This is a genomic window from Empedobacter sp. UBA7248 (assembly GCF_002472945.1).
Taxonomy (GTDB): Bacteria; Bacteroidota; Bacteroidia; order Flavobacteriales; family Weeksellaceae; genus Empedobacter; species Empedobacter falsenii_C.
This window is the reverse complement of record NZ_DKSU01000007.1, coordinates 230,686-287,613: the sequence shown is the minus strand read 5'-3', so window position 1 is coordinate 287,613 and position 56,928 is coordinate 230,686. Positions and strand designations below refer to the sequence as shown.

At 30.6% G+C, this 56,928-nt stretch carries 47 protein-coding genes and 2 tRNA genes (1 of these 49 only partly in view); 25 read left to right on the top strand and 24 right to left on the bottom strand.

All coding sequences use genetic code 11. The features are described from left to right. Window positions 1-350 precede the first annotated feature (350 nt). Window positions 351-1,280 (top strand): glutaminase, encoded by a 930-nt coding sequence (locus B4A23_RS06985; RefSeq protein ID WP_221856736.1) that lies wholly within the window; start codon window positions 351-353, stop codon window positions 1,278-1,280. Here B4A23_RS06985 and cmk read toward each other — a convergent pair. After that, window positions 1,270-1,956 (bottom strand): (d)CMP kinase, encoded by a 687-nt coding sequence (gene cmk, locus B4A23_RS06980; protein ID WP_291118391.1) that lies wholly within the window; start codon window positions 1,954-1,956, stop codon window positions 1,270-1,272. The genes B4A23_RS06985 and cmk overlap by 11 nt on opposite strands. A gap of 51 nt (window positions 1,957-2,007) precedes the next feature. After that, a complete protein-coding gene (gene porQ, locus B4A23_RS06975) occupies window positions 2,008-3,033 on the bottom strand; it encodes a type IX secretion system protein PorQ (protein ID WP_286501719.1) in 1,026 nt (341 codons plus the stop codon). Window positions 3,034-3,150: 117 nt separating this feature from the next. Between porQ and B4A23_RS06970 the strand changes: the two genes are divergently transcribed. Then, a complete protein-coding gene (locus B4A23_RS06970; protein ID WP_291118388.1) occupies window positions 3,151-5,421 on the top strand; it encodes a DUF2339 domain-containing protein in 2,271 nt (756 codons plus the stop codon). 15 nt (window positions 5,422-5,436) lie between these two features. On the opposite strand, the gene B4A23_RS06965 is transcribed toward B4A23_RS06970, so the two are convergent. After that, the gene (locus B4A23_RS06965) at window positions 5,437-6,732 is read right to left on the bottom strand and encodes a mechanosensitive ion channel family protein (RefSeq protein ID WP_286486792.1); all 1,296 of its coding nucleotides are present in this window, start codon (window positions 6,730-6,732) and stop codon (window positions 5,437-5,439) included. Between the two features lie 159 nt (window positions 6,733-6,891). Here B4A23_RS06965 and zupT point away from each other — a divergent pair, with 159 nt between their 5' ends. Further along, window positions 6,892-7,674 (top strand): zinc transporter ZupT, encoded by a 783-nt coding sequence (gene zupT / locus B4A23_RS06960; RefSeq protein ID WP_291118385.1) that lies wholly within the window; start codon window positions 6,892-6,894, stop codon window positions 7,672-7,674. Between the two features lie 55 nt (window positions 7,675-7,729). Here the strand turns inward: zupT and B4A23_RS06955 are convergent, their stop codons facing one another. Then, window positions 7,730-9,013 carry a glycosyltransferase family 2 protein gene (locus tag B4A23_RS06955; protein WP_414647062.1) on the bottom strand — a complete coding sequence of 428 codons (1,284 nt, stop codon included), beginning with the start codon at window positions 9,011-9,013 and terminating at the stop codon, window positions 7,730-7,732. A 551-nt stretch (window positions 9,014-9,564) separates the two neighbouring features. Here B4A23_RS06955 and B4A23_RS06950 point away from each other — a divergent pair. The 8 genes from B4A23_RS06950 (at window position 9,565) to B4A23_RS06915 (ending at window position 15,152) form a co-directional block, all read left to right on the top strand. Continuing rightward, the gene (locus B4A23_RS06950; RefSeq protein WP_286512600.1) at window positions 9,565-9,888 is read left to right on the top strand and encodes a hypothetical protein; all 324 of its coding nucleotides are present in this window, start codon (window positions 9,565-9,567) and stop codon (window positions 9,886-9,888) included. A gap of 271 nt (window positions 9,889-10,159) precedes the next feature. Next, window positions 10,160-11,464, top strand: coding sequence for a tyrosine-type recombinase/integrase (locus B4A23_RS06945; RefSeq protein WP_291118382.1), 1,305 nt, complete (start codon window positions 10,160-10,162; stop codon window positions 11,462-11,464). Window positions 11,465-11,907: 443 nt separating this feature from the next. Continuing rightward, window positions 11,908-12,210: a helix-turn-helix transcriptional regulator gene (locus tag B4A23_RS06940; protein ID WP_291118380.1), complete on the top strand. Its 303-nt coding sequence runs from the start codon at window positions 11,908-11,910 to the stop codon at window positions 12,208-12,210. Between the two features lies 1 nt (window position 12,211). Beyond that, window positions 12,212-12,487 (top strand): helix-turn-helix domain-containing protein, encoded by a 276-nt coding sequence (locus B4A23_RS06935; RefSeq protein WP_291118378.1) that lies wholly within the window; start codon window positions 12,212-12,214, stop codon window positions 12,485-12,487. Window positions 12,488-12,582: 95 nt separating this feature from the next. Continuing rightward, the gene (locus B4A23_RS06930; protein ID WP_291118377.1) at window positions 12,583-13,521 is read left to right on the top strand and encodes a hypothetical protein; all 939 of its coding nucleotides are present in this window, start codon (window positions 12,583-12,585) and stop codon (window positions 13,519-13,521) included. 205 nt (window positions 13,522-13,726) lie between these two features. Then, window positions 13,727-14,422 (top strand): antA/AntB antirepressor family protein, encoded by a 696-nt coding sequence (locus B4A23_RS06925; protein ID WP_291118375.1) that lies wholly within the window; start codon window positions 13,727-13,729, stop codon window positions 14,420-14,422. Window positions 14,423-14,433: 11 nt separating this feature from the next. Beyond that, the gene (locus B4A23_RS06920; RefSeq protein ID WP_291118374.1) at window positions 14,434-14,781 is read left to right on the top strand and encodes a hypothetical protein; all 348 of its coding nucleotides are present in this window, start codon (window positions 14,434-14,436) and stop codon (window positions 14,779-14,781) included. Window positions 14,782-14,816: 35 nt separating this feature from the next. Continuing rightward, the gene (locus B4A23_RS06915) at window positions 14,817-15,152 is read left to right on the top strand and encodes a hypothetical protein (protein WP_291118373.1); all 336 of its coding nucleotides are present in this window, start codon (window positions 14,817-14,819) and stop codon (window positions 15,150-15,152) included. 89 nt (window positions 15,153-15,241) lie between these two features. On the opposite strand, the gene B4A23_RS06910 is transcribed toward B4A23_RS06915, so the two are convergent. Next, on the bottom strand, window positions 15,242-15,511 hold the full coding sequence (locus B4A23_RS06910) for a helix-turn-helix domain-containing protein (RefSeq protein ID WP_291118372.1): 270 nt from the start codon (window positions 15,509-15,511) through the stop codon (window positions 15,242-15,244). 148 nt (window positions 15,512-15,659) lie between these two features. Between B4A23_RS06910 and B4A23_RS06905 the strand changes: the two genes are divergently transcribed. The 3 genes from B4A23_RS06905 (at window position 15,660) to B4A23_RS06895 (ending at window position 17,051) form a co-directional block, all read left to right on the top strand. Beyond that, the gene (locus B4A23_RS06905; protein WP_291118370.1) at window positions 15,660-16,007 is read left to right on the top strand and encodes a hypothetical protein; all 348 of its coding nucleotides are present in this window, start codon (window positions 15,660-15,662) and stop codon (window positions 16,005-16,007) included. Between the two features lie 3 nt (window positions 16,008-16,010). Continuing rightward, on the top strand, window positions 16,011-16,295 hold the full coding sequence (locus B4A23_RS06900; protein ID WP_291118368.1) for a hypothetical protein: 285 nt from the start codon (window positions 16,011-16,013) through the stop codon (window positions 16,293-16,295). Window positions 16,296-16,373: 78 nt separating this feature from the next. After that, complete coding sequence (locus B4A23_RS06895) at window positions 16,374-17,051, top strand: hypothetical protein (RefSeq protein WP_291118366.1); 678 nt, start codon at window positions 16,374-16,376, stop codon at window positions 17,049-17,051. Window positions 17,052-17,256: 205 nt separating this feature from the next. Here B4A23_RS06895 and B4A23_RS06890 read toward each other — a convergent pair whose 3' ends face one another. Then, window positions 17,257-21,414 (bottom strand): tape measure protein, encoded by a 4,158-nt coding sequence (locus tag B4A23_RS06890; protein ID WP_291118364.1) that lies wholly within the window; start codon window positions 21,412-21,414, stop codon window positions 17,257-17,259. Between the two features lie 161 nt (window positions 21,415-21,575). On the opposite strand from B4A23_RS06890, the gene B4A23_RS06885 reads away from it, so the two are divergent. Continuing rightward, complete coding sequence (locus B4A23_RS06885; protein ID WP_291118362.1) at window positions 21,576-22,064, top strand: hypothetical protein; 489 nt, start codon at window positions 21,576-21,578, stop codon at window positions 22,062-22,064. A gap of 620 nt (window positions 22,065-22,684) precedes the next feature. On the opposite strand, the gene B4A23_RS06880 is transcribed toward B4A23_RS06885, so the two are convergent. The 3 genes from B4A23_RS06880 to B4A23_RS06870 all read right to left on the bottom strand — a co-directional run bounded on the left by B4A23_RS06880 (window position 22,685) and on the right by B4A23_RS06870 (window position 24,634). Further along, entirely contained in the window at window positions 22,685-23,548 is an 864-nt protein-coding gene (locus B4A23_RS06880; RefSeq protein ID WP_291118360.1) for an Abi family protein, read from the bottom strand. A gap of 162 nt (window positions 23,549-23,710) precedes the next feature. Further along, a tRNA-Leu gene (locus B4A23_RS06875) sits at window positions 23,711-23,791 on the bottom strand. Between the two features lie 60 nt (window positions 23,792-23,851). Continuing rightward, window positions 23,852-24,634 (bottom strand): MBL fold metallo-hydrolase, encoded by a 783-nt coding sequence (locus B4A23_RS06870; RefSeq protein ID WP_286501713.1) that lies wholly within the window; start codon window positions 24,632-24,634, stop codon window positions 23,852-23,854. A gap of 42 nt (window positions 24,635-24,676) precedes the next feature. Between B4A23_RS06870 and B4A23_RS06865 the strand changes: the two genes are divergently transcribed. Beyond that, window positions 24,677-26,119: a TonB-dependent receptor gene (locus tag B4A23_RS06865; protein WP_280046177.1), complete on the top strand. Its 1,443-nt coding sequence runs from the start codon at window positions 24,677-24,679 to the stop codon at window positions 26,117-26,119. A 120-nt stretch (window positions 26,120-26,239) separates the two neighbouring features. On the opposite strand, the gene B4A23_RS06860 is transcribed toward B4A23_RS06865, so the two are convergent. The 4 genes from B4A23_RS06860 to B4A23_RS06845 form a co-directional block, all read right to left on the bottom strand. Further along, window positions 26,240-26,824, bottom strand: coding sequence for a hypothetical protein (locus tag B4A23_RS06860; RefSeq protein ID WP_291118355.1), 585 nt, complete (start codon window positions 26,822-26,824; stop codon window positions 26,240-26,242). Between the two features lie 87 nt (window positions 26,825-26,911). Then, entirely contained in the window at window positions 26,912-27,973 is a 1,062-nt protein-coding gene (gene recA / locus B4A23_RS06855; protein ID WP_038333157.1) for a recombinase RecA, read from the bottom strand. Window positions 27,974-27,984: 11 nt separating this feature from the next. Further along, window positions 27,985-28,440, bottom strand: coding sequence for a thioredoxin-dependent thiol peroxidase (gene bcp / locus B4A23_RS06850; protein WP_115002189.1), 456 nt, complete (start codon window positions 28,438-28,440; stop codon window positions 27,985-27,987). A gap of 146 nt (window positions 28,441-28,586) precedes the next feature. Then, window positions 28,587-30,359, bottom strand: coding sequence for a mechanosensitive ion channel family protein (locus B4A23_RS06845; RefSeq protein WP_291118353.1), 1,773 nt, complete (start codon window positions 30,357-30,359; stop codon window positions 28,587-28,589). Window positions 30,360-30,474: 115 nt separating this feature from the next. Between B4A23_RS06845 and nth the strand changes: the two genes are divergently transcribed. After that, entirely contained in the window at window positions 30,475-31,095 is a 621-nt protein-coding gene (nth, locus tag B4A23_RS06840) for an endonuclease III (RefSeq protein ID WP_180906877.1), read from the top strand. A gap of 36 nt (window positions 31,096-31,131) precedes the next feature. Here nth and B4A23_RS06835 read toward each other — a convergent pair whose 3' ends face one another. Together B4A23_RS06835 and B4A23_RS06830 are read right to left on the bottom strand one after the other, a co-directional pair. Beyond that, complete coding sequence (locus B4A23_RS06835) at window positions 31,132-31,584, bottom strand: lipocalin family protein (protein ID WP_180905427.1); 453 nt, start codon at window positions 31,582-31,584, stop codon at window positions 31,132-31,134. Between the two features lie 88 nt (window positions 31,585-31,672). Continuing rightward, window positions 31,673-32,119, bottom strand: coding sequence for a lipocalin family protein (locus B4A23_RS06830; RefSeq protein WP_291118351.1), 447 nt, complete (start codon window positions 32,117-32,119; stop codon window positions 31,673-31,675). A gap of 51 nt (window positions 32,120-32,170) precedes the next feature. Between B4A23_RS06830 and B4A23_RS06825 the strand changes: the two genes are divergently transcribed. Continuing rightward, window positions 32,171-33,016, top strand: a complete 846-nt coding sequence (locus B4A23_RS06825) for an alpha/beta fold hydrolase (RefSeq protein ID WP_291118349.1) — start codon at window positions 32,171-32,173, stop codon at window positions 33,014-33,016. 34 nt (window positions 33,017-33,050) lie between these two features. Here B4A23_RS06825 and B4A23_RS06820 read toward each other — a convergent pair whose 3' ends face one another. Continuing rightward, entirely contained in the window at window positions 33,051-35,189 is a 2,139-nt protein-coding gene (locus B4A23_RS06820) for a TonB-dependent receptor (protein WP_291118347.1), read from the bottom strand. A 520-nt stretch (window positions 35,190-35,709) separates the two neighbouring features. Between B4A23_RS06820 and B4A23_RS06815 the strand changes: the two genes are divergently transcribed. After that, on the top strand, window positions 35,710-37,530 hold the full coding sequence (locus tag B4A23_RS06815) for a hypothetical protein (RefSeq protein ID WP_291118345.1): 1,821 nt from the start codon (window positions 35,710-35,712) through the stop codon (window positions 37,528-37,530). Window positions 37,531-37,554: 24 nt separating this feature from the next. Continuing rightward, a complete protein-coding gene (locus B4A23_RS06810) occupies window positions 37,555-39,333 on the top strand; it encodes a tetratricopeptide repeat protein (protein ID WP_291118343.1) in 1,779 nt (592 codons plus the stop codon). A gap of 38 nt (window positions 39,334-39,371) precedes the next feature. Here B4A23_RS06810 and B4A23_RS06805 read toward each other — a convergent pair whose 3' ends face one another. Further along, window positions 39,372-40,313, bottom strand: a complete 942-nt coding sequence (locus tag B4A23_RS06805) for an endonuclease/exonuclease/phosphatase family protein (protein ID WP_291118340.1) — start codon at window positions 40,311-40,313, stop codon at window positions 39,372-39,374. Window positions 40,314-40,375: 62 nt separating this feature from the next. Here B4A23_RS06805 and B4A23_RS06800 point away from each other — a divergent pair, with 62 nt between their 5' ends. Next, window positions 40,376-41,506, top strand: coding sequence for a 5-(carboxyamino)imidazole ribonucleotide synthase (locus B4A23_RS06800; protein ID WP_291118339.1), 1,131 nt, complete (start codon window positions 40,376-40,378; stop codon window positions 41,504-41,506). Window positions 41,507-41,511: 5 nt separating this feature from the next. After that, entirely contained in the window at window positions 41,512-42,015 is a 504-nt protein-coding gene (gene purE, locus B4A23_RS06795) for a 5-(carboxyamino)imidazole ribonucleotide mutase (RefSeq protein WP_291118337.1), read from the top strand. 51 nt (window positions 42,016-42,066) lie between these two features. On the opposite strand, the gene B4A23_RS06790 is transcribed toward purE, so the two are convergent. From B4A23_RS06790 to B4A23_RS06775, 4 genes are all read right to left on the bottom strand, one after another. Continuing rightward, window positions 42,067-42,840 carry a hypothetical protein gene (locus B4A23_RS06790; RefSeq protein ID WP_291118335.1) on the bottom strand — a complete coding sequence of 258 codons (774 nt, stop codon included), beginning with the start codon at window positions 42,838-42,840 and terminating at the stop codon, window positions 42,067-42,069. An 85-nt stretch (window positions 42,841-42,925) separates the two neighbouring features. Further along, entirely contained in the window at window positions 42,926-45,085 is a 2,160-nt protein-coding gene (locus tag B4A23_RS06785) for a SurA N-terminal domain-containing protein (RefSeq protein WP_291118333.1), read from the bottom strand. Between the two features lie 114 nt (window positions 45,086-45,199). After that, window positions 45,200-45,799, bottom strand: coding sequence for an LPS export ABC transporter periplasmic protein LptC (gene lptC, locus B4A23_RS06780; protein WP_291118331.1), 600 nt, complete (start codon window positions 45,797-45,799; stop codon window positions 45,200-45,202). A gap of 2 nt (window positions 45,800-45,801) precedes the next feature. Then, window positions 45,802-47,085 (bottom strand): OmpP1/FadL family transporter, encoded by a 1,284-nt coding sequence (locus tag B4A23_RS06775; protein ID WP_286486759.1) that lies wholly within the window; start codon window positions 47,083-47,085, stop codon window positions 45,802-45,804. Between the two features lie 247 nt (window positions 47,086-47,332). Here B4A23_RS06775 and B4A23_RS06770 point away from each other — a divergent pair. Then, window positions 47,333-47,405 (top strand) — tRNA-Phe (locus tag B4A23_RS06770). Between the two features lie 415 nt (window positions 47,406-47,820). Here B4A23_RS06770 and B4A23_RS06765 read toward each other — a convergent pair. Continuing rightward, window positions 47,821-50,085 (bottom strand): aconitate hydratase, encoded by a 2,265-nt coding sequence (locus B4A23_RS06765; RefSeq protein WP_280062201.1) that lies wholly within the window; start codon window positions 50,083-50,085, stop codon window positions 47,821-47,823. Window positions 50,086-50,287: 202 nt separating this feature from the next. Further along, complete coding sequence (locus tag B4A23_RS06760; RefSeq protein ID WP_291118328.1) at window positions 50,288-53,050, bottom strand: bifunctional aconitate hydratase 2/2-methylisocitrate dehydratase; 2,763 nt, start codon at window positions 53,048-53,050, stop codon at window positions 50,288-50,290. A 718-nt stretch (window positions 53,051-53,768) separates the two neighbouring features. Here B4A23_RS06760 and argH point away from each other — a divergent pair. Next, the gene (gene argH / locus B4A23_RS06755; protein WP_291118326.1) at window positions 53,769-55,070 is read left to right on the top strand and encodes an argininosuccinate lyase; all 1,302 of its coding nucleotides are present in this window, start codon (window positions 53,769-53,771) and stop codon (window positions 55,068-55,070) included. A gap of 225 nt (window positions 55,071-55,295) precedes the next feature. Then, complete coding sequence (locus B4A23_RS06750) at window positions 55,296-55,514, top strand: hypothetical protein (RefSeq protein ID WP_052217768.1); 219 nt, start codon at window positions 55,296-55,298, stop codon at window positions 55,512-55,514. A 76-nt stretch (window positions 55,515-55,590) separates the two neighbouring features. Here B4A23_RS06750 and B4A23_RS06745 read toward each other — a convergent pair whose 3' ends face one another. Further along, a protein-coding gene (locus B4A23_RS06745; RefSeq protein ID WP_291118324.1) for a lysophospholipid acyltransferase family protein crosses the window boundary here: on the bottom strand, window positions 55,591-56,928 show its 3' portion. The gene runs 528 nt beyond the window's last position; 1,338 of the gene's 1,866 nt are visible here — the last part of the coding sequence; its start codon lies off the right edge, out of view — the gene reads right to left on this strand; its stop codon occupies window positions 55,591-55,593.

The window sequence follows — 56,928 nt, the reverse complement described above, 5'->3', positions numbered from 1 at the left end:
TATTGAGGTTGCAAATATACGTACCCTTTTTCTGCTTTTCCAAACATAATTTACATTTATTTTACATTCTTCTCTTAAGTTACTGGTATGATGAGAAATATTTTTTGATTTTTTTTGATTTAAAACGGGAGATAGGAGATTTTAGACGGAAAAAGCCCGTTTTTACCGCAGAAAATGATTAGACGTTTTGCTTTTCTTGAACAAAAGAAAAGTAAAATGGATACTTTTGAAAGAGCGACTCGGGAGGAATTCCGTGAAACGGGATACATTTAATTAAAAAAATAAATAAACTTCTAATTTTGTTTAACGTGTAAAATAGATTTACATTCATACTATATATAATATGCGCGATGATTTCTAAAGAAAAAGAATATTTTGAGATAATAAATAAGATTTACCTAAAAGTAATTGAAGAAGAGAATTTGGGTGAAACAGCTAACTATATACCAGAATTATCTAAAATAGATGGTGAGAAGTTTGGAGTTTCTTTATTGTTTACAGATCAACTTCAATTTGGATTTGGTGATTGTGAAGAAAAATTCTCGATTCAAAGTATTTCAAAAGTGTTACTTTTGGCTTTAGTTTATAGAGAAATTGGCGAGAAAATTTGGGAAAGAGTTGATGTAGAACCTTCGGGAACACCTTTTAATTCATTGTTACAATTAGAAACTGACAAAGGAATTCCTAGAAATCCATTTATTAATTCGGGCGCTTTAGTGGTTTGTGACATCTTAATTGATATTTGTGATGATCCGAAAGCATATTTTTTGGATTTTATTAAAAAGGTTTCTGGTAATTATTCTATTCAATATTCTGATAAAATTGCAAAAAGTGAATTTTCTACCGCTTATCGCAATGCAGCTTTGACAAATTTTATCAAATCTTTAGGCAATATTCATAATTCTCCTGACGAAGTTCTAGATTTGTATGTTTATATCTGCTCGATTGAAATGTCGTGTATGGAATTGAGTAAAACTTTTTCTTTTTTGGCCAATAAAGGAAAAAACTTGTTTGATGATTATCAAGTTTTGAACATTAGTCAAACAAAACGAATCAACGCTATTATGCAAACTTGCGGTTTCTATGATGAATCTGGCGAATTTGCTTTTCGAGTTGGATTACCAGGAAAAAGTGGTGTTGGCGGAGGAATTGTTGCAATTATGCCTAAATATTACATTGTTTCAGTTTGGAGTCCTAAACTAAACTTAAAAGGAAACTCTTATCGAGGAATGAAATTTCTGGAAGAATTTACAACCGCAACAGAGGATTCTATTTTTTAGAATTAATAATCTCCATCACTTTATTCACCGTTTCTTCCAAATTCATGTCCGAATTATCAACTTCGATTGCGTCATCAGCTTTACGAAGTGGAGAATATGCGCGATGAGAATCGATATAATCTCTTTCGTTCACATTTTTCAACACTTCATCCAAAGGAATATTTTTCCCTTGTTGTTGATATTCTAAAAAGCGACGTTGTGCACGAACTTCCGGTGAAGCTGTGACAAAAATTTTGATATCTGCATTAGGAAAAACAGTTGTCCCAATATCTCGACCGTCCATCACAATACCTCCTTTTTCTCCCATTTGCTGCTGAAGCGCTACACAATAATCGCGAACAGCAGGAATTTCAGAAATTGGACTAACCATTTTAGAAACTTCCATCGTACGAATATCTGCTTCCACATTTTCTCCATTCAAAAAGGTAAGATTCTTTTGAGTCGTAAGATCTTGTTGATATTCTATCTTGATATCAGATAAATTGGTTATTAATGCTTGCTCATCAATTTTATTATCGACAATATACTGATGTTGAAACGCATACAAAGTCACAGCGCGATACATTGCACCACTATCAATATGTGTATAACCAAGATTTTTTGCAATAATTTTTGACATCGAACTTTTTCCTGTAGAAGAATATCCGTCGATTGCAATAATTAAATTTTCTTTCATCTATATAGAATTGAAGACAAAGATAAGATTTTATAGTTGTTTGAAAAGTTTTTATAACCAAGGATTACTTCTCCAATAATCTCGACCTTGAATAATTCGGTCTAAATTGAGAATCAAACCAAAGTGATTAGAACCTCCAGATTTGTGGTAATTCGCATGACTAAACTCAAATCGGAACGCATTTATACGGATTCCAAAACCATACGTTAAGCCAGATAGAGAGCGAATTCCTTCGGCTGCTAATTCATTTCCTCGTTTGAAATTATATCCTAAACGCATATTAAAATCAGATTCGGGAAATAATTCTGCACCAACCGAAAGGTGATCAATCATTTTTCTTCCAGCAGAAACTTCTTGTCCGTTTTTATTATAAGGTTGAGAAATATCAAACTTCTGCAAATCGTGCAAAGAAAACGTAAATTCTAACGGAACATGTTCTAATCGATGCGAAATCCCCAAATTAACTTGCGTTGGCATATCTTCTTTTTTGCCATTATACGTTTGAATTTGTTGACCGATATTACGCACAACCAACGAAACATTGATATTTTTATCGAAATCGTGGTACGAAAGACCTAAATCTCCCGCTATTGCCGAGGATTTATATGATTCGATTGTAGAATTAATGTATTTTAAATTTGCTCCAACTGTCCAATAATCGCCCAAAATACGTGCATAACCAACTGTAATTGCGGCATCATTTGCTTTGAAATTCCCTGTCACATTTCCATTTTCGTCAGTTCCAATTAATTTTCCATAATCAACATATTGACCATGAACAGAAACAAAGTTTTCTTGATCGATTTCATAAACCGTCGAAAATGTTCCGAAATCTACATCCGCAATATAATTGACGTAATTGATTCCGAATTGACCGTGCATTTCTCGGTTCATCAACGCAGGATTCCATAAAGAAGAATTTGGATCTGCATCCCAAGAAGTTGCTGCATTTCCTCCCAAAGCCGCTTGACGTGGAGAAGTTGTAATGTTCAAAAACTCGTAAACACGCGTTCCATCTTGCGCAAAAATCGAAGTCGATAGCGCGATAAACAATAATGTACTTAGCTTTTTAAACATTTAGCAAAAATAAAGATTTTGTAGAATAACGAAAACAGAATGATTTTGGTATATGCAAAACAAAATTTTAGGCTTTCTGAAAAAAAGCTTAACTTCAATTTACCTAAAAAACACTTTATGGAATTTTTTATTGCCATTATTATATTCGTATTGATTGTGATTTTGTTTAATAAAGTTTCGCAACTAAAAAAACAAATTGATTATCAAGAAACTAAGCTAAAACATTTGCAAGAGCAATTGGATGCAAAAGAAATTAAAACTGAATCAAAACCAATTGTCGAGCAACCAAAAATAGTTGAAGAGAAAAAAATTGAACCTCAACCAGAAGTTGTTTCCTACAATAAAGTCGAAACGCCAAAACGTATTTTTGACGAAATTCCTCCAAGACAAACAACTGAAAGCAGTTTTGATAAAAATATCAACAGCGCAATTGCATTTATCAAAGACAATTTCTTGACGATTTTCGGAATTGTAACCTTAGTTCTGGGAATTGCTTATTTCGTAAAATATGCAATTGATCAAAATTGGATCAACGAAACTTTCCGCGTGATGATTGGAATTGGAGTTGGTTTAGGAATTATTGGAATTGCTCATTTTATTCGGAAAAATTTTGAAATCTTTTCTTCCATCTTAATCGGTGGCGGATTAACCGTTTTATATTTCACTTTAACCATCGCCTTCCGAGAATATCATTTACTTTCTCAGAATACCACTTTTGGATTATTAACAATTGTGACGATTTTTTCTATCGTGATGGCAATGTTATATAATCGACAAGTTTTAGCCATTTTCTCGATTATTGGTGGTTTTACCGCTCCATTAATGATTAGTACTGGCGAAAGCAATTTTGTATTTCTATTTGGTTATTTGACGATTTTGAACTTGAGTATGCTGTACATGGCTTGGAGAAAAAACTGGCAAATCATTTCATTTATCGCGTTTGCTTTTACCTTTATATATAGTATTGTGTGGATTGACGATTCCAAAACCTCAACGCAATATCTTTTCTTTGGCTTGCTTTACGTTATTTTTACGGTAACAAGTTTGCTGAATTATTTCAAAAAAGGAGAATTTTTGGTTTGGAATTGCCTTTTACTAATTTTCAATACCATTTTATCAACCGTTTTAATTTCTTCGGTTTATTATTTTATTGTTGGAAATAATAATGGTTTGATGGCTTTCTTATTTGGATTGATAAATGCTTTCGGTGCATTTTACATCTATAAAACATCTAAAAATAATTTATTACAAAATACCTTAATCGGTTTGAGTATTGCGCTTATCACAACTGCAATTGCATTACAATTTAAAGCAAATGTCGTTTCGATTTGTTTCGCGATTGAATCAACCTTGTTACTGTTTCTTTGGAAAAAAAGTAAAGAAAACATTTTCAAAGTCTTTTTCATTGCCATGTTTCCTTTTTTATTGATTGCTTTATGCGTCAATTGGTTTGATTATATCGATACTGAAAAACATTTAGCCGTAATTTTCAATCACGTTTTCATCACAAGTTTTATTGCATTAATTTGTTCTATTGCGAATATATATTTGATGAAAGATTTCGAAACCGAAGAACAATTTCTAGGTTTCAAGCTCAATCATTCTAAATTTATTTTCATCTCAACATCACTTTTATTGATGTACACAGGAATTTTGTTCGAATTAATTTACCAAATCGAACCGTATTTCAACTTTATGATGATTGTAAGTTATGTATTGATTTATACATTATTCTTTATTGCATTTGTTTTAGCTCTGCGCGAAAAACTAAACTTAGGAAATGCTTTGCAACTTATTTTACAAATTTCTGCAGCTTTCTGCATTCTATTTTTACCAATGTTTGCTGAAATTCCGTTGTTACCAAGCAAAATAAATTACAACATCGGTAATTATTTTCTTTATTTGAGTTATCTCATTCCGACAGCTTACATTATTTATTTAGTTGTAAAAAGTAACGATTTCCAAAGCTCCAAAGCAAAACAAATCATCAGCATGCTTGTATTGGTTTATGTGATTAGTTTCGAGAAATACAATGGTTTTATGTTGATAACACTTGAGGAAAGTTCTTCTAATTTTTCGCATCAATCTGATATTTTCCGAATGATATTATTGCCAATTATTTGGGCAGTTTTAGGATTTGTATTGATTTATTTCGGATTAAGAAAACAACTGAAAGGTTTTCCTATTGTTGGAATTATATTATTTGGATTGATTATTCTAAAATTATATTTCGTTGATGTTTGGGAAATGAGCAACATTTTCAGAATAATATCTTTTATTGTTTTAGGAATTTTAATCTTATTGACTTCTTTTATGTATCAAAAACTAAAAAATTTGATGGTTAATTTGATGGAAAAACCGAGCGAAAACAAAGAAGCCGAACAGTAATGTTCAGCTTCTTTGTTAATTATTTTTTTTCAATGCTTCAGCAATTACACGCATATCATCCGAAGAAGGCGACTCGAAAATTTCTAAATGAAAATATGGAACAACCGCAATAATATGATCAAAAATATCAGCCATAATCACTTCATATTCGTTCCAAACTGTTGTATTCGTAAACATAAATAGTTCAATTGGCAAACCGTGTTCGGTTGGTTGAAGTTGTCGAACCTCGAACATCAAATCTGTTCTAATTTTTGGACTATTATAGGTATATGTCTTGATATATTGTCGAAAAAGACCAATATTCGTCATTCGTCTTCCATTCGCTAAAACTGTCGGATCAACTTTATTCGATACATTATATTGATTGATTTCATTCGTTCTATCTACAATAAAATCATGTAACATTCGGATTTTTTTCAACTCTTCAATTTCTTCTTCTGTCAAAAATCGAATCGAATTCATTTTAATATTTATTGAACGTTTAATGCGTCTTCCACCTGCATTTTGCATACCGCGATAGTTACGAAACGAATCTGAAACTAAGGCATACGTTGGAATTGTTGTAATTGTTTTATCAAAATTCTGAACTTTTACCGTTCCTAAATTAATTTCGGTAACCGTTCCGTCTGCGCCATATTTTGTCATTTCAATCCAATCACCCACGCGCACCATATCATTCATCGAAACCTGAATGCTCGCCACAAAACCTAATATCGAATCTTTAAAAACCAACATCAAAACTGCCGAAGCTGCTCCCAAAGAAACCAAAAATGTAATAGGCGATTTCCCTGTCGCAATCGAAAAAATTAGGATTCCGCAAACAAAGAAAACTAAAATATTCATCACTTGCAGATAACTATCAATTGGTTTATCCGAAAAAGATTTATTACCTCGAAGAAAATCCCTGAACGATTTAAAAATTGCATTAAACAACAACCCAACAGCAATTACCAATGCAACATCTGTAATTTGCATCGCAATTTTGATCCAATTCGGAAATCCTTTGAAAATAAGTGGAATTGCTTCTTTGGCGACAATTACTGGAACAATATGTGTCGCGAATTGTAAAACCCTGTTCTTGATCAATAAATCATCAATCTTGGTTTTACTTTTTGCAATAAAGTTGGTTAAAACGAGTAATAACACTTTTCGTAATAAAAAATCGATCGCATATAATATAATAACTAACAAAATTGACAGAACAATTGTTGTCATTATTGTAGTAGAATAACTCGATAATCCCAATTTGGCAATCATTTCGAGCATTGAGCGATACACATCGCTTTGAATATTTTCGTCTAAAAGTTCCATTTCAATAAAAACTAATAGAACAAAAATAAGTTTATCCTTTTCATAATTTACAACAACTGATAAATTACATTGAAATTTATTGGTTTCTTAATTTATCTTGGTTCAAAACAATGAAAAGATTACATTTGTTAGATTAATCTAACTTATTTATTAAAATTAATGTTTTCAAACCCGTTGATATTTGCTTTTAGTTTAACCTTTCTTGCCGGTATTAGCACTGGAATTGGAAGTCTTTTGTGTTTATTGTACAAAAAATTCAATCCAAAATTCTTAGGCGTAATGTTAGGAATTTCTGCTGGTGTAATGCTTTATGTCTCTTTTGTAGAAATTCTGACCAAAGCAAAATTATCTTTATCAACAGTTTTTGGAGAAAAATTAGGTTACACATATACTTTATTTGGTTTTTTTGCTGGAATTTTAATCATTATTTTAATCGATAAACTATTACCTCATCATCATTGCGAAGAAAATAAAACAGAAACAAACGATCAGAAATTATTACGTTTGGGATTATTTTCAGCTTTAGCTTTATCAATTCATAATTTTCCTGAAGGATTAGCAACTTTTTTGTCCGCTTTAGAAAATCCAACTTACGGAATTTCTATTGCATCAGCTATTGCTATTCATAATATTCCAGAAGGAATTGCCGTTGCTATTCCAATCTATTACGCTACAAAGAATAGAAAAAAAGCATTTCTATACTCTTTTTTATCAGGATTAACAGAACCTATTGGCGCATTAATTGGCTATTTTGTATTGTTACAATTTTTTGATGAATCAATTTTTGGAGCAATCTTCGCAAGTGTCGCAGGTATGATGGTTTACATTTCGATCAATGAATTAATTCCGACCGCAAACGAATACGCTGGAAAAAAATTATCAACTTACGGAATTGTAATCGGAATGTTTGTAATGGCGGTTAGTCTTGTACTTTTTATGTAAAAACAAAAAAACTTCCCAATGAGAGAAGTTTTTGTATGAATTTATATTTAAAATTTTAAGTTGTCTGAGGTAATTCTCTCGTTAACCAACCACTTCTTCCTGCTGTTACAATGGCATAAGGCGTAATCCAAAAAAGCGTGAACATATAGAAAATACTGTAAACGTATGCTAATAAAGCTTCGTTAAAATTGTATTTTTTCGCATAAAAAATCATCTGAATACTTGAAAAAACTAAAACGCCAGACAATGTACTTGTGATGAATAAAATTGGATGTGTTGCAACAAAAAAGATTAAAATTAAAAATAATGGAATTGCCATGATTAATTTTACCCATTGCATCATCAGAATTATACGAGTTCCTGCTGTAGAACCCTCTCTAAAGTTGGTGAAAGCAAATTTTGTCATCATAATATTCTCACGAACATTACTTCTCTCCCAACGAATAAACATTTTGTATAAATTCTTATAACGCTCTGGAGTATTGGTATAAACCATTGCATTTTTCTGAAAATAGACATGTTTACCTTGCTTCAAAATCATATTTGTCAAAGCTCTATCCTCACCGATTGTACTTGGTTGCCCTAAAAAAGATTGATTTATCCATTCTTCCAAACAATTATGTACAACATCTTTTCTGTAAGCCGCTAACGCTCCAGGTGTACAAAACACAGAACCTAACGCACTTTGAGCAGATCGAACAAACTCAAAACTGAATGTAAAACTAACACTCAACATTTTTGGAATCAAACCTTTTTCTTTATTCAATACACGAACATTACCAGCGACAGCACCACAATTTTCGTTCACTACAAAAGGACTTACCAAGTTTCTAAGCGTAGATTCATCAACAATAGAATCACTATCAACCGTCACAAAAACATCACCTTTTCCAATTTTGAAACCTTTATATAATGCATGACGTTTTCCCATATTTTTTGGCTGTTGAAAAAGTGTAACGCGATCGCCTAAAACTTTCTTCGCTTCAAGAAGCCATTTCCATGTATCATCTTTACTCCCATCATCAACGGCTAAGATCTCTAATTTTTCGGGTGGATAATTACTATCAGCCAAACTCAACAAAGTATCATATACTAATTTTCCTTCATTATATGCCGGAACAATAATGGTACAAGTTGGTAAATCTGCATCAGCAACATTTTTGACCGGTTTATATTTTATGAATAAATAGCCTAAATAAAAAAGGAAGGAAGTTTTAACAATAAGAAGTGCCAATCCAAGGCTATAAATAATAACACCCCACCAGGTAGATAATTTTGTGCTGTGCCATTGTAGAAATTCATTTTGGTAAATAAACAAAAAAAGAATAGAAGTTAGCATAATCACAAAAGTTGTAGCAATAACTAGATAATCTTTCTTTGTAAGGCAGTTTTTAGAAATTCTCTCTATGAATTTATTTCGTAAAGACTTTTTTTCTTGTTCATCCGATCGAATAACCTTTAACACTGTCTTATGCTCCGTGGTGGATAACAAAGTCGTGTTTGCCAGATTGTTTTTTGAATCTATAGTAGTCATCTGAGTAATTTTAAAGTTTTAATTAAAAACTGAGTAAAATGACAACTACTATGCCACCTAACGTTAATATAAAACTCAAGAAGTTAAATCTTTATTAAAAATTAAACACTTATAAACGACTGATTCTTAATAAAATTTCAATATGTATTCTACTTAAAAATTAGACGTATAGTATGTTACATTTTAATCTGATTTCTTAATAAAAACAAAAAAACTTCCCGAAAAGAGAAGTAATTTTGAGAAATGATATAAATTAACACATGAGGATTTTGTTACTGCAAATGTATGCAGCAAATAAAACTCAAAGCTTAACAGAATATCAATAGATTGTTAAGCGAAGATTAAATAGAAAGATTATGAAAAATATAGTTTTACTTTTTTGCTTTACTATAATTTATAGTTGTTCGTCGTCTTCAGATTTTCACAACATAAATGATCCTATTGAAGATGGAAAGTATTGTGCAAATATCAAGGTTAAAACGAATAAGTCAACAAAGACATATCAATTAACCATAACAGCGAAAAATAATTATTTACAGAAAATTGATTGGCCAAATGGTGGATGGCTGGATAATACGCATTACAAACTTCCTGAGTTTTATGAAAACGAAGCTACTTTTACAGATGATAGAGCCCGAAAATTTGAAGTAAAAATTATAGAAAAAGGAGAATGTAAATAAAAAAAGCTCGAAACATTAGTTTCGAGCTTTTGCTTAGTACTCGGAGTGGGAATCGAACCCACACTCTCACCGATTAATCTAAATAATTTTTAAATATATCTAAAAATAAGGGCAAAACCTCTTAAATAGACATTTTATATACTATTTATAATTCTTTACAAATATAATAAAGTACAATGAAATACAATAATATTTAAAATCGGTTGTCAAACGGTTGTCAAAAATAGCAAAATGACATATATTTGAATTGTTCAATTTTAATATTAAAGGTATGGCTACGTTAAAATTTGTTTTACTAAATAAAACAGACAACGCACAGATATATTTAAGGTTTTCAGTAAACCGACAAATCAACTTAAGAAGAAAAGTAGGTTTATCAATAAATGCGAAAGACTGGAGTACTACAACCAATCTACCTAAACCAAATAACGAAACGAATAAACTATTAAAAAATAAACTTGAAAGACTTTCATTGTTTGTAAACGATCAATTCAATGAAGATAGCACAAAGGGTACTGTAATAAATAATAACTGGTTAACATCTGCAATAGATAAATGTTTTAATCGAGTTGAGAAAACGGACTTATCAATCTTTGCAAACTATATTCAACATATCATCGATAATGCTGCAACAAGAGAACAACGCAACGGGAAAATAGGAATTTCAGATGGCACTGTAAAAAATTACAGAATGTTTAAAAACATTATTACTGAATATGAAAAGACAATCAAAAAGACAATTCTATTTAGTGATTTAGAAAAGTCATTTACAGATCGTTTTAAAATATGGTTATTGAATGAAAAGAAATACACTATCAATTATACTGGTAAACAATTCGAACACATTAAAAGTGTATGCGTATCAGCGTCAAAAGACAATATAACAGTTACTAATAATTCAATCACTTTAAAAGGATTTAGACAGAATGACAAAGAGAGATATATTCATACATTATCTTTTGATGACTTAGATAAAATTTATAATACTGAAATGCCTACACCTCATCTTAAAGAGGTAAAAAAATGGTTATTAATTGGTTGTTACATTGGTCAACGTGGAGGCGATTTATTAAATCTTACATCAAACAATATTAGATTAAAAGAAAATGCTGTATATATCGATTTAGTTCAGCAGAAAACAGAAAAATTTGTTACTATTCCAGTTCTAAAAGATTATGTAATAGATATAGTATTAAATGATTTTCCAAAAAAAATATCTTTAAATAAAATCAATACTCACATTCAAAAAGTTTGTGAAATAGCCGAAATTGATGAGGTTGTAAAAGGCTATATAGCTGATGAGAATAATAGGAAGAAACTTCTAACATCTTTACCGAAATATAAATTTATTACTTCACATTCTTTTAGAAGATCCTTTGCTACTAATTTTTACCGAAAAATGCCTACACCTGTATTAATCGGTATTACTGGACATAGTGAAGAAAAAATGTTTTTGAAGTATATCAATCAAAAGGCAGATAAAGACACTAATGCCGATGCCTTTGCTATGTATTACGCTCAAATGATGAAAAAAGAAGAACCAGTATTAAGAGTTATTAAATCGAATAATCTTTAGTTCTTACAATAGTTAAAATAAAGTTAAAAAACAAAATCAGAAGTAATTAGAATTACTTCAAATTACTTCGAATTACTTAAAGAGGAAATTTAAAACAATGTTGAAAAATGTAAAACAGCGTTGATTTAAGGTAGATTTTAAGATTCTGTTAACACTCAAAAAAAGACAAAAAAGTGTACTTTTTTTTAAACAAGAAAGTGTGCATACATTTGAAAAAGAAATGAAAGAAAAAGTAAATACTTTTAAAAAATAAATATAAAAAAGGCAACAAATTAGAAATTCATTGCCCGTGTTGTAATAATATTTGGATTGTTTGGCGACGTACAAATATTATTAATAAACAAAACTAAGTATATGTATGATATTTCCAAAACATTTAGGTGTATTTGTGAATATTTTAGGTTTTGAACACTTCTAATATTGTTGCTCATAAATTCTTAATTATGAGTGCAAAAACGAAACAAATTCAATTTATTGGAATTGATCCAACAGAATTGATCCAGCAGCTAAAAACTTCTTTAATAGCTGAAATTATCCCTCATTTAGAAATTAATAAACCAAACAATGATTTGGGTTTATTATCAAGGAATGAAGTAATGAATTTATTAAATATAAGTTCATCAACTTTATCAAGATGGCAGAAAGAAAACATTATCCCTTTTATAAAAATAGGAGAAGGTGAAAGTTGTAAAGTATTCTTTAAACGTTCTGAAATAGAAACAATGTTAAATATTAAATCTAATTAATATGAAACAAGAGTTTTTCATTTTAACTAAAGAACAATTGCAAGAAGAAATTCAAAACGGATTAAAGGCGCAATTAGCTGATTTTGCAAAGAACTTTCAACCGAAAGAGCCAAACGAATATTTAACTCGTCAAGAGGTTGTCGATATGTTACAAATAACATTTGGCACATTAAATAACTGGTGCAAGAATGGTAAACTAAAACCATTAGGAATCGGATCGCGTATTTACTTCCTGCGTGCTGAGGTCGAGAAAAGTTTAAAACCAATAACACTTTGATTTAAAAGCAAAAAAAGAGGCTCGATAAACGTGCCTCAATTGTTCAATTTTAAAATATTGCTGATATCGTAATATTTTAATCAAAGTTAATGATTATGGTTGACTTATTAAAACTAAGAACCTCAAATAATCAAATAATCAATAGTTTATTATTACACCCAGATTTCATAGAATGCAAGCCTATTAATAATTATTACACTTCTTTAAAAAATAAGAATGGATTTAAGATTGGTCTACATTTTAGAAAAGCAATAGAGAAAGGTTTTACAATTGGGTATGGTTATGTAGATGTTTTAGTAAGTCCACATTATCATAAGAACAACTACCTACATAACGGAGATGATTTTACGCCTTTGGAATGCATTAAATCAATTAATGAAATATTAGATTATTTAGAAATTAAAAAAGAGGAAAGAAAAGAGTTACAAGTCGTAAATATTGAGTTCGGTTTAAATATTATTCCTAACTCAGATGCTCAATTAATCTTTGATGGTTTACTTCTTTACAAACGTTCGAAGTTTAGTATTAAATATTATGATATTGAAACGTTTAAAATATCCGAAGCAACTAAATACAAAGAGATAAAAGCGTACTTAAAAGGTTTACAATTCTTGGATTACCCTGCTTATAACATTGATAAAAATACATTAAGGTTTGAAGTAAGAAGTAAAGAATCTAAAAAGATTAAATCTCTAGGGATATACACTATTTACGATCTACTGAAAATTGAAACTTACGAAATGTTATTTAAAGAATTATTGAACGAATGGGACTTAGTATTGCTTATTAACTTACATATTGATAAATCTCAAATTAAAGAAAAGGATATAGCTTTTTTGGACGATTGTAGTAGTGTTGAATATTGGGAAGATTTAATGAATTCAAAGCATAGAAATACGTATTTGATTAACAAGAAAAAGTATTACAAAATCTTATTAATTAAAAACAATTTTCATACTGAGATTAAAGCTAAAATGACGGAAAAAATAAATAATTTTTTTAGTGTGCAAATTCCACACAGAGAACCTGCATAAAAAGGGAGTTTTAAAAAATGCTCCATTGATAAACGTGGAATTTGCACATTTTTTCAATTAAAAAAAGAAAAAAATAACGCTAAAAAAGAAAAAAAATAGTGTTAAAAATGAGAAGATAGTAGAGAATAAAAATATACCCGAAAACAAGATTTGATAACAGAATAGAAAGTAATTAGAATCAATCAATTTTTTAATAAAAATTATTATGAAAAAAAATACAACAGAAAGATTTGAGTTGATAAAAATCAATCAATCAGAAAACGGGAATAAAACAGTATTAGCAAGCGAGCTGTACAAACTTCTACAACCAAAGACACAGTTTAGAATTTGGATAAAAAGAATGTTCAAATATGGATTTGTTGAAAATGTAGATTATTCAATAATTACCAATGAAAATATTTTGCACGTCAAAAATGATCATCAAAAAAGTACGGAATGTTTGCCGATCAAAAATGATCAGCAAAAAACAAGAAAAAGTTCAAGAGGTGGTCATAACATGAAAGATTATCTTCTAACAATTGAAAGCGCTAAATCTATTGCAATGGTTCAGCGTTCCGAAATGGGTAAACGCATTCGTAATTATTTTATTGAAGTAGAAAAGCATTACCAAGAGATTGCAACACCTAAGCAAATCGCAGAATTAAACAACCGCCTTAAATCGGTAGAAGAAAAGCAAATCAATTTCATCAATGATTGGTCGGTAGATAGATTTTTGAGAGCGAACGGAGTATTTAAGAAGCTTACAATAATCGAAAGGCAACAGCTCGGTAAATTATGCACAAAGGAGTATAAAAAAATAACGGGTAATCCTCCTAAGAAGGTACAGCACCCCTCTTATGTAAACGGACAAAATGTTTATCCTTATGAGTTGATTAGTAGAATGTATTCATCAAAATTTTAAACTGAATTACCATGACAAAGCAAGAAATCAAACAATACATTTTAGAATTAAACGAAACTGAAAAACTGGATCTATACAATTCAATTGCATGTCGATTTGGTTCAAGTGATGACATGATCCTTATTCACGATTCAAAGTTTTACGAAACCCAGTTTTTAAATTCGTCAGATGCTGAACAATCAAAAGTAGACAACACGATTAACGAGTCGGATAAATACGTCAAGATGATTGAATACAAAAAACTTGAAACATCAAACGACATTCTGGAATTAATGGAGATTGAAATCTTAATCAATTTAATTTTTGATAATCTCGATGAGGTTGTCGAAATGGGTTTAATCGAAAATAAGACGATTTAACAAACTTTAATTATAAAACTATACAAACATATCACATGATAGAAGAAAGTTTAAAAAGTGTCGATACGCGAAGGTTAAAAAGACAATTTGAAGGTAAAGGAGAAGTAAAAGGATTTCGATTCACTCAAATTGCAAGAAATGACTTTGCGGTAATTTATGAGAAAGTTTATAAAAACTATATTCAAACAACTTATGAAGTATTTGAGATTAAAGTTAACACACGATTTAACTCAGAATCTTATCCAACGTCAAAGGCGTTTGGTATTTGGGCGTTTGACGTTCCAACAATGAAATCAGCGATTGAGAAGTTTCAAGAAATATCTAAGAAAGTAAAAGAAAGAAGAAACAAAAAGGCGGAAGAAACAGTTTAACAGGTAAGTTTTTGGCGGAAGAAACTCTAATTAATTCGGAAGAAACTAAGGTTAAATCAGAATAAACCCTACTTATTGTAGGGTTTATATTAAATCTTTATTGTTCCAACTGGAATATATGAACCGTTTTTAAAAATATAAAGTGTTTCTTGTTCTCCAGGTTCTTTAGTTGAATTAAATAACTCTTTGATGTCAACATCTAAAACCTCAGCTATTTTTAATAGATTTTCTGGTTTAGGAAATGTACTTCCTTTAACGATATTTGATATTGTCATTTCAGAAACGTCAATTTTTTCAGCAAGTTCTTTACCGGTTAATCCTTTTTCTTTTAGAACTTCTTTTATTCTTAATATGCTCATAAACTTTATTTACTTGTAAAAGTAATAAATATAAACGCTACATATATAATAATCGAATAAATATATCTAAAAGTTTGTTTATATAAATCTAATACATATATTTGCAATCGAAAAATATATGTAACAATTATACTTTAATACAAAACACATGAATACATCACTAATCAAATTACAATCAAACGACATAATCGAAACTTCAAACCAATTAGATGAGGTTTCTTATTTCAATCCAGAAAACAAAGAAAGATTAATTAAGGCATTAGCTAATAATCGAAAGTTTGAATTTTTAATGTACAATCTTTGGAAAACAAGAGGTATTATATTTAACATTCTCCAGGATAACTACGACAAAACAACTGGAAAATATATAAATAATGTTGAGGGTAATTTCGGTAATCAATTCCATGCAATCAATAATTTGATAGGTATTTTATTAGAAGGTACTGACTGGAATCAAAGTCTATTTGTAAATAACGAACCAACCGAAAAACTTTAAGACATGAAAAATACTAAAACAGATTTAGAAGTAATTAACGGAATAAATCAAGAGCAAAAAGATTTATTCATTGATAGAATAATTGGTTTATTTACTAATAATCATTTGATAGAACATACAAAAGGAGGTTTTGCAGAGTTATTCAGCGTGTATATTCAAAGTCCAGAGTTTAAGAGATTGGACGATGATAGAAAGACAGATTTCTTACAAGTTCAATTCGAAATTTACGATATGTTTAATTTGATAGATAAACTTTCTGGAGATTACGGTATTGGAAAGTATAGTTAATAGAAAAACCTCATCAATTAGATGAGGTTTGTTGATTTAGAACATTTGTTTAAATTTGAAATATACAAATACCCTTAAATGAAAAAGAAACACAAAAAAAGACTCAACAAATATTTGACTCGTATTTTAATATTCGTATTAATTCCAATTATTCTATACCTTTTAATTTTTGGTAGCAATGGATTATCATTTAAATCAACAAACTGGTCTGAATTTGGAAGTTTTATAGGTGGATATGGTACACTTATTTTTAGTGCTGCAAATCTTTATTTTTTAATAAAAGTAGCATACACAATTAACCATTTAGATGAGAAGCGAAACAAACAAAACAAGATAGATTCTGTTAAACCTTTAGCAAGTATTAATACATTTTTAAGTTTAACTAAAAATTACGTTACTATTGAGATTCATAATAATGGATTGGGGCCTTTAAAAATAAAAGAAATAAAATATACAATTGAAGATAAAACATTCAATAATATTATAGATCTGATACATGATAATTTGTCTATTTCCAATCTTAGACCTAAGTTTAGAGCAAACAATATTGTTAATGGTGCTGTGATACCTATAAACTCTAAAATTGATATTTTATACTTAGAATTAGACGAAAATTCTAATCTTGCATTTGAAAAAAGTAATCTTGAAAATGCATTAACGAATAGAATAGTAACTGAATTAAATAAAATAAAAACAGAAATAATATACACTGATATTCATGATTCTAAAATTTACATCTTAAAAGATAACTCTTAATAAAAAATACCTCGTCCAAAAGATGAGGTATTTCTTATTATAGTGGAACAATTTCCTTAATTATTTTAGTCCATAGGTGCGCGCGCCCGCGTTTTTTTTTATAGTTCGTTAATTTTTGATTTGGCACTAAATGACACTTTTTGGCACTAAATTTATACTGCAATATAGTACAGTAATTAGAATTTTTTCAGTCCATAAAAAGACATTAAAAACCGTATGCTCGTCCTGCATTATCAAATTTGTTTAATATTCTGTTTAGTAATGTGTCTATTGTTCGAGTGTTAGCATCAATATTCGCCAATCTATCTAAACTTTGAAGTAAAATTTTGTTTGATTCAATTCGGGATTTATTCGCCTCAACAATAAGTAACCTCATCGCATTAACTTGCCCAGCTATCAATGATGCCGTTTCTTCTGAAACTCCTTTTATTGCTCCTGATAGTGAGTTTTCGTTCGGATCTACTAAATCTTTGAATAAATCAGAGTATTGTTCTAATGTTCCTTGAAAGTTTTGAGAAATCTCTTTTATCCTATCTCTAAAATCTTGCTGTTCCTCTGGAGATAATCCGTTCCAACCTTTCTCATCAACTCCCATATCTTTTTCAAGTTGATCTAATGCCTTTTTAAGTTCTTCCTCAATAAATCTCTTTTTAAGTTGATTTAAGACTGCGTTTTTAAGAACATCGTTCGCAACCTTTTCGAAAGATTTTGCTGCATCTTCTCCCTTACCGAATGCCTCGGCTAACGCGTCGCCCAAAGTTGATGCTAATTCTTTTGCAGATGTTTGTAAAATATCATTTGCAATATTCTCTTGTGTTTCTATGATTTGTCTATCGATACTTGAAATCGCGTCTTTCCATTCATTGATTTTATTTCTATCAGTTTTCTTTTTCTTTTCTTCATTCTGGATCATTTGCTCCATTAAAACTTTTTGCTCTTGTAGGTTTTTAATCTGGTCTTTTTGCATAGAATACTCTTTCCCTCCTAATGCTCGTTCGATAGAAAAACTTAATTCGTCATAGGCTCTTTTTAATTCTTTAACAGCCTCTTGTTGTTTCTTGATTCTCTTTTCTAAACGTTTATCTTTAGAACCTCCAAGGATTTTGGCTACCTCAACAACAACCTGTACTATACCCGCAACCATTTGCGCATAATTACCAGAAAAATAACCTTGAATTGCATTACCTACACCATTTACAATGTTTTGTACATGTTGAATAGTTTCTTTTACAGAATCATCTATATTACCTCCGAAAGCCTCGATTGCCTCGTCAGCCATATCAATGGTTTGTTTCAATGCATCAAAGTAAGTATTCATTCCATCAATCAACATTCCTACTCCTTCAAGTTTATCTTCGGAATCTTCACTATTAAATAACTTGTCCCAACCTTCCGAAATACCTTTCCATGGTTTAGCCTTGTTTACCTCATCTTTAATACTTCTAATTTGGTCGATAATAACTTTAAAATCTTCTGGACTCAGTTCCATTCCTAAGTCTGGATTGTTCAACATGCCCTCTAAATCTTCTATGATTTTTTCAAGAGATTCAACGGTCATTTTATCTAAGTCCTTAGTCATTAATTTCATGTAAGACTCTGAACTTTTCATTTGCTCTAATGCAATTTTTGATAAAGATTTCTTTTTCTGTCTTACGATTTCATTCTCTGTGTATTCGTTTTGTTTAAGTAATTCATCTAGTTTACTTTGGTTCAATTTTAATTCATTGTCATTTTGAAGTAATAACCTTGCATTTCTAATCGTTTTCAAATTAGTTTCAAACTCATCTTCTATTGTCTTTTTTTGTGCATTGAAATCTTGATAGTTTTTAAGTAAAAGATTATAATCAGTATTATTTGTAGGTGTATTTTTCAACTCCTTTTCTCGGTTCTTTTCACTTTGTTCAATAGCGTTTTGAGTAACTAAGATTTGTTTACGAATTTGAAGGATTTTTTCTTCGATTTGATTTTTTTTATCTGCGTTCTCTGGTAATGAATTATCTAAAGAATTTGATTCATTTAACAATCTGTCCACCTCATCGTTCGCGTTAAATATCTTGTTCTTAAGTAAGAATAATTGTTCATCAAATTTTTTATTGATTGCATCTAAAGGCGTGTATTCGTCCGTTAAGGTCTTGATTAAATCTTTTGCTGCATCATCAGTCTTTTTGATATTCTCTATTTCCTTCTCGTCAAGAAACTTTAATTTATCGACGCTGATTTGGTCTGTTTTTCCTTGAAGTTTTAATTTTTCTTCTTGAATTTTACCGAGAACTTCTAAAAGATTTTCAGATTCAGTAATTGAATCTTCAATCCCTTCTTTGAATTTGTCAAATGCGTTGAAGCCAATCGTTTTGAATAACTCATCATTGATAAACTGCAATTGTTTTACTTGTAGAACCGATTTGTTAGAAGTGTTTACTAATTGTTTTTGCAGCCTTCTTAAAAATTCCTCGTAAGTAGCTCCACTTTTAGAAAGTGTTTCGTATTGAATTTTTCCAGAGTTTTTTAGAACCAAATCATCTGAATTCATGTAGTTAACAAAACGCTCATAATCTTCTTTTACAGATTCGATTTGTTTTTTGTAGACTTCAAACGGATCTACTTCTTTTTTAGATTTTGTTTTTTTCTTATCACCAGAAACAGTTTGATCAATCTCAGTTACAACCTTTTCAATATCTGCCTGACTTTTGATTAATTCCTTTTCTAAATCTATTAATTGAGCGTCGTATTGAGATACTTCAAGATGTTTTTTATCTAAACCTACAATATTGTATATTTCTTTAGCTCTATTTGTTATAGCCTCTTTTGTCTTTAAAGATTCGCCTTCTTTTCTTGTAACATAATCTAAAACATCAGAATAATTCTTAAGTTGTTTTAACTCTTTATCAGTGCCAGCTATACGCATGAAAAAAGAGTTAACGCCGTTTATATATTGGTCAGCTCCTTTTGAACTTGCCTCAATTCTCTTGTTTACAATCTCATCATATTTCGCCTGGAAAGCCTTAGCCTTTGCATTCTTCAATAATGCAGTTGAATATGCATCAACCGCCTTAACAGCTAACTGAGTATTAATGTTTTCTAAATTTAGATTACCTAAATACTGAGGAGATATTTCGTTTATTTTTTTGATAGCTCTTAAACGTGCCTCTTTTGAAAGATTTTCATCTTTAGCAATTGCAATTAATCGATTCAATTCATCTTGTTCAGATTTTACCGACTTAGTAGCGTTTTCGGTTGCCTCACTAATATTGTTTTGCATCTTTTCAGCGTGACTAAGTTCAGAATTCAAATTATACAATACTGCAATTAACCCCGCAAGAGCTGCAGCCGCAATTGCATAAGGATTTGCAGATACAGCCATATTGAAAAGTAATTGAGCATCTTTCGCGCTTCGAATAGAAGTTGCTAATTGCAAAAACGCCTGTACATTTCCAAGAATAACTTGCGCTCTTTGCAATGCGATTGTAGCAATCAAGGCAGCCTTGTATACTCCATAGGTAGCAATTAAAATACCTAAAACCTTTCCTATTTCTTGATAATGTTCAACAACGTAAGATGCACCACTTATAACATCTGTTATAAATTCTTGCGAATCAGTTCCGATTTTGTTAAACATTTGTTCGATCTCATCTTGAAGTTTAGCAATTTGACCAGATATAGTTTTGGATTTATTTTCCATCATGTTATAAAATAATCCTCCTTGATCCGTTAAATCTTTAAGAACTTTCTCGACATCTTTAAATCCAACTTTTCCCTCTGAAACCATTTCAGCAACAGCAGATTGAGCAACTCCCATATTTTTTGCAATCATTGCAATCATCGGAACGCCAGCCTCAGTAAATTGACGCAAATCATCACCCATTAATTTACCTTTAGCCTTTACTTGTCCGTAAACTAAAATCAAACGCGACAACGGAACATCAAGGCCACTCGAAATGTCGCCTAACATCGAAAGTGTTCCAGTTAACTTTTCCGCTTCTACTTGGTAAGCTAAAAGTTGTTTTGCTCCTTTTGAAACCTCGCTAAATTGTAAAGGAGTATTTTTCGCAAGCTCAATCATTTCTTGCATCAAGGCATTTCCTTTTTCTTGAGATTGCAGCATTGTATTAAAAGAGATTTCTGTTTGCTCGAATTCACTTCTAATTTTTACCATTTGATTAATAAAATTCTTTGCAGCATCAACAGAAAGAAACGCACCTACACCAATAGCAAGATTATTTACTGATACGGTCGACTGATTGAAATTATTTCTAAGGTTGAGGTTAAATTCTGAAATAGCTCGATTTGATTCTCTAAGTGCATTTAAAAAAGGAGCGTTATTTAGCTCAAGGGTGTATCCTAATCTTCCATTACTTATATCCATTAATTGATTTTAAAATTAACATCTCAAAATTATTAACCGATATACCATTAATAGACTAAAAACAAAGAAGATAAAAACGAGTTACAACTTATATTTTGCGTAAATTTATAGTCAAATTCACATAATAGAATTATCAATTTTAATAAAGAAAAAACATATAGATGAACGAATTTTTATACTTAAACAAATACAAGATTAATGTAAGCGCATATACTTTTAATACTGATTCAAAGAATGATTTTTTTGATATATATAACATTAAACTCCAAAATGAAGATTTTAAAGAAAAAGATAATAGATTTTTTGCTCTTTCATTTCCTAATGAAAAATATTTTAAGGAACTGGGTTCAATTCATAAACCCAATATTAAAAGATTAACTCTTAATAATCTAACAAAGTTTAGTAATGACAGATTTGTGAATCTATTCAAAACTGAAAAAGATAATCTATACTATGGATCAATTAGAATAAACCAAACAAACAGAAAACAAAAATCATTAGTATTACTTCAATGTTATGAGAAAACAAACGAAATGATGTTAATTGTTATTGAAGATTTCTTTCCAGAAATAAAATCAAATATATGTAAAGAAGTGTTTGAGATAAACAATTCTATAATAGAACGAATAGACGAAATTCTTAAAAGGTAAATAACAATTATTTTAGTAGTTCTCGGGGCCCATAAAAAAAAGAAATTATCCTAATGTCGGATTTATGCGATCCTGATGATGTAACTACTGGTTACATACTTCTTTCGTCCTAAAAAAAGGGAAAGTATTTTGAAGTTCTCGGAGTCCATAAAAAAGAACCTTTTTAAACGGATTTGACCGTTGAATTATATAACAAAAAGGAAATGGCTGACCAATACGCGCACGCGCGAGGAATAAGGTAAAACAGTACGCGCACGCGCGAGGAAAATATCCAGAGTTTTGTCCGTCCTTAAAAAAAGAAAGATTTTTCCGTTGTCATTACACACGCGCACAAGAAATGAATTTCCTGAATTTTTTCAGTCCATAAAAAAGGGGTAAAGATTTTTCGTTAATCATTACATACGCACGTGAAACAATCCCGTAATTTTCCAAGTCCATAAGTATAATTAAGAATTATAGTTTGAGTAATTATTAGAAGTGAGTATTAAATAAAAAAACGAACCCAATATTAAAAAAATATTGGGTTCTTCTATTCTTATTTTAGAGTGCTCGTCATTAGCAAATATTTGTAAGAGGGGCACTTGTTTTAATAATTATAGTACAAAATTATATATTATATTTTATAAATCAAAACAAATATGAGTATTTATTATTTCGTTTAATAATTTATTATTCCTTGAATTATCAATTTTTGTTCTAATTTCTAGCTCTAACTCTGCTGCTCGATCTTCTGAAATTCTACTAAGAATAAATAGTATTAATTTAATAGATGCGTTTAGATTAGTAGCATTTCTTGTTATGAACTTATATTTTTTACTTCTAATTTTATTAATACCAATAGGTTGATTGTAATCATATAAAATACTATGATGAAAACATATATTTCTAATGTTAATTATAGAAATGAAATAGTTTTCTAATAAAACATAATCTTTAATTTTATATTGATTTGCAATTTCATTTTTTAAATCTTCTTCAATTATGTTATTATATATCTTCATTATTTGACCAAATGTCAAAAATTCGAAAACTTTCCATGCTGGAGCATGTTTACATTTGTATTTAGTATGATGATGTGTGAGTGTTTTCCTATCTTTTAGCTTGCTATAAATTTTTGTTAGATTACTTAAAATATCACTATTTATATATTTTTTGTTTATATACCAGCTATTATTATTTTTATAATTAATAGATCCATGATATAATAATTTGGTTCTAAAATTTACTTCAATTCTTAATATAGCTTTAGATAAAATATATTTTAAATCAACATCTAAATAGTATAGATCAACAACATCCATAAAATTTAAATTTTCTTGAAAATTATGATCTCCGTCTATTTCAAAATGATGCCAATAAAAACCTAGACGATAGTATCCTATATCTAACAAGATTTCTTTAGCCTTGTCAACATCTTCAATTATCATCCCTCTATCTAGTAATTTTTGAATTTGTTCTTCGATAGTTGTGGCAATTAATCCCATTACAAAATATTATTTTACAATATTACGCAATTGTATTTAAAGGAACTTGATGTATAAATACTATATATTTTTCAAAAACTAATCTTTTTTACAAATGGTTGTCAATCGGTTGTCAAAAATGAATAAAAAAAACCTCAACTAATTGAAGTTGAGGTTTTTCAGTACTCGGAGTGGGAATCGAACCCACACTCCAAAGGAACACGAGTTTGAGTCGTGCGCGTCTACCAATTCCGCCATCCGAGCCTTTATGGACTGCAAATATAATGTTAGTTTATTTATTTTTCCAACTATTTTTTAAACTTTTTACAGAATTATTTCTAACGTATCGTAAGCCAAATGTTTACCTTTTGGTAATTTTTCCTCTACTTCATCATGAAATCCCAAATGATGCGAAATATGTGTAAAATAAGTCTGTTTCGCACCTATCAAATCCGAGTACCGTATTGCTTCATCTAATAATATATGCGAAAAATGTTCTTGTTCTACTCGCAACGCACTAATGATTAAAACTTCAACTCCTCGTAATTTTTCTAGAGATTCTGTTGGAATCGTTTTTACATCCGTTAAATAAGCAATTTTATCATCAATTAAATAGCCCAAAATAGGCAAAGGTCCATGCAAAATTTTTATTGGTTCAATCGTAAATCCAGCAACCGAAAATTTATCTTCTTCTATAACATTCTCAATCACCGTTGGCACTCCAGGATATTTATGTTCAGCAAACATATATGGAAATCGATTATGTAATTCATCCAACACTCTCTTCAAACCATAGACATTCATATCTTCTCCCGATTTGAAAACCAATGGTCGAATATCATCCAATCCTAAAACATGATCATTATGCTCGTGTGTATACAGGATTCCATCTAACCTTTGCGCATTATAACGCAACATTTGTTGTCTAAAATCTGGTCCACTATCTATCGTAACAACCTTTCCATCTTTTTCTAACAACAAAGAAGAACGCAAACGTTTATCTTTTTGATTTGTTGACAAACATACTGGATGATCGCTACCAATAATCGGAATTCCTTGTGAAGTCCCAGTTCCTAAAAAATGTATTTTTATATTTGATTTAGCCATAATGATTTGGTAAATTTACCACAAACTATTTGAAATTAAAATATGGCATTAGAACAAGTTCTTACTCCTAAACAAAAAGCTTTAGAGATAAATTTGAATCCGAAAATATACGGTTCTTTTGCAGAAATTGGAGCAGGTCAAGAGACCGTTCGTTTTTTTTATCGCGCAGGTGCTGCTTCGGGTACTGTTGCAAAAGCGATGAGTGCTTATGACAAAGAAATGTCCGATTCGATATATGGTGTAGAAGAAAATCGTCGCTATGTGACACAAGCTCGCCTTAAAAAGATGCTGGATCATGAGATGGAATTGATGAAAGAGCGTCTAATACACGATCACTACAAAGAAAAAGCATTTTTTACGTACGCAAATACAGTGACAACAATTGATTATTCGAAGAAAAATGAAGGTCAAGGTTGGATTGGTTTACGTTTCAAATTGAATGCAGAAGAAGAAAAAGCAAACGAGATTATTTTTCACGTAAAATTCAAAGAAAATACGGCTCAATTGCAACAAGAAACTTTAGGTGTTTTGGGTGTTAATTTGATTTACGGTGCTTATTATTACTACGATAATCCTCGAAAATTAATCAAATCTTTGTACGATACATTGGATAAAGATCAGTTAGAAATTGACATGATTAACTTTCGTGGTCCACAATTCAAATATGTTGATAATCGTTTGATGTCGCTTCAATTGGTTAAAAATGGAATGACTGATGTTGCGGTTTTCAATCCACAAGGAAAAAATATTTTACCTGCCGATTTATTATACAAGAAAAATATCTTCGCTGTTCGTGGCTCTTTCCGTCCTTTTATGAATGTAAATATGGATATGTTCAAAGGTGGTTTAGAAATTTTCAAACAAGAAGATGATGTTCGAACAGATAATACCGAAATTTTATTCGAGATTACGCTTTCTAACTTGATTGCTTCTGGTTTTGAAGGCGAATTGAATGAACGTGATTTCTTAGATCGCGCTGATATTATTGGTAGTTTAGGTTACAATGTTATCATTTCTAATTTTTCTGAATATTATAAATTGGTTGATTATTTCTCAAAATTCACTCGAAATCAAACCAAAGTTGGTTTAGCAATGGGTGTTAATAATTTGGTCGAAATTTTCAATGAGCAATATTATGCCGATTTACCTGGCGGAATTATGGAAGCTTTCGGAAAATTATTCAAGAAAAATGTAAAAGTTTATCTGTATCCATATTTAGACAAAGAAAAAGATATTTTGTTGACGTCGAAAAATCTACAAGTAAGTGATAGTGTGCACGAATTGTACAAATATTTCTTGTATAACGGAAGAATTCAAGATATTTTGAATTACAACAGAGGTTATTTAGATTCTTATTCGCGCCGAATTTTAGAAAAAATTGCCAATGCCGAACAAGATTGGGAAAACGAATGTCCAGAAGGTGTTGCAGATATGATCAAAGACCGTGGAATGTTTGGCTACAAATTGAAATATATTTTGGAGTAAATTCTAGTATGTCAATCTGAACTCGTTTCAGATTCTCATCATAAACAATATGCGATGTTGAAATAAATTCAACATAAAAAACCACTTCTGCAGAAGTGGTTTTTTATTTTAATAACCTCATTATTTATTGATAAAATTTTTAAAATCATTAAATAAAAGCTGAAAAGTCTTTTCCAATTGAACATCTGAAGTAGTAGAAGCCGAAACTCCTTCATGTTTAAACTCTAAAATTGATCCTGATTCTTTCGCATAAATCTTTTCTAAATTTTGTAAATCATAAGCTTCAAGAATAATATGATACTCTCTTTTCACCTGATTATTATTCATTGAATTATCTTTTTTACCATTTTTATAAGCAGGCTTTAATAATGTTTTCAACAGTAATAAATAATCTTTATTTGTCTGTTCTTTTATTAAAATTAATTCATCTTCCGTCAATTGATATTTAAAATCATTTACATCAAAATCTATAAAATTTTGTTGAAGATATAATTGAGAACCAAAAAGAGATTTGAAATCATTATCAACCTTTTCATTAAATTTTACAGCATTAAATGGAAAATTATTTTTAACCAATAAAAAGGTTTTGTCAAGATGAACTAATTTCTTATCTAGATTTAATAATACATCTGTTAATGCATATTTTGGTGAGTAACAAGAATTAAAAAAGCATAAAATACAACCAAATAAAAATATTTTTCTCATACATAAATATTAGTGAATTTTAAAGATAACAAAAAAGCTCTGAGTTTCCTCAGAGCTTAAAAATCATTATATAAAAATTCTTTCGAATTAATCTTCAGCAAATAATTCTGCTTCGTCAGCTGGATTATCAACAGAAGGTTTTCCATCTACTGGCTCACCTTTGATTAATGCGACAATTTTAGCTTCAATTTCTTCTGCCAATTCAGGATTATCTTTCAATACTTCTTTTACAGCATCGCGACCTTGCCCTAATTTGCTATCGTTGTATGAATACCAAGAACCAGATTTGTTTACAATTCCTTTCTCAACACCCATATCCAAAATTTCTCCAACTTTAGAAATTCCTTCACCGTACATAATATCAAATTCTGCTTGACGGAATGGAGGTGCAACTTTATTTTTAACCACTTTTACTTTCGAGTGATTTCCGATTACCTCATCTCCATTTTTGATTTGAGTAGAACGACGGATATCCAAACGTACAGATGCGTAGAATTTTAAGGCATTACCACCAGTTGTTGTTTCTGGATTACCGAACATTACCCCAATTTTTTCACGTAATTGGTTAATGAAAATCGCTGTACATTTCGTTTTATTGATTGTACCTGTCAATTTACGTAAAGCTTGCGACATCAAACGCGCTTGTAATCCCATACGAGAATCTCCCATTTCACCTTCAATCTCCGCTTTTGGTGTAAGAGCCGCAACAGAGTCAATTACGATAATATCTATCGCTCCCGAACGAATTAAGTTATCTGCAATTTCTAACGCTTGCTCACCATTATCTGGTTGAGAAATAATTAAGTTTTCTACATCAACACCTAATTTCGCCGCATAATAACGGTCAAAAGCATGTTCTGCATCAATAAAAGCAGCGATACCACCAGCTTTTTGAGCTTCAGCAATAGCATGTAATGTCAATGTTGTTTTACCAGAAGATTCTGGTCCGTAGATTTCGATAACACGTCCGCGAGGATAACCTCCTACCCCTAACGCTAAATCTAATCCCAAAGATCCAGAAGGAATTACTTCTATTTTATCATCAACAGCCGAATCTCCCATACGCATTACAGTTCCTTTCCCGTAAGCTTTGTCCATCTTATCTAAGATTAGCTGTAACGCTTTCTTTTTATTGTCTAAATCGCTCATTATATTATTTTTTATTTTTCTAAAATTTGTTTTGCGTGTTCTTTTGTTTTCACTTTTTCGATTACATCTGTAATCACTCCTTTTTCATCAATGATGAAAGTTGTACGATGAATTCCATCAAATTCGCGTCCCATAAATTTCTTTGGTCCCCAAACCCCAAAAGCATTCAAAATTTCGTGATTTTCATCTGCAAGCAAAGGAAAAGGTAAATTATTTTTCTCTGCAAAATTCTTTTGTCTTTTCACAGAATCTGCACTTACTCCAACCAAATGATAACCTTGAGCTTTCAACGCATTTTCGTTATCGCGCAAATCACATGCTTCGGCTGTACAACCTGGTGTACTTGCTTTTGGATAAAAGAAAACGACTAATTTTTTTCCTGCAAAATCTTGGTACGAAACTTCGTTTCCATCTTGATCAATTCCTTTAAAATCTGGAACTTTATCTCCTATTTTTAACATCTTGATTTATCTTTAGAACTTCTCGTAAAAATAATGATTAAATCTTGAATCATAACTGATTTAACTAATTAATCTTTTATTTATACTACAAATGTAATGCTATACAACGCCAAAATAAGTCGCTTAAAAATTCTTCTTTATTTATTCCTGTTTTATATATCTTTTTTGATAAATTGAGGTTCTGTTCCATCTCGATAAGCCATAAAATGTGGCGATAATACTTCAATTCCTGCTTCGTTTAGTTCTAAAACTAAAGCTTTTCTTAGATTAGAATAAATGACATCTTGATTATGTGCATTTGTAATAAACGCATTTATTTGATAAGTGATATAAAAATCATCTAAACGTAATTGAAACACGAAAGGGGCTGGATCTTTCTTAATTTCAGGTATTTTTAACGCTGCCTTTTTAGCGACTTCATGAACTTTTTCAATTGGAATATTATAACCTAATGCGAATTCTGTATAAATAATTAAACCTTTATTCGAAGAATCTGTACTATAATTTGTTGTATGACTATTCATCACTGTAGAGTTTGGGACAGAAACTATCTCATTTTTAATGGTACGTATTCTCGTTACTAATAAATTTCTTTCTATGATTTCTCCTGTAACGTCACCAATCTTGACATAATCTCCATTAGAAAAAGCACGAGTATATGTTAACATCAAACCCGACATGATATTTCCTAATGCACCAGCCGAACCAAATGTCACTAAAATACCAACAAACACAGATACACCTTGAAAAATAGGAGATTTAGCTCCTGGTAAGTATGGAAAAATAACGATCATTATAAATATCAAAAGAAGTACTTTAAATATTTGATAGGTTGGTTTTGTCCATTCTTTATAAAATCCATTAATTGTCAATCTACCAGAATCCAATTCTTCAGAAATGAAATCTAAAAATTTAAAAATCAATCTAAATATTATAATAATAATTGTGATTGTTAATAGATTTGGTAAATAATCAATGACTGCTCTTGCTATTTTTTTAAGCGGTGTAAGCAGATTTTCTAGAAAAACAGCTGAATAACCTTGAGTAGAAGGAAAAAAATTGAATAAAATAGGAATTGCTAAATATATTAAAATCAAAATTATAAGCCAGCGGATTATTCCTACTAAAAACCACAAGTACTCTATTTGTTTATTTTCGTTAAAGAATTTAAACTTCTTTTTAGTAAATGGAGATAAAATATTTCTTTTATTTCTAAATAGTTTTAATTTTAGCCAATATGTACCTTTATTTATCAAAAAAATTAAAAAACTTACAACAGAAATTAACAATATTGCATATAAAGTTCCTTTTGCTAAAGTTGGTAAACTAACATCTGAACGGTGTTTTTCTATAGAATCCGCTATTAGATCAGCATACTTATCAGATAATTTATCTAAAGAAGTATTCTCCCATAAAGCATCTTGCAAACCAACACTTGCTATTATATCTTCATCAGAATAGATTAAATATTGATTTTCATCACTTGATACTTTTATTGAGTCTTTGTTAAAATCATACGATTTTGCTAATTCTCTAATTTTTTCTTCAATAGAACGAGCGCGTTCTTTCATCGTAAAACCTCCAACCCCTCTATATACAATAAACAACGTATCGTGAAAAGGTACAACTGGAACTCCCTTATTAATTAATCTTAAAGAATCTATTTTGTCTTTATATCGTTTTGTAACAATAGAATCCCTACTTTTTAGGAATTTCAACTCTTTTAATAGTGATTCCTTTTCTTTAGAAGTTATTTGTATTCCTGCAAATTTATTCTCTAATTCAATTCTTTTTATCGAATCCTCTTTACGTTGATTTGAAAATTCTACTAATCGTTTTTCTAATGACTTTTGCAAAGAATCTTGTCCTTTCGAAAAACAAAAAAAGAAGAATGAGAAAAGAACAATAAATATATTTTTTAACACTTTTGTTATATCTAAAAATCTTCGATAAATTTATGAACAAAAGTGTTAAAATTGATTCTTAGTTTTTAAATAAATTTGATTTTCTATTTTTACACAAAAAGTCTCAGAACTTATGATGTTAAAGAAAGAACGTATCCAATTTGTGATTGATGAATTGGAAAAATTATATCCAGTTCCACCAATTCCATTAGACCATCAAGATGCTTTTACATTATTGATCGCCGTTTTATTATCTGCCCAAACAACAGATAAAAAAGTGAATCAAGTAACACCCGAATTATTTGCGAAAGCTTCTAATGCAAAAGCAATGTCGTTATTAGAAGTAGATGAAATAAAATATTATATCCGTGAGATTGGTTTATCAAACACAAAAGCCAAAAACATCAAACGATTATCCGAAATTTTAATCGAAAAATACGATGGAGAAGTTCCCGAAGGTTTTGAAGAATTAGAAGAATTACCTGGCGTTGGACATAAAACTGCTTCGGTTGTGATGTCGCAATGGTTTGGTCATCCAGCTTTTCCTGTCGACACACATATTCATCGTTTGATGAAGTTATGGAAATTGACAAAAGGAAAAAATGTTGAAGAAACAGAAAAAGATGCAAAAAAAATATTTCCAAAAGAGTTGTGGAACAAATTACATATTCAAATCATTTATTATGGACGTGAATATTCTCCCGCACGCGCTTGGAGTTTAGATAAAGATTTTATTACTCGAAAAATGTTCGAATAAAAAAATACCTTCCAAAATGGAAGGTATTTTTCTTTATTATTTTACAATTTCAAAAACTTGCAAACGAAGCTTTATCGTATCAACTTTGCTCAACGTATCTTGCAAAACCAAATATTTTGGATCTAACTGCTTCACATAATAATTGTACGTTGTATCTTTAGTTTCCATTGTCAACAAACGTTTTGTTTTAGACGTATTATACACATAAGTTCCTGTCGTTTGTTCTTGTACACAATTTCCTTTTTCAGTTTTATACATGTTAGAATTATAATTCTTAACATCCGAAAAATCTAATATAGATTGACGTTCACAAGCCAATAGTTTGTCTGTTGTCGTTATATTTCCTTTCGTTTCTCTAATTTCTTTCAATTGCCATTTTCCAGATCGCAATAATTGATCTTGCGATATTGCCAATGAATCGTCTTCTTTGCACGAAAAAATTGAAAGAAATAAAATTGATACTAAAAATAGGCTGAATATATTTTTCATTCGGTTCAATAATTATCTGGTAAAAATAAAGATTTTGAATGAGGTAAAGTGAATATAAAAAATAAACCTGAAAACTTATTTTCTTTATTTATTGTTTACGTAAAATATCATAACTGATTGTGTTTGCTATTTTCTCGAATTCTTTATCTGAATCTACAATTTTTTTATCAATATATGTTTCAAAAGTTATCGTTTTATCTTGATTAATTTTCACAATTCTATCTTCAAAAATATAATCATCAATGTAAAATTGAATTCTATTATCAACAATTCGCCACAATGTTAATCGAGGCTCACTAGGAAAACAACTGCCATTACTTCCTTCTACATAATTATAAATAGCATATCCATTATCCCAAATTGTATAATTTCTCATTAATCGACAATCATCAAATTCTTTAGATACTTTTTTGCCATTTTCATAAAAACCAGATTCTTGTAATTTCCAAAAACCAATCACATTATCAGGTTTTAATTGTTGAGAAAAAATTTTTGAAGAGAATAAGATTAATAGAATTAAAATAATTTTTTTCATAAGATTGATTTACCTTGTAAAGGTATATTTTTATCTTATCAAATAAAAAGAATGAAAAAATTCATACTAGAAACTTCCGACAAATATCCAATTGCCGTAACCTCTTTTGGCGAAAACAACGCAACCAAAAAAATCATTGTCATTTCGTCTGCAATTGGTGTTAAACAAACTTTTTATGCTAAATATGCAACGTATTTAGCTAATAAGGGATATTTGGTTTTCACGTATGATTATCGCGGGATTGGCGACTCTAAACCAAAAAAATTAAAAGATTTTGAAGCGCATTTTACAGATTGGGCAGACAAAGATTTTTTAGGTTTGACACAATATATCGAAGAATTTTATCCCAATCACGAAAAATTTTTAATTGGTCATAGCATTGGTGGAATTATGATTGGTTTGACACGCGTTTACAAAGTTTATGATAAAATTGTAACGATTGGTTCTCAATATGGTTATATCAAAAATTTTCATCAAAAAGATAAACCAAAAGTGAATTTCTTTTTTCGTATTGCAATTCCTATTTTATCTGCTTTTTATGGATTTTTTCCTTCACAAAAAGTTGGAATGGGTGAACCAATTCCAATCGGAATTGCGAAAGATTGGCGAAAGTTAATTCTGAATGAAACTTCTATTTTAGGTTACGCTGATGAAACACAAAATTTGTATGATGAAATTACAAAACCTATTTTAATCATTAGTTTGGATGATGATTTTATGGCAACGCCAAAATCTGTAGATTTATTTGCGCAATTAGTTTTGAAAAATGCGAAGAAAAAACGTTTAAATATCATTCCAAAAGAATATGGATTGGATGAAATTGGACATTTAGATTTCTTTCGAGAAAAAAATAAAAATGAAATTTGGCATATTCCTCTTGATTATATTGAAGAATAAAAAAGCTCGAGAAGTATCTCGAGCTTTTAACTTTTTATAAACGAATTCCAACTCCGCCCAAAACATTAATTCCGGCTTGAGGGAAATAATATCCACCTTCGTAATAATAGCCATTCGATTCGTATTTAACATCAAATAAATTATTAATCAAAAACGAAAATTCAAGGTTTTTAATTCCTTTTACTTTCGGCGAATATCGAATCAAAAGATCCGAAACCAAATAACTATCTAATTTTCCATCTGCTGGTTCTGTATTTGATAAATATTGTTCACCAACATATTTATTCGTCAAATTAATCAATACATTTTTGAAAGGAACAGCTTCAAAACCGAAAGCAGAAATCACATCTGGCGAAAGCGCAATTTTTGTCTTTCCGTACTCTTTCACAGAAGAACTTCCGTCAACATTCCAAACTTCCTCTTTGTAATTATCATGTTTGTTTTCGCTAAACGTAATATTTCCAAAAACATTCAAACGATTCGGAATAATCTTATAGTTTGCATCAAATTCGACTCCTCGTCTATAACTTTTTCCTGAATTTTCGCGAATCGGCGTTCCTACATCATTCAATTTCCCAGTTGGGACCAATTGATTTTTGTACGCCATATAATATACATTTGCGCTCAATGATAACTGTCCTGACTTTTTATAACCCAATTCATAATCTTGTAAAAATTCAGCCGTCGGACGCTTGCCATTATTCTCATAATCTACACGAAGTGGCTCACGATGCGAAATTCCATAAGAAGCATACATCATATTTGAAGAATTAATTTTAAAATTTATCCCAGCTTTTGGATTCACAAAATTGAATTTATCCGAAAATGGTCTAAAATCTTCGTCATCATTTTCTCCATTTGGCAAATATTTAGCATCATAATCAACATAACGATATTGCAAATCACCAAACAATTCAAACTTATTCAATTGATACAACACTTTCGCATATGCAGCCAATTGTTTTTTCACAGAACGATTGTTGTAATATTTGAAATCCTTATCTTTAAAATCTGTGCCTTTTACCCATAAGACATTTCCATAATGATCACCATCATATTCGTTTGCAGATAATCCGAAAAATACTTTAAAATCGTTTAATTTTTGATTTTCAACTTCAACATTAAAACCATAAAAATCATTATCAAGATATTCTCGATTGATTAAATTTCTTTTATCTGAAGTTAAATAATCCAATTTATAGCGTTTCAAACCGCGATTATTTTTATAGCTCTCGTAATAACCTTTACCTTTTGTGTAATGAACTGTTAAATTTGATTTCCAATTATTCTCAAAATCTTGTAACCACGAAAGAAAATAATGATTTTGACGATAATTATCAGTGTGATTTTTATAAAAACCTTCAACCTTTCCATTTTCGTCTAAAATCTCTCCTTCAAAATTATATGTTCTATCATTTTTTAAAGTTTTAGCATCTACACCACTCCATGCTTGATACGTTTGTTCTTTTCCAAACATGTTCTGAAATCTAAACTTTGTTTTTTCATTCAATTCATATAGAGCTGTAAAATCATAAGAGATTAAATCTGACCAAGATCTGTCTACATATCCATCCGAATTTATCTTAGAAAAACGTCCATCAATACTCAATTTATTATTTAGTATTTTTCCCGTACCAGCCTGAACTGTATATTTTTGCGTTTTATAATTTCCGAAAGAAACATTTGCTTCTGCAAAAGGAACAGTAGACGGATTTTGAGATTCGATGTTAACACTTGCTCCAAAAGAAGCCATTCCATTTGATGAAGTTCCAACTCCTCTCTGAATCATCATAGAACTTGTTGACGAAGCCAAATCTGGCATATTCACCCAAAAAACACCTTGAGATTCAGGATTATTAAGCGGAATTCCATTTAATGTAACGTTGATAGATTGTTCATTAAGTCCACGAATTTTGATAGACGAATAACCAATTCCCGTTCCTGTATCGGAAGTTATAGAAACAGATGTAGCAGAATTTAACAAAGTTGGAACATCTTGCCCCAAATTCTTTTTTTGTAACATTTTATCAGTTACCTTTTCAACTGTAATCGGAAGTTTTTCGACAATTGAAACTTCTCCTAATTGAATTTCTTCTTTTTGAATAGAATCTTTTTCTTGTGCATAAAGAATAGATGCACCAAATAATGACAATAAAAAAATCGACCTTTTCATAATTAATTTTAAAAAATATTATGAAAGGAGCCATCTTACACTTTTATAATTTACGCGCGAATGTAATTTGGTGAATTACCAGTTCCCTTAGCAGCATTACCTGCCCAGGTTCTTTGGGTATAATCTCAGCCTCTTGTAAAGAAGCACCCCTTTCGATTGAATTTCAAAGGTAATCTTTTTTTTGAAATTTAAAAATTTCTTCATTTTTGATTATCTTTAGAAACTTTCGGGCATAAAAAAACCTTCTGGTTGGTATGCCGAAGGTTTTTTTGGGTTTAGTAATAGAAGATAGATTGATTGACTTTTAATAAAAATCAACTGGTCTAGTTGGTATGAATTAGATTTATTGGTTATTAAATCTGAAGCAAAGAAACAGTAGAAATTAGTTTTCACAAAAAAATCGACGCCTCATAATGTCTACAGACAAAAAAAAAGCGTCTACGAATTGTCTACAAACTATTTTATTGTATCTTTACTCATTAATTTTAAACTCTTTACCTAAAACCAAAACTGCAAATTTATGAATCATAAACTGCAAATTTTAAAACCTTTTTTATCCTTTTTTATCCTTTTCATTGGAATTTTTCCCGTTTTTGCTCAAAATGATATTCAAAAAAACATTAATAACATTGAAAAAAACACTATTGATGGAAAATTTAATGATGCTGAAGAAGAATTAAATGTTTTACTAAAACGAAATAATGATAATCAACTAAATAAAGTAATTATTTATATAAACTTTGTTAATCTTTATGCAAATAAAGATGATTACGACAATGCTTTAAAATATGCTAATTTAGCTAAAGAAATAGCTGATAAAACAGTTGATAAGTTAGATGACTCATATACATCTTATGCTTTTGCAAAATTGTATTTATTGAATAGTATGTATGATAAAACAATCTATTATTCGAATAATGCTTTAAAATCACTTACAAATTATCCTAACGAAAACATATTACGATCAAAGATCTATCTTTTGATGTCTATGACTCATTCTAGAACAGGCGTTTTTTCTGAAGAATATAATAATTATATCACTAAAGCTCTTTTTTATGCAAGAAAAAGTAAATCTCTTTTAGAATTATTATCTGCTTATTCAGCAACTACATTAATGTATTATCATAAATATCAGAAAAGTAATAACCCTAAAGATTTAGAGAGAATTTTTCAGAATGCTGAAATAAATTTAAGTTACATTAATGAAAATAATATTGATATAGTTCCTATTAAAGCCGCTTCTATTACGTATAATAATTTAGCTTCTTTAATAAACACCTATCCTTATAAAAATTTAAACAAAAATGAGCGGTATAATTTAGCCGAAAAATATGTTAAAATAGCTTTAGATTATTCAAGTAAAATTAATAATCCTGATTTAAAATCTACTTGTTATTCAACATATGCTGAAATCAGTGAAAATACTGGAAACAATAAACAAGCTGAAGAATATTATTTGAAAGCTTATGAAATTGTCAAATCTGTACGTAATTTAAGAGACATCAGTACAATTAATACAATTGTAAAACTAATTTCAAATTTTTATGAAAAAAACAATGAACCTACAAAAGCTCTAAAATTCAATAAAGAATCATTAATTTATACACAAAAAGCCTATGAAAAAGCCTATGAAAATAAACGTAATGTACTAGAAGCTTTTTATAATTTTGAGCTCAAAAATGAAGAAATTAAACAACTAAAAGAAAAGAATCAAATCTTTTCAAAACAACGCATTTTGTATTTATCTCTTATTGGTATTTCAATAATTGGAATTGTACTAATGGTTTATATGTTCATTTACAAACAAAAATTAAACAAACAAAAAACCAATTTATTAGAAGCTGAAAAACAAGAAACAGCTTTAACCTTAAAGTTAGAATTGGAAGAAAAAGCCCGTTTAACAGCTGAACGAAAATTACTTGATATACAACAAGAACAATTACAAAAGAAAGCATTAGCAACATCATTGCAATTGAATCATAAAAATTCTTTCATCAGTGAATTAAAAGAAAAAATAAAAGATGATCAAAATTTCAATATCAATAAAGTTTTAAAAGACGAACGTCTTACTGATAATAATTTCAATGGATTACAAACCATTGTACAAGATATTCATCCTAATTTTTTCAAGAAAATGAATGAAATATCTAAAAACAAACTCTCTGCTCAAGATTTAAATTATGCAGCTTACATCTATTTAAATATGGATAATCAACAAATTTCTAACTTATTGAAAGTTGAAAACAAGACCGTTCGTATGACAAAATATCGTTTGAAACAGAAGATTGGTTTATCAAAAGATGTTGATTTGCAAAAATTTATTCAATCTTTAGAATTATAATAAAAAGTTGATCATTTAGAAAAAATGAAGAGAAAGATATGGATATTATTCCTTGTATTACTTACTCAATATACCAAGGCACAAAGTGATTTTAACAAAGATCAACAATTGGTTTACACGTATTTGTATAGCAAAGATTATGAAAATGCAAAATCAATTATTGATAATAATTTATTAAAAAGCGATGATATACATAATAAGATTATAGGTTATGTATTGCTTGCAGATTATTATAGAAGTATAAAAAAAGAAGTTGAAAGTATTGAGGCTTTAGAAAAAGCTAAAGCATTAGCTAGGAAAAACAAAAATAAGGTGGATATTGCCTTTGTTGAATATGGTTATGCGCAATATTATGATAAAATTAATCAACAAGAATTATTTTTAAAATCCATTAATAAAAGTATTAATGAAATGAGTAAACATAAAAATGAAAATTTTATACTTACTCAAATGTATTTCCTTAGGTTTAGTAATAAACTACGTAAATCATTAGAATCTGGATTTAGATCTGACGTTATTAATGCAAACAAGCATGCTTTATTAGGAAAAAATAATCTTCAAATTAATTTTACATTTAATAATCTAGGATACTATTATCAGAAACAATTTGAAGATACTAATAACAAAAAGTTTCTAGATTCTTCTGTTACCAGCTATAATAACGCTTACAAATATGCATTATTAATAAAGGAGGAAAGTGTAAGAAATCGTTGTTTGGTTGTACATTATCTTAATAAAAGTAGTAGTATAATTAAAACTTCTAAAGAATATCCTCATGAAGAGAGTTTAAAATACTCGATGCAAGCCTTGAACATTGGTAAAAACTCTCCAAATTGTAGTGATATAGTTGCTTTAATTTACATAAATATTGGAGACAGTTATTTTAAAAGAGAGGAATTTGAAACTGCAAAAAACTACTTTCTAAAAGCAGAAGAATTAGCAATGAATGATAACAAAATTTTTCCTGCTCATAAAATCATCATTCTTAATAATTTATCAATCACATATGAACATCTAGATCAATTAGATAAAGCCTTAGAATACGAACGAAAAGTAAAAGAATTTATTCAGCAAAATGATCAAGAACAATTTGATAACAATACTAAGTCTTTAGAAATTTTTTATAATACTGAGCAAAAAAATCAGCAAATAAAACAATTAGAAGAAAAGAATCAAATATATTCTAAACAGAAATTTCTTTATATAGGTATTATTTTGCTTGCGATTGCTGGTGTGATTTTCTTAATGTATATGTTGTATTATAAGCTAAAATCAAACAAACAGAAAACAGATTTACTAGAAGCCGAACGATACGAAGCTGAACTAAATTTAGAACTTGAAAAACAAGAAAAGGCTCGTATTAAAGCCGAACAAGAGTTACTAGCTTTACAACAAGAACAATTGAACAAGCAAGCTTTAGCAACTTCTTTGCAATTAAAACAGAAGAATTCTTTCTTGAATGAACTGAAAGAAAAAATAAAAGACAAAGAAGCCTTAAATCTTGATCGAATCTTGAAAGACGAGCGTCTAATGGATGATGATTTTAATGAAATACAAAATATTATAAAAGAAGTTCATCCTAACTTTTTCAATAAACTAAGCGAAGTTTCGAAAAGTAAATTAACTAATCAAGACATGAAATATGCTGCATATTTGTATCTAAATATGGATAATGTACAAATAGCAAATGTGATGAAAGTAGAAACAAAAACGGTACGTATGGCAAAATATCGTTTAAAACAGAAAATTGGTTTAGAAAAAGAAGCTGATTTACAAACATTTATTCAAAGTTTATTTTCATAAAAAAAATCTGTAGACACTTGTCTACAGATTTTTTGTTCTTATTCTATCTTAAGTTCTGCAACAATCGGAAAATGATCCGATTTTATATCATCTCCACGATAAAAATTGGTAACTTTTATGTTCTTTGAAACCCAACATTGGTCAATATTTGTGCGGAAAATTGGGATGAAAGCATTCCAAGAATTATTCAATCCAAAACCAGAACGAGCATCTTTCATTTTATCTGATTGCACCAATTTGAAATTCGGTGAATAAACCGTAGAATTCAAATCTCCAACTAAAATGATATTTTCATTCGATAAAGCATCAATTTCCTGCTTCATCAATTCGTATTGTTTATTTCGTCTTTCAAAACGAGCCTGATTTGGTAAAGGCGGAACAGGATGCGTTGCCAAAATGCTTAATGGTTTAGCGTCTACAAGAATTTCCGCTAAAATAGACGGATGCATCTCATCAATATAATTTTTTGTAGACACTTTAGAGAATGGAATTTTAGAATAAATCGCAATTCCAAAATTGTTACTTCTTACTTCTTCTTTATAATATGGATATTCTTTTCGAACAAATTCGACATGTTTTTGCCAAGCAGGCGTTAACTCTTGTAAAACAATTACATCACTTTTATCTTTAGCCAAATAATCTTTTAGATGTTGAAATTCTTCATTCTGAGAAAAAATATTGATTGACGTAATTTTAAAATTAGATTTTTCTCCTTTTGCATTTTCTCCAAAATAGAAATTTCCTAAGTTTTTGTACGTAATAATTGGAATCGCAACCAAAGGAATCAACCATAAAATATTTTTCTTTTCTTCTTTTCGAATCGAATAATTGTAAATCAAACACAAGAAAAAAGCAATAATCAGCGCATATATAGAATATTGCACCAACATATCGAATACAAAATATTGATAAAAACTCTTGCTCGTTAAATAAATTCCAGCAAATACAAAAAATAAAATTCTACTCCATTTTGTTAACATCTCGTCAATACTTTTTTAATTCTCGTAAAAATAGAAATTATATTATTCATTAACTTCGCAATATGATAAAAATCGGAATTTTAGGAGGAGGACAATTGGGGTATATGTTTTTGCAAAATGCATTGCAATATCCTTGCGAGATTAGTATTTTAGATCCAGCTGCTGATGCACCTTGCGCACCACATGCACATCATTTTGTACAAGGCGATTTCAAAGATTATGAAACGGTTGTTGCATTTGGAAAAGATTTAGATGCGATCGGAATTGAAATTGAGCACGTAAATGTTGAAGCGTTACGTTATCTAAAATCAATTGGAAAGCGTGTTGTTCCAGATCCTGAAGCGTTAGCTATTATTCAAGACAAAGGAATTCAAAAAGAATTTTATGTCAATAATAATATTCCAACTGCGCCTTATTTTGGATTAGATAATTGGGAAGATTTGAAATCAAAACAAGACGTTAATTATCCAATTTTCCAAAAATCTCGAAAAGATGGTTATGATGGAAAAGGTGTTCAATTCCTAAAATCTGAAGCTGATTTAGACAAAATGCTTCAAGCTCCTTCAATTTTCGAAACGCCAGCCGATTTGGATCGTGAAATTGCGGTTGTTACGGTTGCTGATCATTTAGGAAATATTGTCACTTATCCTACCGTAGAATTTGTCATCAACGAAGAATATAATTTGTTAGATTATTTATTGATGCCTTCTACACTTCCGAAAGAAATCACTGATCGAGCTGAACAAATTGCGCGTGATGTTGTAAAAGCATTGAAATCTCCAGGAGTTTTCGCAGTCGAATTATTCTTGAACAAAGATCAATCGATTTGGGTAAACGAAACAGCTTCTCGTGTTCACAATTCTGGACATTCAACAATTGAAGCAGCTTATTCATCACAATTCGATCAAATGTTAAGAACCTTAATGCAATTACCTCTTGGTTCTACAAAATTGTTTACAACTTCTGCAATGGTCAATTTGATTGGTACTGAAGGACAAACTGGACAAGCCGAAATCGAAAATATTGAAGAATTATTGACGATTCCAGGAACATTTCTGCATTGGTACGCAAAAACTATCACAAAACCAGGTCGAAAAATGGGACACGTTACATTGGTGAACGATGATTTAGAACAATTAAAACAAAACATAAAACAAGTTAATGCAACGGTGAAAGTCGTAGCAAAAAAGTAACAACTATGGTAGGAATTATAATGGGAAGTGATAGCGATTTGCCTATCATGAAACAAGCTGCTGATCTATTAACAGAATTAAATATCCCTTTCGAATTGACAATTGTTTCGGCGCATCGTACGCCACAACGTATGTTTGATTATGCGAAAACAGCACACGAACGTGGAATAAATGTTATTATCGCTGGAGCTGGTGGCGCTGCACATTTACCAGGAATGGTTGCGTCTATTACGCCACTTCCTGTGGTTGGTGTTCCAATTAAATCGTCAAATTCTATTGATGGTTGGGATTCGATTTTATCTATCTTGCAAATGCCAAATGGAATTCCGGTTGCGACGGTTGCTGTGAATGCGGCGAAGAATGCAGGAATTTTGGCTGCACGTATTTTAGGAGCAACTAATCCAACTTTGCAAGAAAGATTAATCAAATATCAAGAAGATTTACAAAAAGCTGTAGAAGCGAAAATAGAGCTTGTGAAAGCTGAATTTCCGAATGGGTTTGATAAGTAAGATATATTTCATTTTATAAATAGAAAAGCATCAATTTTAATTGATGCTTTTCTATTTATTTCTCTTTATCTGATAATATTCGAAATACATACCATCCTTTTTATATTTACCATTTGGTTTCTGTTCGATTAGAATCGTATTTTTATTTAACATCAAATATTTTTTATTTCTTATCATTGCATTCTCATAAATATTTTGATAAACATTTAAAACAAAACTATTTGAATTAGGATTTTTGATTATAAATTCTTCCGTTTTCTTTAATTCATAACTTCCAATATAAATCTTATGTATTAAATTATCTTTTTTCTCAAATTCAAAAACTCGTTTATCTGTAATTAACTCTTTAGGTATATATCCAGCAAAAGCACATCTCGTTGTTGGATAATTAGAAATTCTTAATCTATTCTTTTTATCATTATTATTAATTGCTAAATCTAACTTTTCTATTTGTAATGTATCAATAGATAAAATTTCATCATTTTCATTATATTTTGTTTTGATAAGATTAAATCTAAAATACACTTTTCCTTTTTCGCCAATCTCATCTTCTATTAAATCATAATGTCCATAACTTCTTTCAGTTAAATCTTGATTTAGTATAATTGTATCTCCTCTTAAAATCCATTTTCCAGATTCAATATATTTATCTTGAAGATTATTCCCAATCGGATCTTGAAAATACTTACTTGCATAATTGAATGTATTATCATCATTAAATTTAATTTTGAACTGATTATTTTCAAACTCTCCTACAGGATTCTTATTCTGTCCAAAACTTATCAAACAAATGATAAAAAAAGTTAGTCTTATTATTATTTTCATAAATCTAATTTATCCTTAAATATAAAACAAAAACCGCCTGAAGAATTCTTCGGGCGGTTTTATTTATTATAAGAAATTTTAAATCTTAACGTAAAGCTCTATCGCGGTTATCAACCACATCAGCAGCTTGAATCAATGATTGTAACAATGTTTGTTGGAAACGTCCTTGTAATTGACGGTTTAAATTATCCAAAATCATTGAACCTTTTTGATTCTTTTGAATTTGTTGGTTTGAAGGAATAATGTAGAAAACTCCAGCATTACCTGCAATCGCTTTAGAAGATTGATTTGGTTTTACACCAAACGCAGCTCCTACAACTTTAGGCTCTAAACCAATTCCAGTTAAATTAGAATTAGAGAAGTTAACCGTAGCATTACCTTTTTTCGCTCCAAATTTAGAAGCAAAAGCATTCAATCCTCCGTTTGCAATTTGCTCATCAATCAATTTAGCAACTTTTTCATGCATCAAAACTGGCTCTACATATTGGCGAACAACACTTGGATGAGCTAAACCTTTGTCAAATTTTTCAACTAAATGAACAACGATGTAATCTCCTGTAGAAGATGTAAACAAGTTTGTTGCTCCTTTATCTGTTTTCTTGTCAAAAGCCCATTTTAAGATATCTCCGTCCTGATCGTTTGGAATATCTTGGCCAATTGCAGCATAACGCTCAATACCTTCTGTTGTATTATTTAAATAACCTCCTTTTTTCGCAGCATTTTTGAAATCATTCAATGATTTTCCTTCAACATTCTGAACATACGTTCTTGCATTTGTAAATGCTTTTTCTGTTGTCGCTTTAGAAGGCTCGATCGTTTTTACAATATTTGCAACTTGATAAGCTGTTTTGTTTTTCGCATCATCAACTTTGATAATGTGATATCCGAATTGAGATTCTACCAAATCAACAGTTCCAACTGGTTTAGAGAAAATAAATCCGTTATAAGTTTGGTCTAATTGATTGTTTTTTCCAACCCAACCAATGCTTCCTTTTTGTACAGCAGATGATTTATCATCCGATTTTGTTGAAGCAACTTCTCCAAAAGAAGCTGGATTTGCTTTTACTTCAGCTAAAATTTGTTCAGCTAATTTTTTTGCTTCGTCTTTTGTACGTTTTACTCCGTTTCCAGCAGCGCTTCCTGTATAAGAAACTAAGATATGGCTAGATTTTACAGAATCTTTTACTTCTTTCGATTTCGAAAGCTTGTATAATTGGTATGTATTTCCAATTTTGAAAGGTCCACCAATTTGTCCAACTGTTGCAGTTTTCAAGAAGTTTGTTGCTTCTGGCCCTAATTGAGCTTGTTCTAATTCTGCTTTTGTAAAATAATTTGGAATAAATGGTTTCTCAGAATTTTGAGTCACATAAACCGAATCACTTTTTGCAGAACCAAACGCCGCAATTGTATCTGTAACATTGTTCACTTCGTCATGAACAATTTGAGTTGATAAATATTTTTTGATATTTGCTAAAGCAACAGCGTCATCAGCAGTCGAAGCTCCAGCAGGGAAATAAGTATAACTTAATTTTACTAAACCTTCTGCTTTGAACAATTTTGGATATTTCGCTTCGTAAGCAGAAATTTCTTCGTCTGTTACTTTTACATTTAATTTTTTAGCCAAAGTTGCGTAATCTACAAATGCATACTGAATATTTGCATTCGAAATATTGTATCCTTGTTGAATATCCGCTTCTTTACCTGTAACCGCTGTACCAGCCATTACATAACCAAAATATTTTTGAGATAAAATCTGTAATTTTATTTGTTCAGCAGTTTGCAACCAACCTCTATATTGTTGTTGCGCTTCTGGACTTGATGCCGCATTTGCTTCTAATTGCGCAATCTGTTGTTGTGCTTCTGCACCAGATGCCATTCCGAAGTTTTGAGCTGTATAGCTCCAAAATTCATCATCAGAAACTTTTAAACCTAATTTTTCAGCATGTTGTTTCAACACTTTCTGACTAACTAAGCTGTTCCAAGTTTGTTGAGCAATTTGATTTGGAGTTGCAGATTGACCTTGATTTTCGTACATCTTTTGTGTTTGATCGTACGCACTCTGATATTCTGCAATACCAATAGGTTCTCCGTTCACTGTACCAACTACAGACGGATCTCCAGTAAATAATTGTTTTATTTTTGAATTCTCTCCGAATAAATCTCCTGCAACGAAAGCTAACATTGCAACTCCGATTACCACGAAGATCAGCCAAGTTTTTTTACGAATTTCTCCTAAAACTGCCATTGTTTTATTTTAATGTTATTTCTATAATAGGTGGCGAAAATACGACAATACATTGAATAATAAAATAGAAGAAGCGACAAGTATGCGCTTTTTTGTTAATTTTTTTAACGCTCTTTAGAATTTTTGATTATCATCAACATACTTAAATCCTTGATTATTGAATAAAGTATAGGTTTCTAAATCGTCAGTAGCTTGCAAACCGTTTTTCGCTGTTAACGAATCGCCTTCCTTGCTAATTAAGTAAACTTCTTTCGATGTATAAACTGTTTTATTTTTCTTATTCCAAAATAATTGTTCGCTTTTCAACGAATCACCTTTCTCATTTACGATAATTACGTTTCCTCTACCTTCGTACAATCCCGTTACATCACTCAACTTCGCCCAATCTGCCTGAAAATATCCAGGTTTTATGCTTCCTTTTTGATAAAAATCAAGGTTTAAACCTTTTCTAAAAATCGTGTAAGGAGAATCTACCGTTGTATATTCTTCGATTAATGGCGAACGCAAATTACCAGAAATTCTTCCCGAATCTTTGTTAATAATATTTGCATTGATAAGTGTTCGTGTTGGGAATTCTACCTTCTTTTTACTGATAGGAGGAAGTTCTTTTTTACAAGAAAAAAGCAAAACGAAAACGCTAATCAGACCAAATACAAGAGTTGGTTTAATTAAAACTTTTTCGTTTGCTTTTTTATACAATTTTTGTTTGTCCAAAATTAGTCAATAACTCTTTTTCTAAACCAAATATCGTTAATATCAAATCCAACTTTAACTCCGAAATAATTTTCTTTAATTAAGTTGTTTGCTGTTTTTCCTTTTTGTCCGTACTCTAACGAAATATTCATCATAGAACCATCATTTTGTTTTCCGATTGGAAATCCAAAACCTAAAGTTGCTCCATAAGCGTCAATATCTGTTCCGTGAATAGAGTATTGAGCTGATTGATAATACATACCAGCACGATACGTTACACGATTAAAATAACTTTTGTAACTATTATAATCTGGAATCCAATATCCTCCAACAGCAAAACGTACATTATTTTTGTAATCTACTGCAGAAGACATTGTTGTGTTTTGACCTTCTAATGGTTGAGAGAAATCTTTCCAATTATTATATTTTGCTTCTACAGCTAACGACCACGTATTATCTTTAGAATAAGATGCTCCTAAAGTAAATTGTTGTGGAATCTTAGTTTTTCCATTATCAATTCTAATAATAGAAATTGTATCTACAGAAGTTTGTGTAGTTCCAATATATGTATAAGAAGTTGTAAGATCTGTAACATCAGTTCTTAACTTAGTTCCTAATGTATAAGTAGCACCAATGTTTAAATTGTTATTTTTTCCAATTTTCTTTGTATACATAGATCCTAAAGTAAATTGAGCACCACGATAGTTCGATTTATCGCTGTAATCTACAGCTAAACTTGCTCCATCTACAGCTAGAATTTCGTTACGTTGCAACTCTCCGAAAAGATAATTAACACGCAAACCTAAAGAAAATTCTTTTGAAAGATTTCTTGAATAAAAAGCATGAAGACTATTTAACCCTCCATCACCTTTCATTTGTACCGTTTGTTTGATATTATTTTTCTCAGAAGTATTCAAAATATCATATCCCAACGCTGTGTAAGGTTGAAAACCAACTCCAAAACTTCCTTTTTCACCAACAGGAAAAGCCAATGAGATATTAGAAACATTGAAACGACCAGCATTTTCCTTATCTGTTCCAGATTTGAAATTATAATTAGTTCCACTTCCACTTGCATTGAAAGTTGTCATACGCAAGTTTCGGTTTGCTGCCGGATTCGAGAAGTTCGCACTTTGTCCAAAAGGATTCGTAGGAACCGTTGAGATACCGCCCATACCAGCTTGTTCAGTATTATTATCAAACAATTGTTCCCCTACTCCGTATGCCGAATAAGGTGAAACTGATATTGACTGAGCTTTTATTGTTACCACGCTAAATAGTGATAAACTACAAATAATCCACTTCATTATGAATGTATAATAGAATTCTAAGACGCAAATATGATGATTTGTTGCGAATTGTAAAAATTAGATTGCAAAAATGAGTTGTTAAATCTCTATTAAAATATTAAAACCGCTCTTTTTTTGCAAAGATAAAAATATTTTAAAATTTATTTCTCGGTAAATGAACAAGATAGCTTTTTCGTCTAAAAAATATTTTAAATAATGTTTGGTAGAACGGATTTTCGCTCTATATTTGCATCACAATTAAGGCGGTGCCTTAGCTCAGTTGGTAGAGCAAAGGACTGAAAATCCTTGTGTCCCTGGTTCGATTCCTGGAGGCACCACTGCTTAAAACCTCAATCAAATGATTGAGGTTTTTTTTTGTTTTAATATTTAAATGTTAATAATATCTTAATATTGATTAAATTATTGTTTTTAATTACTTTTATAAAAACTAATAACGCTATGGACTACAAAAAGTATTTTTTAACATCTACAATAATTATACTCTCAATAATAATTGTAAAAAACATTATTACCTTATCTGAATTCCATTTTATAGCAAATGAATCAACATCCTATAACATAGGAAGACTTTTTGGATCGTTTATTAAAATCATTGGTTTTATTGGATTAATAAAGATGAGTTATAATAAATTAAAACTTAAATCAGAATTCTTAACAATATAAGTTCAAAAAATATAAAAAAAAGCCGATATATAAATACATCGGCTTTTACTTTTTATGTTGAAATAATTATTACGCTTGTTGCGCTTTAATTAAATTTAATGCTGATCCAGCTTTGAACCATTCAATTTGTTGTGCATTGTATGTATGATTTGCTACAACTAAATCTTTAGATCCATCTGCATGAACAAACTCGATTGTCAAAGGTTTTCCTGGTGCAAATTCTGTTAAGTCTATAAAGTTGATTGTATCATCTTCTTGTACTTTATCATAATCTGCTTTGTCCGCAAATGTCAACGCTAACATTCCTTGCTTTTTAAGATTTGTTTCATGGATACGTGCAAAAGAACGCACCAATACTGCTACAGCACCTAAATGACGTGGTTGCATTGCTGCATGCTCACGAGAAGAACCTTCTCCGTAGTTTTCGTCACCAACAATTACAGAAGGTACACCTGCCGCTTTATATGCACGTGCAGTGTCTGGAACTGGTCCGTATTCTCCTGTTAATTGATTTTTAACTGAATTTGTTTCTTGGTTGAATGCATTTACAGCACCAATCAACGTATTATTCGAAATATTATCTAAATGTCCACGGAAACGTAACCAAGGTCCAGCCATAGAAATATGGTCAGTTGTACATTTACCAAATGCTTTTATTAATAATTTAGCTCCAATAATATTTTCACCATTCCAAGGTTTAAAACCTTCTAATAATTGTAAACGCTCAGAATTTGGATTTACGATCACTTCTACACGAGAACCATCTTCTACTGGCGCTTGATATCCATTATCTTCGTAAGCATAACCTTTTGTTGGTAATTCCTCTCCTTTTGGAGCATCTAACATTACTTCTTCACCAAATTTATTGATTAATTTATCTGTTAATGGATTAAAATCTAAACGTCCAGAAATTGCAATAGCCGCAACCATTTCAGGTGATGTTACGAAAGCATATGTATTTGGATTTCCGTCCGCACGTTTTTTGAAGTTACGGTTGAATGAGTGAACGATTGTATTTTTTTCTTCTTTATCTGCTCCTTCACGATCCCATTGACCAATACAAGGCCCACAAGCATTTGTAAAGATAACTGCATCTAAATCCTCGAAAGTTTTTAATAAACCATCACGATCTGCAGTATAACGAACTACCTCAGAACCTGGATTAATTCCGAAAGATGATTTCGCTTCTAAACCTTTGTCTAAAGCTTGTTGCGCAATCGAAGCAGCACGTGTCAAATCTTCGTAAGAAGAGTTTGTACAAGAACCGATTAATCCCCATTCAACATCTAAAGGCCAACCATTAGCTGCTGCAGTTTCTTTCATTTTAGAAACTGGTGTCATTAAATCTGGCGTAAAAGGACCATTCAAACGAGGCTCTAATTCAGATAAGTTGATTTCGATTAATTGATCATAGAAGTTTTCAGGATTTGCATAAACTTCATCATCCGAACGTAAATAAGATTTGTGAGCATTTGCAGCATCTGCTACATCATTACGATCAGTTGCTCTTAAATATCTTTCTGAAGCATCATCATAAGCGAAGATTGAAGTTGTTGCTCCAATTTCTGCACCCATGTTACAAATTGTTCCTTTACCTGTTGCAGACAAAGACTCTGCTCCTTCTCCAAAATACTCTACAATTGCTCCTGTTCCACCTTTTACAGTTAAACGTCCAGCAACTTCTAAGATAACGTCTTTTGGAGCAGCCCAACCAGATAATTTACCTGTTAATTTAACTCCGATTAATTTTGGCATTTTTAATTCCCAAGCCATTCCAGACATTACATCAACAGCATCAGCACCACCAACACCAATTGCTACCATTCCTAACCCACCTGCATTTGGCGTGTGAGAATCGGTACCAATCATCATTCCTCCTGGAAATGCATAGTTTTCTAATACTACTTGGTGAATAATTCCTGCACCTGGTTTCCAGAATCCAATTCCATATTTATTAGAAACTGATTCTAAGAAATTAAATACTTCTGATGATTTATTGATTGCTTCTTGTAAATCGGTTTTTGCACCAACTTTAGCCTGAATCAAGTGATCACAGTGAACTGTAGAAGGTACAGCCGTTTTTGTTTTTCCAGCTTGCATAAATTGCAACAAAGCCATTTGAGCAGTTGCATCTTGCATTGCTACACGATCTGGCGCAAAATCTACATAAGATTCTCCTCTTGTGTATGCTTGCGTTGGTTTTCCGTCAAACAAGTGAGCATATAAAATTTTCTCTGAGTACGTTAAAGGTCGACCTACGATAGTTTTCGCAGCATCTACACGTTCTTGCATTTTGGCATAAACGCCTTTAATCATATTTATATCAAATGCCATAATAATTGATTTATTTAATTGGTTTTAATTTATCAAAAAACATACCCCAATATACTGAATTATTTAATATTTAACGTGTATAAATGGTTAATAACCTTATTTAAATCAATTCTAACTTATTTATTTGCAAGATTATATATTTATCACAAAAAAAGGCTAACACCGAAATGTTAGCCTTTAATATATCATTTTCTACGAACGATTAGTTCATTGAAATTGGTTTAAACTTTGTTAAGTTGATACCTTCTACAGCAGCTTTATATTCTTCAATATTAGGAATACGTCCTAAAATCGCTGATAAAACAACTACTGGAGTTGATGCTAATAAAGATTCTCCTTTTTTACCATCTCTATCCTCAACCACACGACCTTGGAATAAACGTGTAGATGTCGCCATTACTGTATCTCCTTTTTCCGCTTTCTCTTGGTTACCCATACATAAGTTACAACCAGGACGCTCTAAGTACATAATGTTTTCGTATTCTGTACGCGCAGTAGATTTTGGCAATAAGTCACTAAACTCAAATCCTGAGTATTTTTGTAACATTTCCCAATCACCTTCTGCTTTCAATTCGTCGATGATGTTGTAAGTAGGCGCCGCAACAACTAAAGGAGCTTTGAACTCAACTTTACCATTCGCTTTTTCTACATTACGTAACATTTGAGAAACGATTTTTAAATCGTCTTTGTGAACCATACAAGATCCTACGAAACCTAAATCTACGTGTTTATCTCCACCATAGTAAGTTAAATCGCGGATTGTATCGTGTGTATAACGTTTAGAAACATCAGCATTGTTTACGTCTGGATCGGCAATCATTGGCTCTTCGATAATATCTAAGTCGATTACTACTTCAGCGTAATATTTAGCATTTGCATCTGGAGTTAAAGCAGGTTTAGCACCCGATTTAATTTCTTCGATACGTTTGTTTGCTTTGTCGATTAATCCTTGTAACACTTGGTTTTTGTTGTCCATTCCTTTCTCGATCATGATTTGGATACGAGATTTCGCAATTTCTAACGATTGGATTAATGTATCATCTTGAGAAATACAGATAGATGCTTTCGCTTTCATTTCTGCAGTCCAGTCTGTAAATGTAAACGCTTGATCCGCTAATAATGTACCGATGTGTACCTCGATGATACGACCTTGGAATACGTTTTCACCGTCAAATTGTTTCAACATTTGAGCTTGAGTAGCGTGAACCACATCACGGAAATCCATGTGTTGTTTCATCTCTCCTTTGAATGTTACTTTTACAGATTCTGGAATTGGCATAGAAGCTTCACCAGTTGCTAAAGCTAATGCTACAGTTCCTGAATCGGCACCAAAAGCAACACCTTTAGACATACGTGTGTGTGAGTCACCACCAATGATAATCGCCCATTCGTCGATTGTAATATCATTTAAAACTTTGTGAATAACATCCGTCATTGCATGATATTCCCCTTTAGGGTCACGTGCTGTAATTACACCGAAATCATTCATAAATTTCATCAATTTAGGAATATTAGCTTGTGCTTTTTTATCCCAAACAGAAGCTGTGTGACATCCTGATTGATAAGCACCATCTACTGTTGGAGCGATCACTGTAGCAGCCATTGCTTCTAACTCTTGCGATGTCATCAAACCAGTTGTATCTTGAGAACCAACGATGTTTACTTTAACACGAACGTCAGAACCTGCATGTAAAACTTTTCCTGGAGTAGATCCAACCGCATTATTATTGAAGATTTTTTCAACCGCAGTTAAACCTTGACCATCATTTGAAATCTCTTTTGAAGGAGCGAAAACTGCTGGAGCTTCGATACCTAAAGTTTGAGCAGCAAATGTTTGGATTTTTTTACCAAAAACGATTGCGTAAGAACCACCCGCTTTGATAAATTCCATTTTTTGAGGAGTCAATGATCTTGAAATATCAATTAACTCTTGATCTCCATTGTATAATTTTTGAGTTTTTGTATTGATTGTTAAAACAGTACCAGTAGCTACTGAATAAACTTCTTCTAAAACAGGATCACCTGCTTCATTACGAACTACATCTCCATTTGCGTCAACTTGTTTTTTCCAGTTTTTCAAATCGATTCCGATACCACCAGTTACATCAACCGTAGTTAAGAAAATCGGAGAAATTCCGTTTGTACCTGCAACAATTGGTGCAATATTTACGAAAGGAACATAAGGCGATGCTTGCTTTCCTGTCCATAAAGCCACGTTGTTAACACCTGACATACGAGAAGAACCAACTCCCATTGTACCTTTTTCAGCGATTAACATCACAGAAGCATCCGGATGTTGCGCTTGTAACGCTTTGATTTCCTCTTGAGCAGCTGGCGTAATCATACATTGGCCGTGCAATTCTCTATCAGAACGAGAGTGCGCTTGGTTACCTGGAGATAATAAATCCGTAGAAATATCACCTTCAGCAGCAATGTAAGTAACTACTTTAATTTCTTCTGCAACTGCTGGTAATTCGGTAAAGAACTCTGCTTTTGCATAACTTTCTAAAATATCTTTTGCGATTGCATTTCCAGCTTTGAAAGCATCAGCTAAACGAGCTGTATCAGCATCGTATAAGAAAACTTGTGTTTTAAGAACTTCAGCAGCTTGTTTTGCAATTGCTTCGTCGTTTCCTAAAGCTAAGTCTAAAAGAACCTCGATAGATGGTCCTCCTTTCATGTGAGATAACAATTCGAAAGCATAAGCTGGTGTAATTTCAGCAACTGTAGCTTCTCCTAAAATAATCTCTTTTAAAAATTTTGCTTTTACACCTGCAGCAGAAGTTGTTCCTGGCAATGTGTTATAGATAAAGAATTTAACAGAATCCTCGCGGTATTCGTTGTTAACATCTTTAATTTGATTAATGATTTCACTTAGTAATTCTGCACCATCAATTGGTTTTGGATGTAAACCTTGACCTTTTCTTTCTTCAATCTCGTTAAGATACTCTTGGTAAAGACTCATAATTATCTATCTTTTCTTTTTAATATTAAAGATTGTTTAAAACCAAGCTACTTACACCTGATTTCATCCAATCAAAATGAATTATATAATAACACTTCGCTGTATCGTCACATCTTATGCAAAAATTATTTTCAACAAAAATCATTTTTGGCATAGGCAACCACTGTTATCAGAATACAAACTAAGTATGTAATTTTTTCGAAGGGTAATTTTTAATAATTTAACTCACACAAAATCAACATACATAAGCATTTGAGTCTGAGTTTTATTCTAAAACTTACATTAACAATCATCTAAACAAATACGCGTTTAGCTATAAATTGGTACACAAAATTACGTTTATAGTAAAGATTTTTCATCAAAGAATGATATATTTTAGTTATATTTCAATAATTTAGAATTATTATAAAAAAGGTCTAAATTTCACTTTAACAATGTTTTAAACGTAAATAAATAGAAGTTAAAAATTAAAAGGTTCTTAAAATATCAACTCCATAATTTTTGGGTCATTTTTTTACGAAATTGAATTATTTCGAAATATTAATAAACATTCAATAATCAATCTTTCGAAATACTATCAATCATCTAAACATTCTCAAAAAACAATCAAAAATATTCAATATGAATAAATATTTATGATTATTAATAATTATACAACTTTAATGAGATATTATACAACTTTTTACTAACTTTGCGCCCTTAATTCATTATTATAGATATGAAACTTTGGGACAAAGGTTTTACCATTAATGATAAAATCGAAAAATTTACTGTTGGAAAAGACAGAGAATTAGATGCTCATCTTGCAAAATACGATGCTTTAGCGTCGAAAGCGCAGGCAAATATGCTGGCAAAAACAGGTTTGATTACCAATGAAGAAAATGATGCTTTGCAAATTGCTTTGGATGAAGTTTTGGTTCTGATTGCGGAAAATAATTTCGAAGTCGACGAAAATTACGAAGATATACATTCAAAAATTGAGGCTTTTTTAATTGAGAAAACTGGCGATGCCGGGAAAAAAATTCACGTTGCGCGTTCTCGAAATGATCAAGTTTTGGTTGCAATTCAACTTTTTGAGAAAGAGTACTTAAAACATACAACAGAGAAAATTGTCAACTTAATTGAGATTTTCCTACAAAAAGCAGACGAATTCAAGAATCATCAATTACCTGGATATACGCATTTTCAGGCGGCAATGCCAAGTAGTTTTGGAATGTGGTTTTCTGCTTATGCAGAAAGTTTGTTGACAGATTTATACTTTTTTGAGGCTGCATATAAAATTTCTGATCAAAATCCTTTGGGTTCAGGTGCAGGTTTCGGAACAAGCTTCTCAATTGATCGTTTGCAAACAACGCAAGAATTAGGTTTTTCAGAAATCTTAGTTTCTTCTGTTGGTGCACAAATGCTTAGAGGAAAAACAGAAAAATCTGTTGCGACAGCTTTAGCAATGATTTGTGGAACATTGTCTAAAATGTCATACGACTTGGTTTTATATAATTCGCAAGATTTGGCATTTGTGAAGTTGCCAAACGAAATGACAACAGGCTCATCGATCATGCCACACAAGAAAAATCCAGATGTTTTTGAGTTAACGCGTGCGCATTGTAATAGAATTCAGGCGTTACCGAATGATATTATGATGACGATTAATAATCTTCCAAGTGGATATCACCGCGATTATCAAATATTGAAAGAAATATTATTCGAACCAATGATGCAATTTGATAATATTATTGACATCTTAACATTTGCGATTCCTCAACTTCAGATTAAAGACAACTATATGAATCAGGATAAATATGATCCTATTTATACCGTTGAAAATATTAATGAAGCAATCAAAAATGGAACGCCATTCCGCGATGCTTACAGAGAAGTTGGTTTGTCTGTAGAAAATGGAACGTATGTTCCGCACAAAGAATTTCAGACTTCGCATATCGGAAGTATTCATAATTTGAGATTGGATTTAATTTCAAATAAAATCGAAAAATTCAAATTAGAAGCACAAGTTTTAAAATAATCGTTTGTAATAAGTCAAAAATCATCCTCAAACTTATAGAATTTGAGGATTTTTTTGTTCTATAAATTTTATAATTTCGGAAAATATCAACGTTTAAAAAATTGATTAAGTGTATTTTGTAAAATAAAATATGTTTTACAAAATAATTACAATCATTTTTTATTATATCAGGTCAAAATCATTCTAACTTTGACATATCAAATTAATCGATTAAAATTTAAAAAGATGAAAAAATTTTTCGCAGTAGTTGCAGTAGCAGCTTTATCATTAGGAGCAGTATCTTGTGGAGAGAAAACTGAAGAAGCACCAGTAGAAGAAGCACCAGCTACAGATTCAGCTACAGCAGTAGTTGATTCAGCAGTAGTTGACTCTGCAGTAGCTCCAGTAGCTGATTCAGCAGCAGTAGCAGCTCCAGCAGCAGATTCTACAGCAGTTGCTAAATAATTTATAGCGAAGCTAAAATATAAATGCGCTCAACTAGGTTGAGCGCATTTTTTTATGTTTTATAATTTGATAAAAACTAAATAATTGTTCCGTCAAATTTTCCTGATTGTATTTTTTTATCAAGTTCTGTTTGAATATCCTCTAAAACAGGACGAACAGTAGATTCTGGAATATCCGAAACTCTAATATACATTAAGCCATCAATTGCATCATTAAATTTGGGATCAACATTGAAAGCAATCACTTTTGCATTTTGTTTGATGTATTTTTTAATCAAAACTGGTAAACGCAACATATTTGGTTCAAGCTCATCGATTAATTTATCAAACTTATTCAAATCAGCTTCAGATTCATCAAAAATAAATTCTTTATCCTCCTCTTTCAGCTTAACTTTAAACTCATTTTTTGCTCTCACATACTGCGCTACAGTAGAATCATAATAATGAGATTTCATAAATTCGATCATCAAAGATTTTGAGAAATCAGAAAACTGATTACTAATACTTACTCCTCCAATAATAAATTTCTGATTTGGATTTCTCAATGTTACATGCACAATTCCTCTCCATAATAAGAACAATGGCATCGGCTTTTGTTGATACTCAGCTGAAACGAATGCACGTCCCATTTCGATACATTTCTTGAAGAAAGGATGAATTTCTGGATCAAAATTGAATAATTCATGAACATAAAATCCATTAATTCCATATTTTTCATACACTTCCGAACCAATCGCCATACGATATGCTCCAACAATTTTATTCGTATCCTTATCCCACAAAAATAAATGGTGATAATGATTATCGAAGCGATCAAGGTCAATTTCATCATTTGTACCTTCACCAATCGCACGGAAAGTTATCTCTCGCAAACGACCAATTTCTCTTAATATATTTGGAATTTGTTGAGCTGTTGAAAAGAAACATTCGTAATTATTATTAGTAAATAATAATGCTTGTTCATCTTTTCGTAAAGTTTCAATATCTTGAATTAATAAGTCTAAAGCAGTTTCCGAAATAATCGGCTTAACCTTTTTGTTAGAAGAAGATAAGCTTGGTAAATTCGGAATTTTCAACTCAATATTCGAAGGGTTTTTCAAGACTTGAGTTAAACTTCTTTTTTGTTTGTAATAAGACGAAAGCATGTATGTTTTCTTTCTCAAAAACTCAGAATAATCTTCTATAGACACATGCTCGTCTTGTTGTTTTTGTAAAATTGGTTTTCCAATACGAATTTGAATTGGACGTGTTCTTTTCTTCATCATTTCAGCTGGCAACATTGCCGTTTGAAAATCTGGATGAATCTTCGCTACACGGTAAAAAATATTACTATTTCGCGCTCTAAAAAACATTGGAACAACAGGAACTTTTGCTTTTTTGATCAACTTCATCGCTGATTCTTGCCATTCTCTGTC

Excerpts from the sequence above, each read along its gene's own strand:
- B4A23_RS06925 (WP_291118375.1), top strand. The coding sequence starts at position 13,727 with ATGAAAAAAAATACAACAGAAAGATTTGAGTTGATAAAAATCAATCAA.
- B4A23_RS06905 (WP_291118370.1), top strand. The coding sequence starts at position 15,660 with ATGAATACATCACTAATCAAATTACAATCAAACGACATAATCGAAACT.
- B4A23_RS06810 (WP_291118343.1), top strand. The coding sequence starts at position 37,555 with ATGAAGAGAAAGATATGGATATTATTCCTTGTATTACTTACTCAATAT.
- B4A23_RS06970 (WP_291118388.1), top strand. The coding sequence starts at position 3,151 with ATGGAATTTTTTATTGCCATTATTATATTCGTATTGATTGTGATTTTG.
- argH (WP_291118326.1), top strand. The coding sequence starts at position 53,769 with ATGAAACTTTGGGACAAAGGTTTTACCATTAATGATAAAATCGAAAAA.
- B4A23_RS06920 (WP_291118374.1), top strand. The coding sequence starts at position 14,434 with ATGACAAAGCAAGAAATCAAACAATACATTTTAGAATTAAACGAAACT.
- B4A23_RS06890 (WP_291118364.1), bottom strand. The coding sequence starts at position 21,414 with ATGGATATAAGTAATGGAAGATTAGGATACACCCTTGAGCTAAATAAC.
- B4A23_RS06965 (WP_286486792.1), bottom strand. The coding sequence starts at position 6,732 with ATGGAACTTTTAGACGAAAATATTCAAAGCGATGTGTATCGCTCAATG.
- B4A23_RS06880 (WP_291118360.1), bottom strand. The coding sequence starts at position 23,548 with ATGGGATTAATTGCCACAACTATCGAAGAACAAATTCAAAAATTACTA.
- purE (WP_291118337.1), top strand. The coding sequence starts at position 41,512 with ATGGTAGGAATTATAATGGGAAGTGATAGCGATTTGCCTATCATGAAA.
- B4A23_RS06865 (WP_280046177.1), top strand. The coding sequence starts at position 24,677 with ATGGCATTAGAACAAGTTCTTACTCCTAAACAAAAAGCTTTAGAGATA.
- B4A23_RS06750 (WP_052217768.1), top strand. The coding sequence starts at position 55,296 with ATGAAAAAATTTTTCGCAGTAGTTGCAGTAGCAGCTTTATCATTAGGA.
- B4A23_RS06765 (WP_280062201.1), bottom strand. The coding sequence starts at position 50,085 with ATGGCATTTGATATAAATATGATTAAAGGCGTTTATGCCAAAATGCAA.
- B4A23_RS06930 (WP_291118377.1), top strand. The coding sequence starts at position 12,583 with ATGGTTGACTTATTAAAACTAAGAACCTCAAATAATCAAATAATCAAT.
- B4A23_RS06910 (WP_291118372.1), bottom strand. The coding sequence starts at position 15,511 with ATGAGCATATTAAGAATAAAAGAAGTTCTAAAAGAAAAAGGATTAACC.
- recA (WP_038333157.1), bottom strand. The coding sequence starts at position 27,973 with ATGAGCGATTTAGACAATAAAAAGAAAGCGTTACAGCTAATCTTAGAT.
- B4A23_RS06815 (WP_291118345.1), top strand. The coding sequence starts at position 35,710 with ATGAATCATAAACTGCAAATTTTAAAACCTTTTTTATCCTTTTTTATC.
- B4A23_RS06860 (WP_291118355.1), bottom strand. The coding sequence starts at position 26,824 with ATGAGAAAAATATTTTTATTTGGTTGTATTTTATGCTTTTTTAATTCT.
- B4A23_RS06935 (WP_291118378.1), top strand. The coding sequence starts at position 12,212 with ATGAAACAAGAGTTTTTCATTTTAACTAAAGAACAATTGCAAGAAGAA.
- B4A23_RS06945 (WP_291118382.1), top strand. The coding sequence starts at position 10,160 with ATGGCTACGTTAAAATTTGTTTTACTAAATAAAACAGACAACGCACAG.
- B4A23_RS06805 (WP_291118340.1), bottom strand. The coding sequence starts at position 40,313 with ATGTTAACAAAATGGAGTAGAATTTTATTTTTTGTATTTGCTGGAATT.
- B4A23_RS06985 (WP_221856736.1), top strand. The coding sequence starts at position 351 with ATGATTTCTAAAGAAAAAGAATATTTTGAGATAATAAATAAGATTTAC.
- B4A23_RS06830 (WP_291118351.1), bottom strand. The coding sequence starts at position 32,119 with ATGAAAAAAATTATTTTAATTCTATTAATCTTATTCTCTTCAAAAATT.
- B4A23_RS06760 (WP_291118328.1), bottom strand. The coding sequence starts at position 53,050 with ATGAGTCTTTACCAAGAGTATCTTAACGAGATTGAAGAAAGAAAAGGT.
- B4A23_RS06820 (WP_291118347.1), bottom strand. The coding sequence starts at position 35,189 with ATGAAAAGGTCGATTTTTTTATTGTCATTATTTGGTGCATCTATTCTT.
- zupT (WP_291118385.1), top strand. The coding sequence starts at position 6,892 with ATGTTTTCAAACCCGTTGATATTTGCTTTTAGTTTAACCTTTCTTGCC.
- B4A23_RS06915 (WP_291118373.1), top strand. The coding sequence starts at position 14,817 with ATGATAGAAGAAAGTTTAAAAAGTGTCGATACGCGAAGGTTAAAAAGA.
- B4A23_RS06900 (WP_291118368.1), top strand. The coding sequence starts at position 16,011 with ATGAAAAATACTAAAACAGATTTAGAAGTAATTAACGGAATAAATCAA.
- nth (WP_180906877.1), top strand. The coding sequence starts at position 30,475 with ATGTTAAAGAAAGAACGTATCCAATTTGTGATTGATGAATTGGAAAAA.
- B4A23_RS06895 (WP_291118366.1), top strand. The coding sequence starts at position 16,374 with ATGAAAAAGAAACACAAAAAAAGACTCAACAAATATTTGACTCGTATT.
- B4A23_RS06955 (WP_414647062.1), bottom strand. The coding sequence starts at position 9,013 with ATGCTAACTTCTATTCTTTTTTTGTTTATTTACCAAAATGAATTTCTA.
- porQ (WP_286501719.1), bottom strand. The coding sequence starts at position 3,033 with ATGTTTAAAAAGCTAAGTACATTATTGTTTATCGCGCTATCGACTTCG.
- cmk (WP_291118391.1), bottom strand. The coding sequence starts at position 1,956 with ATGAAAGAAAATTTAATTATTGCAATCGACGGATATTCTTCTACAGGA.
- B4A23_RS06835 (WP_180905427.1), bottom strand. The coding sequence starts at position 31,584 with ATGAAAAATATATTCAGCCTATTTTTAGTATCAATTTTATTTCTTTCA.
- B4A23_RS06785 (WP_291118333.1), bottom strand. The coding sequence starts at position 45,085 with ATGGCAGTTTTAGGAGAAATTCGTAAAAAAACTTGGCTGATCTTCGTG.
- B4A23_RS06790 (WP_291118335.1), bottom strand. The coding sequence starts at position 42,840 with ATGAAAATAATAATAAGACTAACTTTTTTTATCATTTGTTTGATAAGT.
- B4A23_RS06885 (WP_291118362.1), top strand. The coding sequence starts at position 21,576 with ATGAACGAATTTTTATACTTAAACAAATACAAGATTAATGTAAGCGCA.
- B4A23_RS06870 (WP_286501713.1), bottom strand. The coding sequence starts at position 24,634 with ATGGCTAAATCAAATATAAAAATACATTTTTTAGGAACTGGGACTTCA.
- B4A23_RS06825 (WP_291118349.1), top strand. The coding sequence starts at position 32,171 with ATGAAAAAATTCATACTAGAAACTTCCGACAAATATCCAATTGCCGTA.
- B4A23_RS06940 (WP_291118380.1), top strand. The coding sequence starts at position 11,908 with ATGAGTGCAAAAACGAAACAAATTCAATTTATTGGAATTGATCCAACA.
- B4A23_RS06775 (WP_286486759.1), bottom strand. The coding sequence starts at position 47,085 with ATGAAGTGGATTATTTGTAGTTTATCACTATTTAGCGTGGTAACAATA.
- B4A23_RS06950 (WP_286512600.1), top strand. The coding sequence starts at position 9,565 with ATGAAAAATATAGTTTTACTTTTTTGCTTTACTATAATTTATAGTTGT.
- B4A23_RS06800 (WP_291118339.1), top strand. The coding sequence starts at position 40,376 with ATGATAAAAATCGGAATTTTAGGAGGAGGACAATTGGGGTATATGTTT.